The organism is Rhodovulum sp. PH10 (genome assembly GCF_000293785.1).
In the GTDB taxonomy this organism is placed as follows: domain Bacteria; phylum Pseudomonadota; class Alphaproteobacteria; order Rhizobiales; family Xanthobacteraceae; genus Rhodoplanes.
Window position 1 is genome coordinate 1 of the sequence record NZ_AKZI01000035.1, and the last position, 49688, is coordinate 49688.

The 49688-nt window shown below is 70.6% G+C and carries 52 protein-coding genes and 1 tRNA gene; 26 read left to right on the forward strand and 27 right to left on the reverse strand.

Going from position 1 to position 49688, the window contains the following annotated elements:
* Positions 1-62 precede the first annotated feature (62 nt).
* Entirely contained in the window at positions 63-878 is an 816-nt protein-coding gene (locus A33M_RS06730) for a tRNA1(Val) (adenine(37)-N6)-methyltransferase (protein ID WP_008385003.1), read from the reverse strand.
* A complete protein-coding gene (locus tag A33M_RS06735; protein ID WP_008385005.1) occupies positions 868-1098 on the reverse strand; it encodes a putative signal transducing protein in 231 nt (76 codons plus the stop codon). Before A33M_RS06735 ends, A33M_RS06730 begins: the two co-directional genes overlap by 11 nt.
* A 226-nt stretch (positions 1099-1324) precedes the next feature.
* Here A33M_RS06735 and A33M_RS06740 point away from each other — a divergent pair, with 226 nt between their 5' ends.
* Both A33M_RS06740 and A33M_RS06745 read left to right on the forward strand, forming a co-directional pair.
* Positions 1325-2335, forward strand: coding sequence for a polyprenyl synthetase family protein (locus A33M_RS06740; RefSeq protein WP_008385010.1), 1011 nt, complete (start codon positions 1325-1327; stop codon positions 2333-2335).
* Between the two features lie 95 nt (positions 2336-2430).
* Positions 2431-3003 (forward strand): Uma2 family endonuclease, encoded by a 573-nt coding sequence (locus A33M_RS06745; RefSeq protein WP_008385012.1) that lies wholly within the window; start codon positions 2431-2433, stop codon positions 3001-3003.
* A gap of 211 nt (positions 3004-3214) precedes the next feature.
* Here the strand turns inward: A33M_RS06745 and A33M_RS06750 are convergent, their stop codons facing one another.
* Both A33M_RS06750 and A33M_RS06755 read right to left on the reverse strand, forming a co-directional pair.
* Positions 3215-4105 (reverse strand): 4-(cytidine 5'-diphospho)-2-C-methyl-D-erythritol kinase, encoded by an 891-nt coding sequence (locus A33M_RS06750; protein WP_008385014.1) that lies wholly within the window; start codon positions 4103-4105, stop codon positions 3215-3217.
* A 34-nt stretch (positions 4106-4139) separates the two neighbouring features.
* The gene (locus A33M_RS06755; RefSeq protein WP_202801809.1) at positions 4140-5918 is read right to left on the reverse strand and encodes a tetratricopeptide repeat protein; all 1779 of its coding nucleotides are present in this window, start codon (positions 5916-5918) and stop codon (positions 4140-4142) included.
* A gap of 522 nt (positions 5919-6440) precedes the next feature.
* Between A33M_RS06755 and A33M_RS06760 the strand changes: the two genes are divergently transcribed.
* A complete protein-coding gene (locus A33M_RS06760; RefSeq protein WP_008385019.1) occupies positions 6441-7112 on the forward strand; it encodes a GntR family transcriptional regulator in 672 nt (223 codons plus the stop codon).
* Between the two features lie 30 nt (positions 7113-7142).
* Here the strand turns inward: A33M_RS06760 and A33M_RS06765 are convergent, their stop codons facing one another.
* From A33M_RS06765 to A33M_RS06775, 3 genes are all read right to left on the reverse strand, one after another.
* Positions 7143-7355 (reverse strand): hypothetical protein, encoded by a 213-nt coding sequence (locus tag A33M_RS06765; RefSeq protein ID WP_008385021.1) that lies wholly within the window; start codon positions 7353-7355, stop codon positions 7143-7145.
* A 97-nt stretch (positions 7356-7452) separates the two neighbouring features.
* Complete coding sequence (locus tag A33M_RS06770) at positions 7453-8709, reverse strand: Hsp70 family protein (protein WP_237718308.1); 1257 nt, start codon at positions 8707-8709, stop codon at positions 7453-7455.
* A gap of 195 nt (positions 8710-8904) precedes the next feature.
* Complete coding sequence (locus A33M_RS06775; protein ID WP_008385024.1) at positions 8905-9684, reverse strand: SOS response-associated peptidase; 780 nt, start codon at positions 9682-9684, stop codon at positions 8905-8907.
* An 85-nt stretch (positions 9685-9769) separates the two neighbouring features.
* Here A33M_RS06775 and A33M_RS06780 point away from each other — a divergent pair, with 85 nt between their 5' ends.
* From A33M_RS06780 to A33M_RS06800, 5 genes are all read left to right on the forward strand, one after another.
* The gene (locus A33M_RS06780) at positions 9770-10291 is read left to right on the forward strand and encodes a hypothetical protein (protein WP_040619620.1); all 522 of its coding nucleotides are present in this window, start codon (positions 9770-9772) and stop codon (positions 10289-10291) included.
* Positions 10288-10740 carry an NUDIX hydrolase gene (locus tag A33M_RS06785; protein ID WP_052026904.1) on the forward strand — a complete coding sequence of 151 codons (453 nt, stop codon included), beginning with the start codon at positions 10288-10290 and terminating at the stop codon, positions 10738-10740. Before A33M_RS06780 ends, A33M_RS06785 begins: the two co-directional genes overlap by 4 nt.
* An 82-nt stretch (positions 10741-10822) precedes the next feature.
* Positions 10823-11236, forward strand: a complete 414-nt coding sequence (locus A33M_RS06790) for a TIGR02301 family protein (RefSeq protein WP_008385036.1) — start codon at positions 10823-10825, stop codon at positions 11234-11236.
* Positions 11237-11398: 162 nt separating this feature from the next.
* A complete protein-coding gene (locus A33M_RS06795; protein WP_040619629.1) occupies positions 11399-11668 on the forward strand; it encodes a hypothetical protein in 270 nt (89 codons plus the stop codon).
* A gap of 52 nt (positions 11669-11720) precedes the next feature.
* Positions 11721-12188: an acyl-CoA thioesterase gene (locus A33M_RS06800; RefSeq protein WP_157223369.1), complete on the forward strand. Its 468-nt coding sequence runs from the start codon at positions 11721-11723 to the stop codon at positions 12186-12188.
* Positions 12189-12287: 99 nt separating this feature from the next.
* Here A33M_RS06800 and A33M_RS06805 read toward each other — a convergent pair whose 3' ends face one another.
* Positions 12288-12692, reverse strand: coding sequence for a hypothetical protein (locus A33M_RS06805; protein ID WP_202801810.1), 405 nt, complete (start codon positions 12690-12692; stop codon positions 12288-12290).
* Between the two features lie 439 nt (positions 12693-13131).
* Between A33M_RS06805 and A33M_RS06810 the strand changes: the two genes are divergently transcribed.
* The 4 genes from A33M_RS06810 to A33M_RS06825 all read left to right on the forward strand — a co-directional run bounded on the left by A33M_RS06810 (position 13132) and on the right by A33M_RS06825 (position 16853).
* Entirely contained in the window at positions 13132-13788 is a 657-nt protein-coding gene (locus A33M_RS06810; protein ID WP_008385045.1) for a hypothetical protein, read from the forward strand.
* Between the two features lie 217 nt (positions 13789-14005).
* The gene (locus A33M_RS06815; RefSeq protein ID WP_085977059.1) at positions 14006-14497 is read left to right on the forward strand and encodes a YgaP family membrane protein; all 492 of its coding nucleotides are present in this window, start codon (positions 14006-14008) and stop codon (positions 14495-14497) included.
* 87 nt (positions 14498-14584) lie between these two features.
* A complete protein-coding gene (locus A33M_RS06820) occupies positions 14585-15997 on the forward strand; it encodes an NfeD family protein (RefSeq protein ID WP_008385050.1) in 1413 nt (470 codons plus the stop codon).
* A gap of 19 nt (positions 15998-16016) precedes the next feature.
* Complete coding sequence (locus A33M_RS06825) at positions 16017-16853, forward strand: slipin family protein (protein ID WP_040619621.1); 837 nt, start codon at positions 16017-16019, stop codon at positions 16851-16853.
* A 16-nt stretch (positions 16854-16869) separates the two neighbouring features.
* Here the strand turns inward: A33M_RS06825 and A33M_RS06830 are convergent, their stop codons facing one another.
* Positions 16870-17784 (reverse strand): tellurite resistance TerB family protein, encoded by a 915-nt coding sequence (locus tag A33M_RS06830; RefSeq protein ID WP_008385054.1) that lies wholly within the window; start codon positions 17782-17784, stop codon positions 16870-16872.
* Between the two features lie 41 nt (positions 17785-17825).
* The gene (locus tag A33M_RS06835; RefSeq protein WP_008385056.1) at positions 17826-18845 is read right to left on the reverse strand and encodes a TerC family protein; all 1020 of its coding nucleotides are present in this window, start codon (positions 18843-18845) and stop codon (positions 17826-17828) included.
* A 516-nt stretch (positions 18846-19361) separates the two neighbouring features.
* Here A33M_RS06835 and A33M_RS06840 point away from each other — a divergent pair.
* Positions 19362-19733: a hypothetical protein gene (locus A33M_RS06840; protein WP_008385060.1), complete on the forward strand. Its 372-nt coding sequence runs from the start codon at positions 19362-19364 to the stop codon at positions 19731-19733.
* 87 nt (positions 19734-19820) lie between these two features.
* Here the strand turns inward: A33M_RS06840 and A33M_RS06845 are convergent, their stop codons facing one another.
* The 7 genes from A33M_RS06845 to A33M_RS06875 form a co-directional block, all read right to left on the reverse strand.
* Positions 19821-21881 carry a glutamate synthase gene (locus A33M_RS06845; protein ID WP_008385062.1) on the reverse strand — a complete coding sequence of 687 codons (2061 nt, stop codon included), beginning with the start codon at positions 21879-21881 and terminating at the stop codon, positions 19821-19823.
* Positions 21882-22046: 165 nt separating this feature from the next.
* Positions 22047-22364, reverse strand: coding sequence for a DUF6460 domain-containing protein (locus tag A33M_RS06850; protein WP_008385064.1), 318 nt, complete (start codon positions 22362-22364; stop codon positions 22047-22049).
* A gap of 82 nt (positions 22365-22446) precedes the next feature.
* Positions 22447-22779 (reverse strand): HPr family phosphocarrier protein, encoded by a 333-nt coding sequence (locus A33M_RS06855; RefSeq protein ID WP_008385066.1) that lies wholly within the window; start codon positions 22777-22779, stop codon positions 22447-22449.
* A 6-nt stretch (positions 22780-22785) separates the two neighbouring features.
* Positions 22786-23187 (reverse strand): PTS sugar transporter subunit IIA, encoded by a 402-nt coding sequence (locus A33M_RS06860; RefSeq protein WP_008385068.1) that lies wholly within the window; start codon positions 23185-23187, stop codon positions 22786-22788.
* Positions 23188-23495: 308 nt separating this feature from the next.
* Entirely contained in the window at positions 23496-23933 is a 438-nt protein-coding gene (locus A33M_RS06865; protein ID WP_008385071.1) for an HPr kinase/phosphorylase, read from the reverse strand.
* Positions 23934-24621: 688 nt separating this feature from the next.
* Positions 24622-26685, reverse strand: coding sequence for a sensor histidine kinase (locus A33M_RS06870; RefSeq protein ID WP_008385074.1), 2064 nt, complete (start codon positions 26683-26685; stop codon positions 24622-24624).
* Positions 26686-26797: 112 nt separating this feature from the next.
* Positions 26798-27496 carry a response regulator transcription factor gene (locus tag A33M_RS06875; protein ID WP_008385075.1) on the reverse strand — a complete coding sequence of 233 codons (699 nt, stop codon included), beginning with the start codon at positions 27494-27496 and terminating at the stop codon, positions 26798-26800.
* Positions 27497-27715: 219 nt separating this feature from the next.
* Between A33M_RS06875 and A33M_RS06880 the strand changes: the two genes are divergently transcribed.
* Positions 27716-28495 (forward strand): HugZ family pyridoxamine 5'-phosphate oxidase, encoded by a 780-nt coding sequence (locus A33M_RS06880; RefSeq protein WP_202801811.1) that lies wholly within the window; start codon positions 27716-27718, stop codon positions 28493-28495.
* 39 nt (positions 28496-28534) lie between these two features.
* Here A33M_RS06880 and A33M_RS06885 read toward each other — a convergent pair whose 3' ends face one another.
* Together A33M_RS06885 and A33M_RS06890 are read right to left on the reverse strand one after the other, a co-directional pair.
* A complete protein-coding gene (locus A33M_RS06885; protein ID WP_008385079.1) occupies positions 28535-28999 on the reverse strand; it encodes a cupin domain-containing protein in 465 nt (154 codons plus the stop codon).
* A gap of 62 nt (positions 29000-29061) precedes the next feature.
* The gene (locus A33M_RS06890; RefSeq protein ID WP_008385081.1) at positions 29062-29469 is read right to left on the reverse strand and encodes a thioesterase family protein; all 408 of its coding nucleotides are present in this window, start codon (positions 29467-29469) and stop codon (positions 29062-29064) included.
* Positions 29470-29841: 372 nt separating this feature from the next.
* On the opposite strand from A33M_RS06890, the gene A33M_RS06895 reads away from it, so the two are divergent.
* The 4 genes from A33M_RS06895 (at position 29842) to A33M_RS06910 (ending at position 36031) form a co-directional block, all read left to right on the forward strand.
* Positions 29842-33216 (forward strand): SEL1-like repeat protein, encoded by a 3375-nt coding sequence (locus A33M_RS06895; RefSeq protein ID WP_008385083.1) that lies wholly within the window; start codon positions 29842-29844, stop codon positions 33214-33216.
* Positions 33217-33495: 279 nt separating this feature from the next.
* Positions 33496-34428: a sulfite exporter TauE/SafE family protein gene (locus A33M_RS06900; RefSeq protein WP_008385084.1), complete on the forward strand. Its 933-nt coding sequence runs from the start codon at positions 33496-33498 to the stop codon at positions 34426-34428.
* The gene (locus A33M_RS06905; RefSeq protein ID WP_008385087.1) at positions 34425-35231 is read left to right on the forward strand and encodes a TIGR02186 family protein; all 807 of its coding nucleotides are present in this window, start codon (positions 34425-34427) and stop codon (positions 35229-35231) included. Before A33M_RS06900 ends, A33M_RS06905 begins: the two co-directional genes overlap by 4 nt.
* Positions 35232-35404: 173 nt before the next feature.
* Complete coding sequence (locus A33M_RS06910) at positions 35405-36031, forward strand: NYN domain-containing protein (RefSeq protein WP_008385089.1); 627 nt, start codon at positions 35405-35407, stop codon at positions 36029-36031.
* 22 nt (positions 36032-36053) lie between these two features.
* Here A33M_RS06910 and pdeM read toward each other — a convergent pair whose 3' ends face one another.
* Positions 36054-36797 carry a ligase-associated DNA damage response endonuclease PdeM gene (gene pdeM / locus A33M_RS06915; RefSeq protein ID WP_008385091.1) on the reverse strand — a complete coding sequence of 248 codons (744 nt, stop codon included), beginning with the start codon at positions 36795-36797 and terminating at the stop codon, positions 36054-36056.
* A gap of 230 nt (positions 36798-37027) precedes the next feature.
* Between pdeM and lepA the strand changes: the two genes are divergently transcribed.
* The 3 genes from lepA to A33M_RS06930 are packed head-to-tail and all read left to right on the forward strand — an operon-like array spanning position 37028 to position 39314.
* Entirely contained in the window at positions 37028-38839 is a 1812-nt protein-coding gene (gene lepA, locus A33M_RS06920) for a translation elongation factor 4 (RefSeq protein ID WP_008385093.1), read from the forward strand.
* 20 nt (positions 38840-38859) lie between these two features.
* Entirely contained in the window at positions 38860-39123 is a 264-nt protein-coding gene (locus A33M_RS25350; RefSeq protein WP_083850348.1) for a DUF4258 domain-containing protein, read from the forward strand.
* Positions 39120-39314 carry a DUF2283 domain-containing protein gene (locus A33M_RS06930; RefSeq protein WP_008385095.1) on the forward strand — a complete coding sequence of 65 codons (195 nt, stop codon included), beginning with the start codon at positions 39120-39122 and terminating at the stop codon, positions 39312-39314. Before A33M_RS25350 ends, A33M_RS06930 begins: the two co-directional genes overlap by 4 nt.
* Positions 39315-39449: 135 nt before the next feature.
* On the opposite strand, the gene A33M_RS06935 is transcribed toward A33M_RS06930, so the two are convergent.
* From A33M_RS06935 to A33M_RS06945, 3 genes are all read right to left on the reverse strand, one after another.
* Positions 39450-39605, reverse strand: a complete 156-nt coding sequence (locus A33M_RS06935; protein WP_008385097.1) for a hypothetical protein — start codon at positions 39603-39605, stop codon at positions 39450-39452.
* A gap of 265 nt (positions 39606-39870) precedes the next feature.
* Positions 39871-40290 (reverse strand): very short patch repair endonuclease, encoded by a 420-nt coding sequence (locus A33M_RS06940; RefSeq protein WP_008385099.1) that lies wholly within the window; start codon positions 40288-40290, stop codon positions 39871-39873.
* A 5-nt stretch (positions 40291-40295) separates the two neighbouring features.
* Positions 40296-41498 carry a DNA cytosine methyltransferase gene (locus A33M_RS06945; protein ID WP_202801812.1) on the reverse strand — a complete coding sequence of 401 codons (1203 nt, stop codon included), beginning with the start codon at positions 41496-41498 and terminating at the stop codon, positions 40296-40298.
* A 179-nt stretch (positions 41499-41677) separates the two neighbouring features.
* On the opposite strand from A33M_RS06945, the gene A33M_RS06950 reads away from it, so the two are divergent.
* Together A33M_RS06950 and A33M_RS06955 are read left to right on the forward strand one after the other, a co-directional pair.
* Positions 41678-42676: an NADPH:quinone oxidoreductase family protein gene (locus A33M_RS06950; RefSeq protein WP_008385102.1), complete on the forward strand. Its 999-nt coding sequence runs from the start codon at positions 41678-41680 to the stop codon at positions 42674-42676.
* A 102-nt stretch (positions 42677-42778) separates the two neighbouring features.
* On the forward strand, positions 42779-43408 hold the full coding sequence (locus tag A33M_RS06955; protein WP_008385103.1) for a S24 family peptidase: 630 nt from the start codon (positions 42779-42781) through the stop codon (positions 43406-43408).
* A 468-nt stretch (positions 43409-43876) separates the two neighbouring features.
* On the opposite strand, the gene A33M_RS06960 is transcribed toward A33M_RS06955, so the two are convergent.
* The 3 genes from A33M_RS06960 to A33M_RS06970 all read right to left on the reverse strand — a co-directional run bounded on the left by A33M_RS06960 (position 43877) and on the right by A33M_RS06970 (position 46312).
* A tRNA-Cys gene (locus tag A33M_RS06960) sits at positions 43877-43955 on the reverse strand.
* Positions 43956-44290: 335 nt separating this feature from the next.
* Positions 44291-45523, reverse strand: coding sequence for a hypothetical protein (locus A33M_RS06965; RefSeq protein ID WP_008385104.1), 1233 nt, complete (start codon positions 45521-45523; stop codon positions 44291-44293).
* A 207-nt stretch (positions 45524-45730) separates the two neighbouring features.
* Positions 45731-46312 (reverse strand): DUF1134 domain-containing protein, encoded by a 582-nt coding sequence (locus tag A33M_RS06970; RefSeq protein WP_040619624.1) that lies wholly within the window; start codon positions 46310-46312, stop codon positions 45731-45733.
* Between the two features lie 130 nt (positions 46313-46442).
* Here A33M_RS06970 and A33M_RS06975 point away from each other — a divergent pair, with 130 nt between their 5' ends.
* Positions 46443-46949, forward strand: coding sequence for a YHS domain-containing (seleno)protein (locus A33M_RS06975; protein ID WP_083850349.1), 507 nt, complete (start codon positions 46443-46445; stop codon positions 46947-46949).
* A 111-nt stretch (positions 46950-47060) separates the two neighbouring features.
* Here A33M_RS06975 and cysQ read toward each other — a convergent pair whose 3' ends face one another.
* Positions 47061-47864 (reverse strand): 3'(2'),5'-bisphosphate nucleotidase CysQ, encoded by an 804-nt coding sequence (gene cysQ, locus A33M_RS06980; protein WP_008385111.1) that lies wholly within the window; start codon positions 47862-47864, stop codon positions 47061-47063.
* 119 nt (positions 47865-47983) lie between these two features.
* Between cysQ and chpT the strand changes: the two genes are divergently transcribed.
* Together chpT and A33M_RS06990 are read left to right on the forward strand one after the other, a co-directional pair.
* Positions 47984-48667, forward strand: a complete 684-nt coding sequence (gene chpT / locus A33M_RS06985) for a histidine phosphotransferase ChpT (protein WP_008385114.1) — start codon at positions 47984-47986, stop codon at positions 48665-48667.
* A 582-nt stretch (positions 48668-49249) separates the two neighbouring features.
* Positions 49250-49688, forward strand: a 439-nt coding sequence (locus A33M_RS06990) for an Hpt domain-containing protein (RefSeq protein WP_040619625.1), incomplete at its 3' end; no start/stop codon positions are given.

The following is a 49688-nucleotide window of genomic DNA, read 5'->3' on the forward strand; positions in this document are numbered from 1 at the left end:
AAGCGGCTCCGGCGCAGCCCCGTCGGAGTTCCCAAACGGGCTCTGAGCGGGTTCGACCTCCGTCAAAGCCCGGCGAGCGGCAGCGCCGAACCCTCGCGCAAGACCGCGTCGGTCTCGGCGGTCGGGCGCCCGTCGGCGTCGGCCAGCTGCAGGGCGGGCAGGAGGGCGAGCGGTCCGCGCGCACTCCTGGTCGCCCGCACGAGCACCCGCACCGCCGGCGCGTCCGGCTTGCCGTGCACCGGCAAGATCGCGACCGACCCGAATCTTTTCTCCGACAGCACCGCGAGCACCGCGCCGAGCCGGTCGGCCGGGTAGATCAGCGAAAATGTTCCGCCCGGTCGCAGCAGGCGGGCGGCGGTGGCGCACCAGACGGCGAGCAGATCGTCGTCGCCGAGATGGGCGGAGCGGCGTCCGGGATCGGGCGAGTGCGAGTGGCGGCCCGGCGCATGGAACGGCGGATTGGCAAGCACCCGGTCGATCGTGCCCGGCAGGAGGCCGGCGGCGGCGAGCGTTCGGGAATCGCCGACATCGGCCGCGACCGCCCGGACCCGGTCGGACAGGCCGTTCTGGGTGGCGTTCCGTCCGGCCGCCTCGGCGAGCGCCGGGTCGATCTCGACCAGTATCACGAGAAGGCCGGGCACCCGCCGGGCGAGCGCCAGCCCGGCCGCGCCGACGCCGGCGCCGAGCTCCACCGCCCGCTCGCCGTCACTGCCCGGTGTGGAGGCTGCGAGCAAGATCGCGTCGTGGCCGAAGCGGTGGCCGCGGCGCGGCTGGAGCAGCCGCAAGCGGCCGTTCAGCACCGCGTCCTCGGTCCACTCGCCGGTCCGGGCGTCGATCGCGCCGGTCCCGGCGTCCGTGGCCGAGCGTTCAGCGGGCATGCGGCCGCAGCTCGTGGCCGAGGCCGGCGTCGCGCAAGAGTTGCTGCGCCGCCGGGATGCGCTCTTCCGGCACCAGCACCCGGCGCGGCAGGATGCCGAGGGAGCCTTCGAGCACGCTCATGTTCTGGTCGAGCACCCAGTGGGTGATGCCGGCCCCGTCGAGCAGCGCGACGACGGCCGAGACCAGCACCGGGTCGTTGGTCCGCACGATCTCCTTCACAGGCGCTCCCTCACCCCGCGTGTCCATCGGCTCCGGCCGATCGCCCGTGCGCCGCGACGCTTGTTTTCCGGCGGTTTTCGTGGACCATGCGATCCGCTCGCCACGGGTTTCCACCACCTCCGGCCGGTCGTCCGCGAGCGGCTCGCGGACCAGCGGCAAACAGCCCACTTGCCCGAGCAGCGTAGCATTTCTATTGTCGCGGGTCCTTGATTTCGGAGAATCGGCTTTGGCCGTCGTTATTCCTTTCGAATCTCATTCCGGCGCAACCGTCGACACCCTGGTGAACCACGTGTCCGCCGACATGGAGCGGGTCAACGCCGCGATCCTGTCGTGCACCGGGTCCGAGGTCACCATGATCCCGGAGGTCGCCAATCATCTCATCACCTCGGGGGGCAAGCGGCTGCGGCCGATGCTCACCCTCGCGATGGCGCAGCTCTCGCGCTACGCGGGGGACGGGCACGTCAAGCTCGCCGCCTCGGTCGAGTTCATGCACACGGCGACGCTCCTGCACGACGACGTCGTGGACGAGAGCGACATGCGCCGCGGCAAGCTCGCCGCCCGCATGCTGTGGGGCAACGAGGCGAGCGTGCTGGTGGGCGACTTCCTGCTCGGCCAGGCGTTCAAGCTGATGGTCGAGGTCGGCAATCTGCGGGCTTTGGAAATCCTCTCCAATGCCGCGGCGGTGATCGCCGAGGGCGAGGTGCGCCAGCTCGGCACCGCCAAGAACACCGCCACCACCGAGGACGAGTATCTCGCCGTGGTGCGGGCCAAGACCGCCGAGCTGTTCGCCGCCGCCTGCGAGGTCGGGCCGGTGATCGCCGGGTTGCCCAAGGCCGAGCAGGCCGCGTGCCGCTCGTTCGGCATGAATCTCGGCATCGCCTTCCAGCTGGTCGACGACGTGCTCGACTACGGCGGCAAGGTCGCCAAGCTCGGCAAGAACGTCGGCGACGATTTCCGCGAGGGAAAGATCACGCTGCCGGTGGTGCTGGCGTTCCGGCGCGGCTCCGATTCCGAGCGCGAGTTCTGGCGTCGCACCCAGGAGACCGGCGAGGTGACCGACTCCGACCTCGAGCACGCGGTCTCGCTGATGGTCAAGCACCGCGCCCTCGAGGACACCGTGACCCGCGCCCGCCATTACGGCTCGATCGCCCGCGACGCGCTGGCGCTGTTTCCCGATGCGCCGATCAAGCAGGCGCTCGAGGAGGCGGTGGAGTTTTCCGTCAGCCGGACGCACTGACAGAGCGTCGGGATCCGCGATTGCAGGAGCCGCGGCCGTCGAGCGACGGTCGCGGCTTTTTCTGTTATCCTGCCAGGATGTCGGTTCACCCCCCCGTGCCCCGCACCACGACGGCCGCCGAAGGCTTGCCGCGCTGGCGATTCACGGTCGCCGAGATCGACCGGATGACCGAGCTCGGCATCTTTCTCGAGGACGATCGGATCGAGCTGATCGGGGGGGAGATCGTTCCGATGGCGTCGAAGGGCCGGCACCACGAGATTCTCAAGACCGCTCTGACGTTTTTCTGGGTGCCACGAACACCCGGTGATCTGGTGTTCTCGACTGAAACCACCTTCCGTCTGTCGGTCGACACGTTCCTCGAGCCTGATTTCGTCTTCTATCCGAAGGCGGGCGGCTGGGCGGGGCTTTCCGCCGACACCGCGCGGCTGGTGGTCGAGGTGTCGGACTCGAGCCTCGGCTACGATCTCGGCCGCAAGTCGGTGCTCTATGCCGGCTTCGGGATCGGCGAGCTGTGGGTGATCGACGCGGTGCGGATGACCACCCGCATTCACCGCGACCCGACGCCGGAGGGCTATCGCAAAACCTCCGACCACGCGGCCGGCGACCGGCTGGTGCCGGAGAAAATCCCGGAGATCGCGTTCGCGCTGTCGGAGCTGGAGCTGCACTGAAGTGCGTGTGAGTCGGGCATCGACAGAGACCGACCTCGTCCAGAGGAGCACTCCGCAGGAGTGCGTCTCGAAGGACGAGGCCAAGGACGTGAGTCGGACCCGGGCCTCATCCTTCGAGACGTCGCCTTCGGCGACCCTCGGGATGAGGTCATAGCTCGTCGTCATTGGCATGAGCCAGCCGGGAACGCCCGGTGACCAGCCGCGAAAAGAATCAGCAGGCGAGCGCCGAGGCCTGCACCCACCAGTCCGGATGCTTCGGCCCGAGCGCCAGCGCGGCGTCGGCCGCCTCGTGCGGGTCGTCGAACAGCGCGAAGCAGGTCGAGCCCGACCCCGACATCCTGGCGAGCCGGCAGCCGGACAGCCGGCGCAGCGTGTCGAGGAGATCGCCGACCGCAGGCGCGAGCGAGATCGCCGGCGCCTCGAGATCGTTGCCGTTGTCGGCGAGGTATTCGGAGAAGCCGTCCGGGTCGGCCGGCACCGCGTCGTCGCCGGGCCGGCCGCAGCGCTCGCCGGGCGTCAGGCCGAGCGCGCGAAACACGTCCTTGGTGGCGAGCGGAAAGCCGGGATTGACCAGCACCGCGTAGAGCGGCGGCAGCGAGAGCGGCGCCGACAGCTTCTCGCCGACGCCCCGCATCACCCGCGGTTTTCCGTCGAGGCACACCGGCACGTCGGCGCCGGTGGCGAGCGCCGCCGCCGCAAGCCGCGGGTCGTCGAGCGAGAGCCCGTTCTCGCGGGCGAGCAGGCGGAGCGCGGCCGCCGCGTCCGACGAGCCGCCGCCGAGCCCGCCGCCGGCCGGCAAACGCTTGACGAGATCGAAGGCGCCGGCCTTCAGTCCCGGCACCCGCGCGGCGAGGGCGCGGGCGGCCTTCAGCACCAGATTGTCGGCGGTCGGGCCTGCCTGTGGCGCGGTCGGGCCGGACACCGCGAGCCCGTTGGGCGCGTCGGGCGACAGCGTCAGCCGGTCGCCGGCGGTGGTGAAGGTGACCAGGCTTTCCAGCTCGTGATAGCCGTCGGCACGCTTGCCGAGCACCCGCAAGGTGAGGTTCACTTTTGCAGGCGCAGCGTCTTCCAGGAGACGGGGCGTAATCTCGGACACGCTCATCGAAGCCGGCTCCGTGACGGAGATCGGGGCGGCCTCAGCCGCCGCTGTTGGTCGCGGCCGCGTCGGCCGGCTTCGGCTTGTCGGCGTCGGCCGCGGTCGAAGGCTCGCCGGCGAGCCCGTTCTTCAGCTTCTGCTCGATCTTGGCGAGATCGTCCGGCTCGGGCTTGAGGTCGCGGGCGTGGGTCCACTGGAACTTTGCCTCGAGCTGCCGCCCGGCCTTCCAGTAGGCGTCGCCGAGATGGTCGTTGATGGTCGGGTCCATCGGCTTCAGCTCGACCGCCCGCTCGAGATTCTTGATCGCCTCGTCGACATTGCCGATGCGGTAATAGGCCCAGCCGAGCGAGTCGACGATGTAGCCGTCGTCCGGACGCTGCTCGACCGCGCGGCGGATCAGATCCATCGCCTCGTCGAGATTGACGCCCTGGTCGATCCACGAATAGCCGAGATAGTTCAGCACGTGCGGCTGGTCGGGCGACAGCTCGAGCGCCTTCTTCAGGTCGGCTTCCGCCTTCTTCCACTGCTTCGAGCGCTCGTAGCAGATGCCGCGGAAATAAAAGACCGTCCAGTTGGCGCGGGTCGGCTCGTCGATCCGCTCGATCGCCTTCGAGTAGGTGTCGGCGCACTCGGCGTACTTCTTGCGGTCGCGGAGAATGTTGCCGAGCGCGAGGATGGCTTCCACGTCGTCCGGATGCGCCTCGATCAGCTTGGAGAGGGTTTCGCGCGCCTCGTCGGTGCGGTCGAGCTGGTCGAGGTCGAGCGCCATCTGCACCTCGGCGTTCCGGTGCAGGACGGAGTCGGTCGGCACCTTCGCGTAGACGGCGATCGCCTGCTCGGGCTTCTTCATCGCCTCGTAGAGATCGGCGAGCGAGAGCAGCGCGAGCGGATGGTGCGGTTCGAGCCACAGCGCGAGCTGCAGATAGGCGAGGCCGCGGTTGGCGAGGCTCAGCTCCTCCTCGCGACGGGCGAGCGCCGCGCCGAGCCCGTACAGCGCCTCGGCGGCGCCGGCGCTCGGCGTGTCGACCAGCCGCGGCAGCGTCTCGCCCTTGCGCAGCTTGTCCATCGCGTCGCGCACCAGCGGGTGGCGCGGCAGCGACGAATCGAAGGTCTCCAAGACCTTCATCGCCTCGTCGGAGCGGCCGTTGCGCGACAGCCAGCTCGCATAGGCCTCGACCACCCGCAGCGCGGAGGAGTCGAGATTGTAGGCGCGCTCGAAGCGCTTGCCGGCGTCGCGGCTGCGGCCGGCGACATCGAGGATCAGGCCGGCATGGAGGTCCTTGAAGATCTGGTACCAGTCCGGCCCGTTGAGGCGATCGAGCGCCTCGATCGCGCCGCGCCAGTTGCGCGAGCCCTCGTAGGCCCAGCCGGCGAGCAGCGTGGCGATCAGGTCGCTCACCGGGCCGCGGGTCGCGCGGGCGAGCTGGGTGCGGGCCTGGCCGTACTGCTTGCGCTCCAGCGCGCGCACGCCGAGCACCAGGCGGACGTTCGGATTGTGGGCGTTGCGGTCGGCCTTCAGGAGGCGCTCGCCGAGCTTCACCGCCTCCTCGATCTCGCCGTCGGCGAGCACCGCGTAGAAGGCGAGCTCGAGCAGATCAGGATCGTTCGGGTCGGACTCGAGCGCGGCCTTGTAATAGGCGGAGGCGGAGGCCGAGTCGCGGCCGGCATTGGCGTGGCGCGCCGCGAGATAGTCGCCGGCGAAGCTCGATGCGGGCAGCTCGCGCACCGACTCCTTCTGGGAGGCGGGCGGCGCCGGGGACTGGGCGGCGATCGCGCTCGGCAGGCTCGTGACGATGACGGCGGCGGCGGCGAGAGCCACGGCTCGGAACGGCGGCAAGCGTCTCACGAGTGACTCTTCTCCCTGTGGACGAACGGGTCGCCGTGCAGCGGCGTATGCCCCCGACGAGCGGGCTGCCGGCGGATGGGTTCTAGAACGGTCGGCGAACATCGACAATGACCGGTTTGCCCGACGGCTGCAAGCGAGGGAACCGGCCGCTCGAATGAGCGCGCGAAGGCGGCGGTTTGGCGGCGCGCCGATGGCGCCGCGATGTCCTCGCGAAAAAGCGTCGCAGGCCGCTTTTTCCTTTCGTGCGGCACCCGTCACATGCACGCGAGGGTGGTGCCACGCGGCCTCCGGCCGGGTCCCGCAACTGTCCGGAAGCGCACGGAGGGAATTGCCGCGCGCACCCATGCGCGCACCCATGCACGCGCCCGGTGCGAGACCGGCTCCCACCCCGGTACCCGCAGGCGGCAGAACGTGCTTTGGAACGGTCGTCGCGCGGGCCGCGCCTTCGCCGGACGAACGGCGGGGGGCGGTGCCGGGCGACACCGGGAGAGCACCGTGAATCCGACGCCCGTCACCGGCAAGACCGCGACCGTCTATCAGGCGCTGCGGGTGGAGATACTCGACTGCCGGCTGGCGCCCGGCGTGCAGATTTTCGAGCAGGACCTCGCCGAGCGATTCGGCGTGTCGAAGTCGCCGGTGCGCGAGGCGCTGCTGCGGCTGTGCCAGGAGGATCTCGTCGAGGTCAAGGCGCGCAGCGGCTACCGGGTGGCGCCGATCTCGGCGAGCCAGGTCAACGAGATGTACGAGATGCGCATCATGTACGAGACGACCTGCGCGTCGCTCGCGGTGGCGCACGCCTCCGACGACGACCTGCGCCGGCTCGAGGCCTGCCGGGTGCCGGCGGTGGACGCCGACATCGATGCCTGGATCGTCGCCAACCGGCGCTTCCACATGGCGCTCGCCTCGCTCTGCGGCAATGGCCGGCTCGGCAGGACGGCGGCCGAGTTCATCGACCAGTTCACCCGCTTCACCCGGGTGAGCGCGACCCGGCTGCGCCGCACGCTGCCGCTCGAGCCTCTGGTCGACGAGCACGAGCAGGTGCTGGCCGCACTTCTGGCGCGCGACGCGGCGCGCGCCCGCGAGGTCCTCGCCGCCCATATCGACAGCGCCCGCAGCCGCATTCTCGATGCGCTGTCGTGCCAGTCGATCTTTCGCGATTTTCCGTGAGGCCCGGCGGAAGGCGCGGCCGGAAAAAAATCAGTCGTGGTGGTTGTTGGTGCGAGAATTGTCGCGGATCGCCAACAGCCCGTCCTTGATGGCGTTGCGGATGCCTTCCTCGATCAGCGTGCGGGCGACGCCGGGCACGCTGGTGCCGTGCGTGCCCTGCCGCACCAAACGCTCCAGATAGCCGATCGTCGCCAGCGAGAGCGTGATCGGGATTCTGTCGGTCTCGGCTTTCTCGGTGGCCATGCCGGGAACGTTAACGCACCCGGAGAGGCACGGAAAAGACTCGAAAAGGAGTCGCTTTCGGTTTTTGCGGCCGTGCGGGGCGTCGGCGGTGGCCCGGTCAGCCGTAGCGGCGCTGCGCCTCGAGCGCCAGGCCGAGCCCGACCGCGCCGAACCGGTCGCCGTCGACCGGGCGGGCCTGTGGCACCGCCGCGAGCACCGCCCGCCGCACCGCGGGAACCAGGCTGGTGCCGCCGGTGAAGAACACCACGTCGATCGCCTCCGGCGTCAGCCCGGCGCGGGCGACGCAGGCGAGCGCGGCGGCGCGCAGCCGCTCGTTCTGCCGGCCGGTGCTCTCCTCGAACGTTTCGCGCGAGGCGGTGACGGACAGGCCGGGCTCGATCCAGTCGAGCGCGAGCCGGGTCGTCGCCTGCTCGGTGAGGTCGATCTTGGCGGTCTCGACGTCGATCAGGATGCTGTGGCCGCGACGGTGGTCGATCACCCGGATCAGCCGCTCCACCAGCTCCGGCCGGCGGGCGGCGCGGCGCACGTGCCGCAGCTCGGAGAGGATCTTCGGGTCGTACAGCCGGTTGACGCTCGACCAGGTGGACAGGTCGAAATAGGGGCCGGACGGCACGTCGACGTCGCCACGGCTCATCGGCGTGCCGTAGCCGAGCGCCGGCATCACGCTCGCCATGCTGAGCGCCCGATCGTAGTCGGTGCCGCCGATCCGCGCGCCGTCGTTCGCCAGGATGTCGTTGCGGCGGTCGGGGCAGGTACGCCGGGCCGGGTCGAGCCGCACCACCGTGAAGTCGGAGGTGCCGCCGCCGATGTCGGCGATCAGCGCCAGCGTCTCGCCGGCGATCTCGCGCTCGAAGGCGAACGCCGCCGCCACCGGCTCGAACTGGAACGACACCTCCGCGAAGCCGACCGCCTTGGCGATCGCGGCGAGCGTCGTCTCGGCCGCCGCGTCGGCGGCCTGATCGTCGTCGACGAAATGCACCGGCCGGCCGAGCACCACGTGGTCGAGCGGCTCGCCGAGCTGCATCTCGGCGCGCGCCTTCAGCGTCCGGACATAGGTGCCGACGATCTCCTGGAACGAGATTCTTCGCCGCGCGATGCGGGTCGTCTCGTCGACCAGGGCGGTGCCGAGGATCGATTTCAGCGCCCGCATGAAGCGCCCGCCGACGCCGTCGACATAGGCGCCGATCGCGGCGCGGCCGATCAACAGGGCGTCGTGCTTGTCGAGCCCGAAAAAGACCGCGCTCGGCACCGTCGTGTTGGCGCCCTCGAGAAAGAGAAGCTCCGGCCCGTTCGCGCGAAACACGCCGAGGGTCGAGTTGGAGGTGCCGAAGTCGAGCCCGCAGGCGTGGGGCAATCGGCGAGGAACGGCGTGCGGCATGACGCGGCGGCGGGCTCTGCTGTGGGGAAAGCGGGGGCCGGTTCAATAGGCCGGGCGGCCGGCGGTTTCAATGCCGCATTCTGCCGCTTCCGGTGTTTTCACGCATCGGTGTGCACGCAAAGGTACGTCGCGGCGGCCGAGAGCGTCGGCGGTGCCGGCCGGCGCGTCGGCTCAGAACAGCGAGCCCTGTCCGGAGCTCGACGGCTCCTCTCGCTTCGATTCGCGCTTTTGCGCTGGGCGCCGTGCGGTCGCCGCCTTCGCTGCGGGCCTTTCAGTGGCCGGCATCGGCCCGAGCGGGGCCAAGAGGTCGGGCGAATCGTTCGCCGTGCGGTTGACGGCGGCCGACACCTCGTAGGCTTCCAGGAGATCGTCGGAGGCGGGGACGACCAGCTCCAGCGCGTCGCGCGGATCCTCACCGGCGCAGTCCAGCCAGCGCGGAAACGCCGCCTCCGGCACGATCACCGGCATCCTGTCGTGCAGCGCGGCGAGCGTCGCGTTCGCCCGTGTGGTGACGATGCAGGCGGTCTCCAGCTCCTCGCCGTTCGGCCCTGTCCACGCCTCCCAAATCCCGGCGAAGGCGAACGGCGCGCGGTCGCGGCGGCGGATGAAGAAGGGCTGCTTGATCTTCCCCTCCGCCTTCCACTCGAAGAAGCCGTCCGCCGGAACGAGGCAGCGGCGGCGCCTGATCGCATTGCGGAAGGCCGGCTTGTCGAGCAGCGTCTCGCCGCGGGCGTTGATCAGCAGCGAGAACGTCCGCGGGTCCTTCACCCAGGACGGGATCAGCCCCCAGCGCATCAGCACGAATTCACGCGTGCCCCGGTCCTCGCGCACCACCGCGATCGGCTGGGTCGGTGCGATGTTGAATCGTGGCGGGAAATTCGGCCGCTCGGGGTAGCCGAATGCCGCCCGCAAAACCTCCGGCGTGCTGCCGAGGACGAACCGGCCACACATGAATCGCTCTCCTGTCGACGCTTTAATGCAGCCTTAACCGAGCCGGTCGAGTGTTTCCGAAAACCGTCGCACGCCATTCATCCTGATGACCTCATCGCCGCCCACTGCCCCGCCCGATTTGCGCGCCCAGGCGCGCGATCCGGCCGTGCTGGCGCGGGCGAACATCAATCCCGTGACCCGGCTGGCAACCGATTACCTCAACCACTACAACGAGGTGATCATGCTGCTCGAAATGCTGGAGTCGTGCCCGGAGTTCGTCCCGGACATCGTCGGCTGGCAGCCGCTGCGCTACGACGAGTACTTCGTCAAGTCGCGCTTCAAGGATCGCGAGCTGGCGCTGGTCGCCTGGGAGATCGCCGAGCCGAGCGCCCGCCAGGAGCTCGAGGCGCTGTCGGACCACATGAACGCGATTCTCGACGCCACCCTCGATGCGCTGAAGCTCGAGCTGTCGGCGCGTGCGACCGCCCGGCTCGGCACCGAGGCGAGCGGCTGGCTCAAGCCGATCGTCGCGCGGGCGGGCTCGGTGATCAATGGCGAGCACCTCGCCGGCGCCACCGAGGACGAGCACCAGGCGATGGTCGACGTCGTGTTCGGACGCAACGGATGAGCGCCCCCGTGGCCGGTTCCGAGGCCCGTCGCTATCCGGCACGGCCGTGGCTCGCGGTCAGCGCCGCGATTTTTCGCGATGGCCGGGTGTTGCTGGTGCGCCGAGCACGGGAACCGGCGCGCGGCACCTGGACGCTGCCGGGCGGCGGGGTCGAGCTCGGCGAGACGCTGCTGGAGGCGGTGCGGCGCGAGGTGGCCGAGGAGACCGGGCTCGCGATCGACCCGATCGGCATCGCCGGCCATCGCGACGTAATCGTCCACGACGGGAAGGGGCGGGTGGAGCGGCATTTCGTGGTGCTCGCCTTCGCCGCCCGCTCGGCCTCCGGCGAGCCGGTGCTCGACGCCGAGCTCGACGCGTTCGGCTGGCACGACCCGGCGGCGCTCGACGCCCTCTCGACCACCGACGGCCTCGCCGCCATCGTCGTCGCCGCCGAGGGCATGATCGGCTGACGCGGTCCCGGCTGCCGACGGGCGCCTTGCGGTCGACGCGATTGCGTCGCAGACAGGGGCGTCTCGAACCGGTTCTCGCCCGATGCCTCGTCTCGCCCGCCGTCTCGCCCGCCGCTTCACCGGCCCGTTGGCCGTCCTCGCTCTGGTCGCCTGCGTGCTCGCCGCGCCGCTTTCGGCCCGGGCGGAGGAGCACACCGTGCCGTTCGACGACGACCTGCGGCGGCTGTCGGAAATCCTCGGGGCGCTGCATTACCTGCGCGACGTGTGCGGCGCCGACGAGGGCCAGAAATGGCGCACCGAGATGCAGCATCTGGTCGACGCCGAGGCGCCGAGCGGGCTGCGCCGCGCCCAGATGATCGCGAGCTTCAACCGCGGCTACCGCGTCTATCGCCAGAGCTACCGGACCTGCACCCCGTCGGCCGCCACCGCGATCCGCCGCTACCTCGAGGAGGGCTCCAAGATCGCCCGCGAGGTGACGGCCCGCTACGCCAACTGACCGGCCGGCGGCCGCCGAAAGCTCGTCCACCGAAAAATCGACCCGTCGCGTTAACCGTTCTTAAAGGAACGGCTGGCCGCCCCCGACTCGCATGCTAAGACTTTCGACGGACGCTCGATTCGGGGCACGCGAAGCGAACACGTGGTGGGACTGGGAATGTCGATGGAGAATGCCGTACGCGACACGTCCGAGGACGACGAGGTGTATGCGGATCAGGAGCAGAAGCGGGCGGCGCTCGGCCATCTCAAGGAGGCGTGGGCGGATGCCTGGGCCGAGGGGATCGACGGCGACTGCCTCGCGCAGGCGTCGCTGTTCGTCGCGTTGACCGAGCTGGTCTCGACCTATGGCGAGGACGCCACCGCGCGGTTCGCGGAAAGCCTGCCGCGCCGGATCGCCGCCGGCGAGTTCTCCGTGATTCTGTCGCGCCAGTGAGCCGGCGATTCGCGCTCCCCTCCGGCCCACGGGCCGGGCGGACGGCGGCGGCATGAGGGCGGGCGACGAGGGGCGGTCGGTGGCCGCCGGCGAGCCCGCGGGGGCTGCGCCGTTCGTCCACCGCGTCACCGTCGGCTGGGGCGACTGCGATCCCGCCGAGATCGCCTATACGCCGCGCATTCCGGCCTGGGCGCTCGAGGCGCTGGAGGCGTTCTGGACGCAGCGGATCGGGGTATCGTGGTACGCGCTGCACGCCGAGCGCGGGCTGCAGACGCCGTTCGCCCATCTCGCCTTCGACTTCCGCGCACCGGTGACGCCGCGCCTCCCGCTCGACTGCGAGGTGGTGCCGACGCGGCTCGGCGAGCATTCGATCACCTATCGGGTGCGCGGCCGGCAGGACGGCCGGCTGTGCTTCGAGGGCGAGCTGGTCTCGGTGTTCGTCGCCTCCGGCGGCATGGTCCCGCACCGGCCGCCCGACGATCTCGCGCAAAAAATCCGGGACTTCATTCCGTCGGCCTGAGCCGTGGGCCGGCGACGACGAAAGCGCGTGACGAAAAAATCCCCGCCCCGAGGGGGCGAGGATCGGTATTTTCGAATTCAAGATGGGCGCGAGCGTCGCTCAGGCCGACTTCACGCTGTCGACCGTGGTCTTCCACTTCGACATGCTCTCGGCGATGATCCGCGTCGAGGTCATGGCGGCCTGGTTGAGCTGGGTGTAGCCGGCCAGCTCGCGCTGGACCCGCTCGCCCTCGCTGGTGATGTAGTCGCGCAGCGCCGTCAGCTCGCCGATCAGGTTCTCGATCTCGGCGAGCGAGGTGCCGGCCACCCGTTGCACCAGTGTGCCGATGTTGTTGGCGGCGAACTCGCCGCTGTTCGGATCGGTGTTGCGGCGCACCGGCGCAAAATCGCGCCGGACGAACTCGCGGATCTCGCCTTCGAAGTTGGTGGCCGCCGTCTCCACGTCGAGGCGCTCGTCGATGTGGTCCTCCAGGCGAGCCTCGTCGTGGGTCTCGTTCGTCGTCACGGTCAAATCCCCTTTTCCCGTTGCGGGACCGTCCGGCCTCGAAGGCGGATGGTCTGCTTCCCCACTGGCCGGCCGGCGTGCTCGCCGGGACCGGATTGGCGCGTCGACCGCAGTACACCCGAACATTGGGGCCGGGGCACGGCGATCCTGCGGCACTTTCGTCCAAATTGTCTAGGAACCGTAAAGGTTTCGTTGACGCGCCGGGAGGGTGGGGAGGAATCCCGGCCAAAGCTCCCGCACCGCGAGCGGCAATTCGGTGCGGCGGCCGCCTGCGGAACCCGTCCGTCACGCGAGCCTCCGTGACGCGAGCGTCACGCGAGCCTCCGTGACGCGATCCTCCGTGACGCGAGCGTCCGTCACGCGAGCGTGTCGGCGGGTGGCGGAACCGGTCCGGCAGCGGCCGGTTGGCGGCCGGGGAGGGAAAGATCCGGAGGACGTCATGACACGCCTGCTCGCGCTCGGCCTCGCGCTCGTCTCGGGGACCGCCGTCGCCAACGCCCAGACCGTGATCTCGCGCGAGGTCGCCAACGAGCCGGTCGAGACCATCATCGCCCGCGGCCCGGACGGCCTGACGGTGATCCGCCGGCCGCTGCAGACCATGGCGCCGCCGATCGTCTCGACCACCCCGGTCTATCCGACCTGGGGCTTCGGGCAGCCCGGCTGGGGCACCCCGAACTACGCCTCGGGCTGGGTCGCCCTGCCGGCGCCGCCGCCGCCCGCCGGCACGGTGACGGTCGAGCCCTACGCGCCCGCCGACACGGTGACGACCACGGTGGTCGAGCAGGAGCCGGTCGAGGAAATGGCGCCGCCGCCACGCACGCTGCGCGGTGGCCGGCCGCCGATCATGGCGCGCGCCGTCGAGCCCGATCCCGACGCCCGTCCGGCCCGCGCCACCCGGGTGAGCCGCACCGCCACCCGCCGCGCCGCCATGCGCCGTGCGAGCGCCGCGGCGCCGCTGCCGCGCGCCGCCCCGGCCGAGCGCGAGGTGGTCTATCGCACCCTCGTGCAGGAGCAGACCTACGACCCGGCGCTGCTGCCGCGGGTCGCCCCGGCCAGGGGCTACGACTGGAACGGCGACTGGACACGGCGGTGGTGAGCGACCGCCGTATCCGAACGAAGGGCGTGAACTAGATCGCGTCCGCCCGCGTTTTCGGTTCGAGCGACGGCGTCGCGGCGAGGGTTCGTCGCGTCGCCGTTCATCCCGTCGCACGGTCGACCCTCGCACGGAGCCGGATTTCACCATGACCTCGAGCTTCTCGTCCTCGCACTCCTCGTCCCGTTCGCTTCCCGGCACCCCGCAACGTGCGCGGCGGATGACCGACGCCGAGATCAATGCCGCGATCGATCGCAAGATCGAGCGCAACGTTCTGTTCTATGCCGACCATCTCGACGAGATCCCGCAGCGCCTGCGCGAGCTCGACGCCGAATGGGACCTCGAGCGCGCGCTGCAGGCGAACGCCGCCACCATCACTGTGCTCGGCTCGCTGCTCACCCTCACCCGCGGCGCCCGCTACATGCTGCTGCCGGCGGTGGTCGGCGGCTTTCTGCTCCAGCACGCGACCCAGGGCTGGTGCCCGCCGCTGCCGATCATGCGGCGGCTCGGCTTCCGCACGTCGCGCGAGATCGAGGTGGAGCGCAACGCGCTGAAGGCGCTGCGCGGCGACTATGGCGACGTGCCGAAGGACGGTGAGGCGTCCGCCCGTGCCCGCGCGGCGCTGAAGGCGGCGCAGATGGATTCGGTCGGCCATTCGCCGGGCGCGATCCGCTCCACCGTGTCGCCGCCGACCGTTCCGCACCCGGTGTGAACTGACGACTTCGATGCCGCTAAGGAGCGGCCGGTGATCGCGCCGGCCGATACGGGCCGCACGGCGCGTCGCACGGGAAGGACGGCGATGGCACGATCCGTCCTCGTTGTTCTCGCGCTCGCCGTGGCGCTCGTCGCTCTGCTCGGCCCCGCGGCGGCGCAGCCGCGCGCGACGTCCGCCGCGGCGGACGGGCAGGGCACCGCGCTTTTGATCGACGTGGCGGGCCCGATCGGTCCGGCGGCGGCCGCCCACGTTACGCACGGTCTCGCCGAGGCCGAGGCGCGCGGCGCCGCCGTGCTGGTGCTGCGGCTCGACACGCCGGGCGGCCTCGCCTCCTCGATGCGCGAGATCGTCCAGGCGATCCTGCGCGCGCCGCTGCCGGTGATCGCCTTCGTCGGGCCGAGCGGCGTGCGGGCGGCGAGCGCCGGCACCCATATCGTCTATGCCTCGCATCTCGCGGCGATGGCGCCGAGCACGCATCTCGGGGCGGCGACCCCGGTGTCGCTCGGCGGCGGCGGCCTGCTCGGCAGCGGCGACGAAGAGAAGACGAAAGACGAGGCGAAGAACGGCGAGACGCCGAAGGACGCGCACACGGCCAAGGCGGTGAACGATGCGGTGGCGGCGATCCGCGGCCTCGCCGAGCTGCGCGGCCGCAACGCCGACTGGGCCGAGCGCGCGGTGCGGGGCGCAGAAACGCTCACCGCCGCCGCCGCCGCGAAGGAGCGGCAGGTGATCGAGATCGTCGCCCGCGACGTGCCCGACCTGCTGGCGCAGGCCGACGGCCGCACCGTGCGGCTCGGCGATCGCGACGTGACGCTGGCGACCCGTGGGCTCGCGGTGGTGCCGCTGTCGCCCGACTGGCGCACCCGTCTGCTCGGCGTGATCACCGACCCGAACATCGCTTATGTGCTGCTGCTGATCGGCCTGTACGGGCTGCTGTTCGAGGCGCTGTCGCCGGGCGCCGCGTTTCCCGGCGTGATCGGCGGCATCTCGCTGCTGGTCGCGCTCTATGCGCTCGACCTCTTGCCGATCTCCTATGCCGGCGCCGGCCTTCTGCTGCTCGGCGTCGCGCTGATGGTGGCGGAGGCTTTTTTGCCGTCGTTCGGCGCGCTCGGCATCGGCGGCGTCGTCGCCTTCGCGGCCGGCTCGCTCTTTCTGTTCGATCCGGCGCCGGGCGTGGAGGTGGGCCTCTCGTGGCCGGTGGTCGCCGTCGCCACGCTCGCCACCGCCGGCTTCCTGACGATCGCGCTCGCCGCCGCCTGGCGCGCGCACCGCCGCGCGGTGGTGACCGGCGAGCAGGAGCTGATCGGCGCGACCGCCGAAGTTTTGCGCTGGGAGACCGACCACGGCGACGTCCACGTGCACGGCGAGATTTGGCGTGCGCTGTCGGCGACGCCGGCGCCGCTCGCGGCCGGCGCAAAAGTCCGGATCACCGGCCGCACCGGGCTGACGCTGCGGGTCGAGCCCGCTCCGCCGGCCTCCCGCGCCGTACCACCGTGACGCCGTGAAGGAGACGACCATGCAGGGGTTTCTGGGCAGCGTTCCTTATCTCGTCGTTCTCGTCCTGGTGCTGGCGGTCGTTCTCGCCTCGATCCGCATCATGCGCGAGTACGAGCGCGGCGTGGTGTTCACGCTCGGCCGCTTCTCCGGCGTCAAGGGGCCGGGCCTGATCTTTCTGATCCCGATCGTGCAGCAGATGGTGCGGGTCGATCTCCGCACGCTGGTGCTCGACGTGCCGACCCAGGACGTGATCACCCGCGACAACGTCTCGGTGAAGGTGAATGCGGTGCTGTATTTCCGCGTGGTCGATCCGGACAAGGCGGTGATCCAGGTCGAGAACTTCATGGCGGCGACCAGCCAGCTCGCCCAGACCACGCTGCGCTCGGTGCTCGGCAAGCACGAGCTCGACGAGCTGTTGGCCGAGCGCGACAAGCTCAACCGCGACATCCAGGAGATTCTCGACAGCCAGACCGACGCCTGGGGCATCAAGGTGGCGAACGTCGAGATCAAGCACGTCGACATCGACGAGAGCATGGTGCGGGCGATCGCCCGCCAGGCGGAGGCCGAGCGCTACCGGCGGGCCCGCATCATCGGCGCGGAGGCCGAGCACCAAGCGGCCGAGAAACTGGTCGAGGCCGGCGAGATGCTGGCGCGCCGGCCGGAATCGATGCAGCTGCGCTATCTCTCGACGCTGCAGGACATCGCCGGCGAGAAGAACTCGACCATCGTGTTTCCGGTGCCGGTCGATCTGATCCAGTCGCTGCTCGAGCGCGTGACGGCGGGCGGCGCGCCGCCGTCCGCCTCGCCCGGCGGCCCGGCCCGCAGCGGACGCAGCAAGGCGCCGCCGCCGGCGTGAGGCTCGCGCGCCGGCATCACGGATCGGTCCGGCCGTCGCCGAGCGTCTCGAGGTTTCGGCGCAGCGCCGGGTCGAGCCCGAGACGCGCGGCGAGATCGTCGAGCCACGCGCGCTCGATCGCGGTGTCGGCATCGATCGCGAGATAGGCGGCGAGATAAACCTTGGCCGCCTCCTCCGGCGAGCCGGCATCGGCGGCGAGCGAGCCCGGCGTGTCGGGCCGCGCGATCAGCGCCTCGAGCATGGTCCGCTCCTCGGTCGAGAGCGCGCTTCCCTCGACCTTGTCGATCAGCCGGCCGCGCTCGACCTCGTCGATCCGCCCGTCCGCCATCGCTGCGCCGATCATCGCCCGCAGCAACAGGAGCGCCGAGGGATCGGCGACCTCCGCGCCGGTGAGCCCGGCGCCGCCGAAGCCTCCGGCGCCGGCGGTCTCGCGGGGTGCGTCGCGGGCGGGGCCGCCCTCGCTCTGCGGCAGCATCTCGCGGATCGCGTCGGTGACGCCCTGCGGCAGCACCGGACGGCCGGCGCGGTAGTTCTGATACGCCTTGTAGGCGAGGCCGCCGATCACCGCCGCGGCGCCGATCTTCAGCGCCGTGCCGGCATATTTGCGCGCGTGCTTGGAGCCGAGCAGCACACCGGCGAGCCCGCCGGCCAGCGTGCCGCCGAGCACCCCGCCGCCGCTGCCGCCGAGCAGGTCGCCGAGCCCGCCGCCGCCGGCGCCGCCACTCCGTCCGCCGAGAAAGCTCGCCGGCTGGTCGGCGCCGCCGACCCCGGGCGTCTCCAGCCCCGGCGTGACGGAACCCGGCGGGCTGCGGCCCGGCTCGAAGGCGCGCCCGAGCCGGTCGGGCACGCCGGCGGCCTCGCGCGGGTCGCGCCGCGCGCCCGGCTGGTCACCGGCGAGCACGGCAGTGAGAATCTTGTTCACGTCGATCATGATCGCCTCCTCGTGGGCGGGTTTTTCTTTGGTCGGCGCGGTCAGCCCGCGCGGTCCGGCGCGGCCCTGGCCTCGTCCGGCGTCGACGCCTCGTCCCGCCGTGTCTTCCACATCGAGAACAGGATGCCCGCCGCCAGCATCGCTGCCGTCGTGCCGAGCGCGACCAGCGGGTCGACCTTGCCGACGAAGTGGCCCCAGAAGATCTTTGCGCCGATGAAGATCAGCACCGCCGCCAGCGCGTATTTGAGGTAGCGGAACCGCTGAACCGAGGCGGCGAGCGCGAAATAGAGCGCGCGCAGGCCGAGCACCGCGAAGATGTTGGACGTGTAGACGATGTAGGGATCGGTCGTGATGCCGAAGATCGCCGGCACGCTGTCGACCGCGAAGACGATGTCGGCGATCTCGATCAGGATCAGCGCCACCATCAGCGGCGTCGCCAGCAGCACCGGCTTGCCGCCCTCCTCGGTCGGCTCGCGCACGAAGAAGGCGGTGCCGTGCGTCTTCTCGGTCATCGGCAGCCAGCGGCCGAGAATCTGCCGGATCCGCCCGCCGGCGATGCCGGGGCCGTCGTCCATCGAGGTCACCATCCGGATGCCGGTGACGATCAGGAGCGCGCCGAACGCGAGCAGCACCCACTCGAACTGCGACACCAGCGCCGCGCCGAGCCCGATCATGACGCCGCGCAGCAGCACCACGCCGAGAATGCCGTAGAACAGCACACGGTGCTGCAGCTTCGGCGGGATCGCCAGGGTGGTGAAGATCAGCGAGATGACGAAGATGTTGTCGAGCGCCAGCGTCTTCTCGAGCAGATAGCCGGTGTACCAGGTGACGCCGGCTTCCGAGCCGAGCCGGAACCAGACGAAGCCGCCATAGACGAGTGCCACCGCGATGTAGCCGGCCGACAGGAGCAGACTTTCGCGGGCCGATATTTCGTGAGGCTTGCGGTGGAGGACGCCGAGGTCGAAGGCGAGCAGCGCGACGACGATCACGGCGAACAGGAGCCACACCCAGACGGTGTGACCGAGCCAAGAATCAAACAGGAAGCCGGGCAAAAACTCCATCGCATCCTCCAGTGACGGCGCGGCCGCGTCGCAGTGAAAGATCCGACATCACGGCCCGTGCGGGACAACGCACGAAAAGCCGCCAGAGGGGCCCGGATCGAACGAACTCGACCGATATAGGCGGCGCAGCGCGACGATCCAGACGGCACGCGACGCCGGCTTTTGCGCCAAAGTGCCGCACGGGGCGGCCGATCACGACCTCGCGAAGCGGGCTATCCGACCGCCCCGCGCTCGGGCAGACTTTTGCGTCGTGTCGATCGCCGGCCGGCAGCGACCGGGAGGCCGTGTGGGTGCGAGCGATCGTCGCGCCGCGGCGATTTTCGGGCTCGGCGCCGGATCGTTCGGTGGGCCCGCCGCGTTGCGTTGCCGGCGTCGCCGATCGCCGATCGGTCGGAAGCTCGACCGATCACGAGAAGCGTTACCGATCACGAGCGGCAGCGCCGACCTCCGAGCCGTTGCTCTTTCGTCTCGAACCGCGGTTTCGTCTCGAACCCGAGACCCATCAGGAGAACGACCATGAAGACCCTCGGCATCGTCGTCTGCACCGCCGTCTCCCTCGGCCTCGTCGGCACCGCCTCGGCGTGCGGCGCGAGCGCGTCGGCATCCTCGAAGTTCCAGCGTTTCGCCCAATCGTCGTCCGGCGCGGCGGTCGAGCAGTCGCCGGGCGAGGCGCGCGAGCAAACCCTCGACGCGACGCGGCCCGCGGCTCCGGGCGGGGCGGTCGGCCCCGCCACCACCGGCTCCGGCGCGATGCACGACGGCATGCCGGCCGGCGGGACGCGCGGCGACGGGGTGCGGGGTGACGGGATGCGCGGCGATGCCGCAACCCCCGGCCACACCACGATGCCGGGCAGCGGCACCGCTCCCGGCGGCGCGACGGCGCGCTGACCGCGCGTCGCACGTTCTTGCTTTTCCAGGAGGGCGGGCGTCCGGCGCGGACGCCCGTTCGGTCTCGGCCGGCGCGCCGGCCAGACGTCACGCGCCGGGCGCCGACTGCTCCAGCCCCGCGCTGACGAAGTTCACCGTCTGCGGCGCCGTGACGGCGGCGAGGATCTTTTCCATGATGCGCAGATAGCCGAGGTCGACGGTGCCTTCCGCGGTGCCCTCGACGGTGCCGGCCGGATCGCTCGGATCGAGCTCCAGGTCGAAGCCCTCGCCGGCATAGCGCACCCGCGACGCCAGCGTCCGGGTCTCCAGCCGCACCACCCGGCCCTTGAAGCGGCCGTGCATGCGTACGCCCGCGCTGGTCTTCTCCAGCACGAAGCCGTCGCGCTGCGGCGCCGCCTCGAACGCCTCGATGCTGCCGAAGAACATCGGCTTGACGAGATACGGCCCGCCGTCCTCAGGGCACAGCACGTCGCAGGTGCCGCACTCGTTGCAGGCGTCGGCATAGGTGCCGATCTGCCGCGGTTTTTGGATCACCAGCGTGCCGGTCGGCTCGGTGAGCCAAGCGCCGCAGGTCTGCACCAGCCGCTCGATCGGCGTCTCGCCCTTCGGGATCACGAACGAGAAGTTGGCGTCGTTCGGGCAGACCGGAATGCACTTGTCGCAGGCGAGGCAGTCGAACAGCACGAGATTGCTGCCGACCTTTTTCGGCGGCGTCGCGTTCTCGTCGGCGTGATAGCGCGGATTGGTCGCGACCACGGCTGCGTAAGCCGCGGTGTTGGCGAGCTTTGCCGCCGACAGCCAGGCCGGAAACGACTCGGCTGCAGCCGCGCGTAAATCGCCGTCGCCGGCGAGCGCGGCGAGGCAGGCAGCCTCCCTGTCGGGTGCGAGCGCAAGGCTCTTCAGCGTCGTCTCGGCATTGCCGAACGATCTGATCACGAACGTGTCGATATCGGCCGCGCCGACCGCCGCCATCCGGGTCGCGAGCGAGGCGACGTAGCGGGAGCCGCGGCGATAGCCGCCGGGCCTGAGAAAGTTGGTGCACACCGTCACCGGCTGCACGCCGAGCGCCACCGTGTCGGCGAAATTGCCCTCGTCGATGCCGGCCGAGAAGGAGATCGGGAAGCGGTCGCCGAACTCCTTGCGGAACCGGTCCACCAGCGTGATGGCGATCGGGTGCAGCGGCGGGCCGGAGAGGTACATCACCTCCTCGGCGGCCGAGAAGAAGGTCTTGTGGTTTCTCACCACCAGCGTGTTGGAGAACTTCACGCCGAATTTCTTGCCGTGCCGCTCGGCGAGCCGGCCGAGCCGGTCGACGAAGGCGGTCACCTGGTGCCAGCTCGCGTCCTTGTCGAACGCGCTGTCGGGCACCTCGATCTCGGTGTAGCCGAGCTTGCCGTGCAACAGCTCGGTCAGCGCCTCGCGCCCGAGCAGCGTCGGGTTGAGCTTGACGATCACGTCGAGCCCGATCTCCTCGATCAGGAACGCGGCGATCGCCTCGATCTCGTCGGGCGGGCAGCCGTGGAAGGTCGACAGCGTGAGGGTGTCGGAGAGCTTTTTCGGGTAGGGCAGGTCGCGGTACGCCGCCCACGCGTCGGGGATCTCGGCGCGCAAGCGGTCGATGGTCGCCGAGGCGTCCATCATCCCGGCCATGAAGCCGCGCACTCTTGGCGAGCGGATGCCCTCGAGGTCGTAGCCGACGCTCATGTCGAACACGGTCTCGTCGAGGCCGGAGACGACGCCCGCCGCCTTCAGCATCTCGATCAGCATCGCCGCCTTGACATACTCCTCGTGCGACTGCTCGAGCGTCAGCTCCTGCGACCATTCCACGTTGAAGCCGACGGTGGCGACGTCGATGCACGGGCGCGACAGCGCGAGCCGGTCCTTGATCTGCACCGTCTTCAGCTCGATCACCCGGCCGCCCGCGAGCCAGGACGACACGATGTTCTGCGCCATCTGGGTGTGCGGGCCGGCGGCCGGGCCGAACGGGGTGGCGATGCGGCGTCCCTGGAAGGACGTGCCGATGTCGCGGCCGGGTGGCGGCTGCACGAAGAATTTTTCGGGGAGATCGAACGCCGAGTGCTTTTGCGCGAGCTCGCGGAACAGGCGTGTCACGAGCACGCCGAGCGGAATGGGGACCAGATCGACCATGGCCGGCAAGCTCGTCTGCGGGGGCAGCCGGTGCAATTCGGCGTATTACGGAGAAAGTTTGAAAACGAAGGTTTTTGCGACCACGACGCACGCGAACTCCCTCTCCCTCTCGTGGGGCGGGGTGAAGAGCGGCGCCGAAAAAATCCGAAATCCGAAACTTTCGCCTCAGCGGCTGCCGACCTTGGCGAGGCGCAGCACCAGCCAGATCGGGATCACCAGCACCGCGCCGAGCAGGAAGTAGCGCCACAGCCACAGAACCGCGTCGAAGCCCATGTTCCAGACATGGAGAAAGAGCCGCTCGACGCTGCGGAAGATGTCGCGCGGGTCGAGCCCGAGCGCCGACAGCACGACGCCGACCAGCACCGACAGGAGCACCAGCCGCAGCAGCACCGCCCCCGGCGAGCCGCCGAGAAACCGGTGCAGGCCCGACCGCCCCGTGCCGCCCTCGTACCGCACCCGTCGCGCCTCCGGTTCGTTGCTCATCGGATTTTTTCCCTGTCGACGCGCCGCCCGCCGGTCTGCCTGGTCGCGCTCGCCGGTGCCGGTGGGGCGGCGGGCCGCCGGGTCAGTCGTCCTCGCCGAAGCGGTTGCCGATCAGCTCCTGGAGCGCGGCGATCACCGCGTCGGCATCGTCGCCCACCGCCTCGACCATGATCGAGGTGCCGGGCGCGGCGGCCAGCATCATCAGCCCCATGATCGAGTCGCCGCCGACCGTCTGGCCGCAGCGGGTGACGAACACCTCGGCCCGGAACCGCTCGACCGTCTGCACGAATTTCGCCGAGGCGCGCGCATGCAAGCCCTTTTGGTTGACGATCGGGATGTGCCGCACCACCGCGCCCGGCCGGGGGGCGGGTTGGCCCTGGCCGGTGTCGTCGTCGGTGCGGAGGTCGTCGCTCATCGCCGTTCACTTCCCGGCCAGGACCCGGCTGGCGATGGTGATGTATTTGCGGCCGGATTCTTGGGCCGCGGCGACCGATTCGGCGAGCGGGCACTCGCTGCGGATCTTTGCCAGCTTCACCAGCATCGGCAGGTTGATGCCGGCCAGCACCTCGACGTTCGGTAGGCTCATCACCGAGATCGCCAGGTTCGACGGGGTGCCGCCGAACATGTCGGTGAGGATCGCCACGCCGTCGCCGGTGTCGACCCGGCCGACCGCGTCGATGATCTCCTTGCGACGCAGCTCGACATTGTCGCTCGGATCGATCGTCACGGTTTCGATCTGGCTCTGCGGGCCCACCACATGCTCCAGCGCGGCACGGAACTCGACGGCGAGCCGACCGTGGGTGACGAGGACGAGGCCGATCATGGGAACACCTCGCGGCGCGTGTGCGGCGCCGCACGAAAGACGAAATAATCATGACAGTCCGGGACGCGAGCGCAAGACCCTTCGCCCCGATGCCGCGCGGGAGTCATGCCGGCACGGTTCGGCGGCCCGCGCGGCCGCCGCCCTCCGAGGCGCGAGCCCGAACGGGCCCGACCGGCCGTGAGGCTGCGCCATTGCCGCCACGAAACCCGCGCCGACGTCGGATCCTCTCAGAACATGCCACAAAAACAAGTCGTTGATTGTTATTATGCAGCCGTGACCGTTGCGTGAAGGGCATGCGACGCGCCGTCTCAGGGGATGGGAGGCTCCGCGAGCGCCGACAGGACGCCGGGAAGGGGGTCGTGCCCCGGGTGTACTCCGAGCCGGCGGAGTTGGATACCCAGGATCGTCGCCACCCGCCCGGCGGGCTCCGGCAGCCGTTCGGCGTCGGCCGTCGCGAGGTCGACGACGAGGCCGACCACCGCCACCGGCTCGTACGGCAGCGTGCGGATGCCGAGGCCGCGCACCTCGATCAGCCCGGCGAGCGGGTCGGCCGGGGCGGCGAGCAGCCGCCCGCCGGCGACGGCGATCGCGGTGCGGTCGTCGGCCACCAGACGGACGAACGGCAGCCCCGGCGTCGCCTCCAGAAGCCGCAGCGCCAGCGTCGATTTTCCTGCGCCCGCGGCGCCGCGGATCAGCACCGCCCGCCGCCCGACCAGAACCGTGGTCGCGTGGATGGTGGGGGTCATGCCGGGCTCCACCGAACGAGATGGACCGGTGCGCTCGGGGGCGTGTCACACTGCTTTGCTTCACCTCTTCCCGCGAGCGGGCCATGGGATGCACACAAGAGCAAAAAGTGCGGTATTTCGATGAGAAAGGTGGCGCTCGCCGAGAACTCCGCCGTCATCGCCGGGCTTCGACCCGGCGATCCATCGCATTGAATTAAAAAATGTTTTTCGATTCTTGATGGATGCGCGGGTCGAGCCCGCGCATGACGGACGCATGAAGTCGAGGCGATGTGCACACCTCCTGGCGCGAGCGGGAAGAGGTCGGAGTCCGAGCACGAGCGCGGGCTCCGGATGAGGGGGATTCGCCTTCTTGCTCGGAGTTCCCGCCCATCCGCCCGCCCCTCCGCCCGCCCCTCTCCTCGCCAGCGGGGAGAGGGAGCAGAGGCGTCGAGCATGGCGGGGCGCGCTGTTTTTGCCGCTCGTCCCCGCGACAGCGGGGACCCAGGTTTTTGAAAGCAGGAATTCCAGGAAGGCTGCGTTCGAAAGAGCTCGATTCCCGCTTGCGCGGGAATGAGCGGAGATTGGGGTGCTTGCCGGGATCGAGAGGGTGGGCCAGCCGTTCCGGCGGGCTCGGACACCCGCGCTCGGCGACTCGACGGTCGGGCCATGGTCGCGTCGTCGTCCGATGCCGAGATCGTCCGCATCGCCCTCACATCGCCGGCAAGCGGACGACGAAGCGGGCGCCCATCACCGGGGCGGGCTCGCCCTCGCCGGGGTCGGGCCCCATGCGGTTCTCGGCCCAGATGCGACCGCCGTGCGCCTCGACGATCTGCTTGGAGATCGAAAGACCCAGCCCGGAATTCTGCCCGAACCCCTGCTCGGGCCGGTCGGTGTAGAAGCGCTGAAACACCTTTTCGAGCGCGTCCGGGCGGATGCCGGGCCCCTCGTCGTCGACGTTGATCTCCAGCTCCTTGTCGTGCCGCCGGCAGGTCACCTTCACGGTGCCGCCGTCGGGCGAGAAGGACCGCGCATTGTCGACCAGGTTGTGCACCACCTGGCCGAGCCGTGAATCGTGGCCGGCGATCTGAAAGCTGCGCGGCCCGCCGCCCTCGAAGGCGAGCTTGACCGTGACGTTCTTGCCGCGCTTCACCTCGTTGGCGATCGCCACCACGGTGGTGAGCAGGCGGCGCAGGTCGACGGTGCCGGATTCGTTCCGCTGCAGCTCGGCGTCGAGCCGGCTCGCGTCGGAGATGTCGGAGATCAGCCGGTCGAGCCGCTTGACGTCGTGCTCGATCACCGCGAGCAGCCGCGCCTGGCTGTCCGGCGATTTCGCCCGCGGCAACGTCTCCGCCGCCGAGCGCAGCGAGGTCAGCGGGTTCTTCAGCTCGTGGGCGACGTCGGCGGCAAAGCTCTCGATCGCCTCGATGCGGCTGTAGAGCGCGTTGGTCATGTCGCGCAGCGCGCCGGACAAATGGCCGATCTCGTCCTTGCGGCGGGTGAAGTCGGGGATCTCGACCCGGCTCTTGATGCGCCGGCGCACCCGCTCGGCGGCGTCGGCGAGCCGGCGCACCGGCCCGGCGATGGTGCCGGCGAGCAGCAGCGACAGCACGAACATGATGCCGGCGGCGATGAGAAAGACCTTCATGATCGCCAGCCGCTCGGCCTCGACGATCTGGTCGATCTCGCCGCCTTGGGTGGAGAGCAGCAGCGCGCCGCGCACCACCCGCGAGCGCTGGATCGGCACTGCCACCGAGACGATCACGTTGCCGCGGCTGTCGATCCGCACGACGCTCGCCTTCTGCCCGGCGAGCGCCTGGGCGACTTCCGGATAGGCGCGGCCGTTCTCCTCCGGCCCGAGCTCGCGGTAGCGCGGCAGGTCGCCGCGCCCGAGCCAGCGCCGGATCGCGGTGAAGCCGCGCTCGATCAGGCCGGGCTCCTCGGCGGTCGGCGGCGGCAGGTCGTAGCGCAGGACGTCGCCGCGGCCGATGAAGTTGCGGCTGTCCATGAACAGCACGCCCTCGCGGTCGTAGATGCGGGCGCGGATGTTGATCGGCGTCACCAGCCGGCGCAACAGCGGCGCCACCTGCTCGGGATTGAGCGGAAACTCGTAGCCGAACAAAACGTCGTCGGAGGGGCCGTAGCTCTCGCCCGCCTGCAGCTCGAGCAGGCGCTGCGGGTCGATGGTGATGGTGTCCATGTCGACGGTCGCCGAGGAGGCGATCGCGCCGGAGATGATCTCGCCCTGCACCAACAGGCTGTGGACGCGCGCGTCGATCAGGCCGGCGCGGAACTGGGTGAGATAGAGGATGCCCAGCACCAGCGCGAGCAGGCCGGCGACATTGAGGAAGACGATGCGGCGGCTGAGGCTCGAGAAGGTCAGCCCGGTGAACAGCGACCACACCGGCCACAGGAGCCGGCCGAGCCGGTTCAGCCCGAGCACGCGCGAGACCGGCACCGCGACGCGGGCGACGCCGCGGCCGACCGCCCGGCCGGCGTCGGCGATTTTTTGCCGGGTGCGCTGGTTCGCCTGCGTCAGCGGGCTCGTCCACACCCGCAGGCGCAACAGGCCGCGATGCGCGGTGCGGCGGATGCGGGCGATGCGGCGCAGCCCGCCGATGCCGATCCGCGAGCCGGCGAGCCCGGCGCCGGCGGTGCCGCCCGGCCGGCCGGCCGGCTCGGAGGCCGACGCACGGGCGTCGTCGCTCGCCGCGTCGGTGGGCGCGGCGGTGTCGGGAGGGGCTTGGTCGTCGGTCTCGGCGGTTCGATCGAGCACGGCGGTGCGTCTCGTCCGTTCTGGCGTTCGGTCGGGCCGCGCCCGGCGGTTCCCGTCGTTCCCGCTCCTCGGTGGGCGACCGTGCCCGCCGCTCCGGCCGCCGGAAACGGTCCTATTCCTTGAAGCGATAGCCGACGCCGTACAAGGTCTCGATCATGTCGAAGTCGTCGTCGGTCTGCTTGAATTTTTTCCGCAGCCGCTTGATGTGGCTGTCGATGGTGCGGTCGTCGACATACACCTGGTCGTCGTAGGCGGCGTCCATCAGGGCGTTGCGGCTCTTCACCACCCCCGGCCGTTGCGCCAGCGCCTGGAGGATCAAGAACTCGGTGACCGTGAGGGTGACCGGCTCGCCCTTCCACGTGCAGGTGTGGCGCTCCGGGTCCATCCGCAGCATGCCGCGCTCGAGCACCTTTGCCGAGTCGGTCTCCTTGATCGGAGAGCCGTCCTTCGGGCTCGCCCGCCGCAGCACCGCCTTCACCCGCTCGACCAGCAGGCGTTGCGAGAACGGCTTTCGGATGAAGTCGTCGGCGCCCATCTTCAGGCCGAACAGCTCGTCGATCTCCTCGTCCTTGGAGGTGAGGAAGATCACCGGCACGTCGGACTTCTGGCGCAGGCGGCGGAGCGTCTCCATCCCGTCCATCCGCGGCATCTTGATGTCGAGAATGGCGAGGTCGGGCATCGACGTCTTGAAGCCGTCCAGCGCCGAGGCGCCGTCCGTGTAGGTCATGATGCGATAACCTTCGGCTTCGAGCGCGATCGAAATCGAGGTGAGAATGTTCCGGTCGTCGTCGACGAGCGCGATGGTGGGCATGGGGCCTCTTCCCGTGAACGGGCAATCCCTTCGGGCCTTGAAGCCCGCAAAGCTGGGCCGAAATGTGACACCTCCCGGCCGGGCTCCGGCGGCCCGGGAGTGTCCCCCCGGCTGCCGAGTCTATCCATTCCCGGCGGCTTTCGCCATACCGGGAGCCGATTTGCGCGAATGCCGGGAGCCGGACGAAGATGCTCCCGAAATTGGACCAGGAGAGACCGCGTGACGGACATCCAACGCCCTCTGCCCGGCAGCATGCCCGGGCGGCTTCCCGAAGGTGCCGCGCCGCCCGAGGACTTCGATCCCATCACCACCGCCAAGACGCTGCTGCGCGCCACCCGCGCCGGCGCGCTCGCCACCAACGACCGCAACACCGGCCACCCGTTCGCCTCGCTGGTGAACGTCGCCACCGCCGCCGACGGCTCGCCGCTGATCCTGGTGTCCAGGCTTTCGACCCACACCGCCAATCTCGAGCGTGACGGCCGCGCCTCGGTGCTGCTCGCCGCCACCGGCAAGGGCGATCCCTTGGCGCATCCCCGCCTCACCGTGCTCGGCGACTTCGTGCGCACCGACGATCCCGACGTGCGCCGCCGCTTTCTCGCCCGCCACAGGAAGTCCGAGCTCTATGCCGGTTTTCCCGATTTCACCTTCTGGCGGATGATCGTGGTGTCGGCCCATCTCAACGGCGGGTTCGCCCGCGCCGCCGACCTCGAGGCGAAGGACGTGCTGACGAGGCTCGAGGGCGCGGCCGAGCTGGTCGCGGCCGAGGAGGACGCCGTCGCCCACATGAACGAGGATCACGCCGAGGCGGTCGGCCTCTATGCCGAAAAGCTGCTCGGCGAGGCGGAGGGCGACTGGCGGGTGACCGGCGTCGATCCCGAAGGGCTCGACCTCGCCGCCGGCGATCGGGTCGCCCGCCTCGCTTTTCCCCACCGCGTCACCGCGGCGGCGCAGCTGCGCACCGTGCTGAAGGAGTTTGCCGACCAAGCGCGGGCGGGGTGAGGGCGGGGGCCGTCCCTCGCCCGCCCGGCGCGAAGACCCTCACTCGGTGAACGGCTCGCCCGACTTTTTGGTGTTGCGGGCGCCGTCGGCGTCGCGCACCGCGCGCATGTCGATGTCGGGATACTCCACCGTCTCGGTCGGCGCCTTGGTGCCGATCTCGAGCACCAGCGCGTCGCGGTCCGAGCGGTTGACGAGGCAGTGCCCGTTCGGCACGCCCGCCTTCCAGGCCGCCGCGTCGCCGGCGCGCAGAACCGTCTCGCCGCCGTCCTCGCACAGCACCACCTCGCCTTCGAGCACATAGACGAGCTCGTCCTCGTTGGCGTGCCAGTGGCGCTGCGAGGAGGCGACACCGGGCGGCAGCCGGCACAGATTGACGCCGAACTGGGTGAGGCCGGCGGCGGGGCCGAGCCGCTTGCGGGCACGCCCCTCGACGGCGGCCCGATAGGCGGCCGGATAGCGGCTCGCCGTGTCGAGCGGCAGGGCGGCGACGTCGATCTTCGGCATGTCTTTGCGCTCCGGGGTTGGCCGCATGGGGATGCGACGAGGCGAAAAGAGACGGACGGCGGTCAGCGGGCCTGGGTTTTTCGCGCGAGGCGCTGGAGGAAGCGGGCGCCCTCCACCACCACCCGGACATGGGTGCCGGCGCCGATCGTCTCGACCGCGTCGCGCGCCTCGACCCGGAAGGTGAGGGTGCGGCCGTCGATCGCGGTCAGCTCGGCCTCCGCCTCGACCCGCATGCCGACCGGGGTCGCCGCGGTGTGGGCGACGTCGAGCTTGACGCCCAGGCTGTGGTGTCCCTCCGGCAGCGAATCCTCGACGGCGTCGAGGGCTGCGGCCTCCATCAGCCGGATCATCACCGGGGTCGCCAGCACCGCGATGGTGCCGCTGCCGATCCTCGGCGCGCTCTCGGCCTCCGTTACCGTCAGCGCCGCGTGACCCTTGGCCCCGATCACCAGGCGAGCCGTCTCGCTCATCGTCGTTCTCCCGTCGTCGTTTTCCGGCCGGGGCCGGCGCCGCCCGGACGCCGCCCGGCGGTCGCCGCGCACCATGGCGGCGGCGCCGCAGGGCCGAGAAATCGCCCGCCGGCCGGCACGGTTTAACCCCTTCTTTACCCTGCTCCGTGGAAAGTCGGTGCGAGGTCTGCGGGGGAGGTCGGGAGTCCATCGTTCCTTAACGATGGGGGGTCCGGACGCCGCCCGCGGCTTCGGGGGGTCGAGGGTGCAAGCCGGACAATCCACATGACAGGCGCGCCAGGGTACGTCAAAGGGGGTCGACGCGGGTCGCCGGACACGGCGGTCGACGCGCCTCGTCAGGCCGGCGCGTCGTTCCGGAAATGGTTCGGATCGATGGCTCCCGAATCGACGGCGACCGCCGAGGTCGTGCCGGACGGCACCGACGCGGCCGATTCGCCGGCGCCGCCGCCGCGCCGCCAGGCCGGAGCCGGAACCGGAACCGGCAATGGGGCGGGTGCGCTGCGGGCGACCCCCGACCGCGACATCGCCGCCCTGTGCGACCGCTTCGAGACCATCACCCGCCACCTCGAGCGCGTTCTCGAATCGACGCTGGAGGAGCCGGCGGAGACCGCCGCCGTGCGTCCCGCAAAAGCCCGCCGGACCATGCCCGACGCATCCTCGCTCGACCGGGTGATCGCCGAGATCGCCGAGCGTCAGCGCGCGCTCGACGGCGGCGGGCCGCCGGTGCCGAGCATGTTCGCGCCGGTGCTGCCGGCGGAGCAGGCGGACGGCGCCGAGCCGCCGCTCGACCTGTCGCGGCTCGAGGCGCAGCTCAAGGCGATCACGCTGCAGCTGGAGACCCTGCGCTCGCCCTGCCGGGCGGAGGAGCTGGTCTCGGAGTTGCGCGAAGAGCTGCGCGAGATCGGCCGGGCGGTGCACGATCAGGTGCCGCGCAACGCCTTCGAGGCGCTCGAAACCGAGGTCCGGGCGCTCGCCGAGCGGCTCGACGCCACCCGCGGTGCCGGGCCCGACGCCGCCACGCTGGCGCCGATCGAGCAGGGGCTCGCCGAGGTGCGCGAGGCGGTCGCCTCGCTCGCGCCGGTCGAGCTCGCCGGCTCGATCAACACGCTGTTCCACAAGATCGATCAGGTCTCGACCGAGGGCTTCGACCCGACCGTCGTGCAGCAGCTCGAGGAGGCGGTCGGCACGCTGCGCGGCATCGTCGCCCAGGTCGCCTCGGGCGACGTGCTGGCGGCGCTGGTGCAGGAGGTGCGCGGGCTCGCCGAGAAGGTCGAGCGCCACGTCCCGGCCGGCGAGCCGGTCGAGCCGGCGGTTTTGGCCAATCTCGAGCGGCAGATCAGCGGCATCGCGGAAACGCTCGCCCGCGGCGCGCCGGTGGCCGAGGGGCCGCCGATGGCGGTGCCCATGCCGGCGCCGCTTCCGGAGCCGCGCCCGATCGAGCCGCTGATGGCGTCGCTGGTCGAAAAGCTCGAGCGGTTCGACCTGATGGCGCCGCGCGACGACGAGGCGGTCTTCCGCCCGCTCGAGGCGCGCCTGACCGATCTCGGCGACAAGATCGAGAAGATCGTCGGCACCGATCCGGCCGCGATCGCCCAGATCGAGGAGCGGATCATCGCGCTCGCCGACAAGCTCGAGCGCCTCGAAGGTTTTTCGCGCGAGCACCCGGAGGTCGGGCCGATCGAGGGGCGGCTCGCCCAGCTGGTCGAGAAGATCGAGGCTTCCGAGTCCCGGCTCGAGATGCTGCCGGCGCTGGAGCGCGGCATGGCCGAGCTGCTCGCCCATGTCGAGGGCTTGCAGAAGGCGCGGACCGAGACGCCCTCCGTCGAGCCGGTGCTGAAGGCGCTCGCCCGCGACGTCGAGGGCATCCGTCTGACCCAGGAGGACAGCGACCGCCGGACCCGCGAATCGCTCGAGGCCGCGCACGGCACCATCGGCCGGGTGGTCGACCGGCTCGCCGCGATCGAGACCGACCTGCGCTCGGCCCGGACCTCCGAGCCGCGGACCTCCGAGGCGCGAGCGCCCGAGCCGCGGGCGCCCGAGGCGCGAGCGCCCGTTCCGCCGCCGACCGACCGCCGGCCGGCCGGCGAGCTTTTGCGCGCAAACCTCGGCGCGCCGCTGCGCCCCGACGAGGCGCCGGCCACGGCCGGTGTCGCCGGCCCGGCGCTTTCCGCCGAGGCGCGGAGCCCCGACCCGCGCACTGGAGACGCCCGCACTGGAGACGCCCGCGCCGCCGAGGCGCGGCCGGGCGACACCCGGCTGCCGCCCGACGCGCCGATCGAGCCCGGCTCCGGCCCGCCCTGGTTCCGCGGCGGCCGCAGCGCCGCAGACCGGATCGCCGCCTCGCAGGCCGCCCTCGGCTCCGCCGCGGCCGAGCCCGCCGCCGGCGCGCGCCCCAACTTCATCATGGCCGCCCGCCGCGCCGCCCAGGCGGCGAGCGAGCAGCAGGCGCAGGCCCAGGCCGCCGCCGGCATCGCGCCGGACGGCAATGCCCGCTCGCGAAAGCTGTCCGACCGGGTGAAGTCGCTGTTCGTCACCACCAGCGTCATCGTGATCGGCCTCGCGCTGCTGCCGATCGGCGTCGCCACCCTGAGCGGGTCCGGTGGCGGGTCGTCGGTGCAGGTCGCCGGCAATCGCGCGCCGCAGCCGCAGGCTCCGGCCACCGTGCCGGCGGCGACCGCCTCGGCCGACCCGGCCGCCGCGAGCGCGCCGGCGCTGGTGCCGCCGAGCGACCTCGCCGCGATCGAGCGCAAGATCGCCTCCGCCTCGCCGAGCGCCAAGGCGCTGCTCGAGCGCCATTTCGGGCGCGCCGGGCAAGCCGAGCCGACCCAGCAGGCGACCACGGCGCCGCCCGCCCCCTATCTCGACGTCACCGGCTCGCTGCCGGCGCATCCGGGCGTCGCCGCCGCGACCCCGCTCGCCGCGCCGCCCGCCGGCGCCGGCACCGACATGGACGAGGACGACGCGGCCGCCGAGGACGCCCAGGCGAACGGCAGCACGGCCGACGGCAGCGCGGCGCTGGTCACCGCCGAGCCGTGGCCCGACGCGCTGCCGCAGGGGATCTCCAGCCGCGCGCTCGCCGCCGGCGTGGTGGCACGCGATCCGGCCGCCGCCTTCGAGATCGGCATGCGCTACGCCGAGGGGCGCGGCGTGCCGGTCGACCTGCCGGCGGCCGCGAGCTGGTTCGGCCGCGCCGCCGCCCAGGGGCTCGCCCCGGCCGCGTTCCGGCTCGGCAGCCTGTACGAGAAGGGCCGCGGCGTGAAGAAGGACCTGTCCGAGGCGCGCCGGCTCTATCTGGCGGCGGCCGAGAGGGGCAACGCCAACGCCATGCACAACATCGCCGTGCTCTATGCCGAGGGAATCGACGGGCGGCCGGACTTCGCCAAGGCGGCGGAGTGGTTCGTCAAGGCGGCCCGCTACGGCGTCGCCGACAGCCAGTTCAACCTGGCGATCCTCTATGCGCGCGGGATCGGCGTCCAGGCGAACCTCGCCGAGGCCTACAAGTGGTTCGCGATCGCCGCCCAGAACGGCGACCGCGACGCCGGCCGCAAGCGCGACGAGGTGGGCGCGAAGCTCGATCAGCAGTCGCTCACCGCGGCTCGCCTCGCGGCCCAGACTTTCGTCGCGATGTCGCCGCCCGAAGGCGCGATGACGGTGAAGCCGCCGCCCGGCGGCTGGGAGGATGCGACCGCCGGCGAGGGCAAGACGAAGCCGCGCCGGGCGCCGCACGCCCAGTCGGCCCGGCTGTGACGGTTCCTCGCGGACGGCCGCGCACCCGCGCGGCCGCCGCCCGGAGACGATATTTCACTTGAGTTTGCAGGACGAGCCTGTACGCCTGCGGTGATCGCGGCGTCGTCGCCGGCGCGCGCGGGTCCCCCGCGGCCGTCCTTCGAGAACCCGACCCCGATGCCGGGGGCGGGCGGAGCGGCCGTTTCCGCTCGGGCGGTCCGGCGCAGCACGGTGACGGCGCGGCCGCGACTCCTTCGAGGCCCGGCGGCCGGGGGCCGCCTGCAACGGATCCGCCGCGCCGTGGACATCTACCTGCCGATCGCCGACCTGCCGGTCAACGTCTTCCTCGTCTTCGCGATGGGGACGGCGGTGGGCTTCATCTCCGGCATGTTCGGCATCGGCGGCGGGTTTTTGATGACGCCGCTGTTGATCTTCATCGGCGTGTCGCCGGCGGTGTCGGTCGCCACCGTGGCCGCGCACATCACCGCCTCCTCCTTCTCCGGTGCGCTGACCTACTGGCGGCGCCGCGCGATCGACCTGCCGCTCGCCTTCGTGCTGCTGATCGGCGGCCTCACCGGCACCGCGATCGGCGTCTGGCTGTTCGGCGTGCTGCGCGCGCTCGGCCAGCTCGATCTGTTCATCGCGCTCGCTTATGTCGTGCTGCTGTGCTCGGTCGGCGGGCTGATGGTCGCCGAGAGCGTGCGGGCGACGCTGCGCGCCCACCGCGATCGCAACAAGACCGTGCCGGCCCGTCCGCCCGGCGGCCACACCTGGGTGCACGGGCTGCCGCTCAAGGCGCGCTTCAAGCAGTCGCGGCTCTATGTCTCGATCCTGCCGGTGCTGGCGATCGGCGGCACCATGGGCTTTCTCGGCGCGGTGATGGGCATCGGCGGCGGCTTCATCCTGGTGCCGATGCTGATCTACATCCTGCACGTGCCGACCAATGTGGTGATCGGCACCTCGATGGTGCTCACGCTGGTGACGATGGGCGGCGCCACCATCATGCACGCGGCGACCAACCATCTGGTCGACGCGCTCCTGGCGCTGCTGCTGATGGTCGGCGGGGTGATCGGCGCGCAGTTCGGCGCCCAGGCCGGCCAGAAAATGCGGTCGGAGTGGCTGCGGCTGCTGCTCGGCCTTCTCGTGCTCGCGGTCGGGCTGCGGTTCGCCGTCAACCTGTTCGTGACGCCGGGCGAGATCTTCTCCTTCCGGGTGATGGAGGGCGGCCGATGAGCCTCGCCCGCCGTCTCCTCCTCTCGGTGCTCGTGCCGCTCGCCGCCGGGCTGGCTCTCGTGATCGCCGGTGCCGGCGAGGCGGGCGCCGCCGAGCGGCTGGTGACCTCGCTGTCGATGCACCGCGTGCTGATCAACTCGGTGTTCACCGGCACCGAGGTGGTGCTGTTCGGCGCGATCGAGCCGGACGGCACGGCCCCGCTCGAGCGGCGCCGCTACGACATCATCGCCACCGTGATCGGCCCGCGCCAAACGCTCAAGACGCTGCGCAAGGAGCGCGCGCTCGGCATCTGGCTCAACACGGAATCGCGCACCTTCATCGACGTGCCGTCCTATCTCGCCGTGCTCGGCACCCGGCCGTTCGACCAGATTCTCCCGCCCGACCGCCTGCGCCGCCAGAGAATCGGCTTCGATTACATGGTGCTGCCGCAGCAGATCGGGCCCGACATCGCCGACGTGGTGCCGGACGACGCCTTTCGCAGGGCGTTCCTGCGGCTGAAGACCGAGCGCGGCCTCTATATCGAGGACCCGGTGGCGGTGACCATGCTGTCGCCGACGCTGTTCCAGGCGTCGATCACGCTGCCGGCCGAGTCGCCGGTCGGCATCTACGAGGTCGACGTGAAGCTGTTCGCCGACGGCGCGCTGGTGACCGGCTCGCGCTCGGCCTTCGAGATCGTCAAGGTCGGCTTCGAGCGCTTCGTCGCCACCGCCGCGCAGGAGCACGGGCTGCTCTACGGCATCCTCACCGCGATGATGGCGCTCGCCACCGGCTGGCTCGCCTCGATCGTGTTTCGGCGGGATTGATCGATCGGTCCGTTGGTCTTCCGGTGGTCGAGCGATGCCTTGACACGGAGCGGTAGACCTCCAACTATGAGGATATCTATTTCTTCCCCGCCGGACCCGCCAGCAATGGCCTCCGGCGGGGTTATTGTTTGCCGGCCATTTTTCAGCACGAACCACGATTCCGGACGCGGCAGATGCCGACCGAGCCCGATCCGAAGCGAGCGATCGCGTTCTTCGACGGCCAGAACCTGTTTCACTGCGCCAAGGCGGCGTTCGGCTGCCGCTTTCCCGACTACGACCCGAAGGCGCTGGCCGAGGCCCTCTGTGCCCGGCAGGGATGGCTGTGCGCGGGCGTGCGCTTCTATACCGGCGTGCCGACTGTCGAGGACAATCCCTTCTGGAACCATTTCTGGACGGCGAAGGGTGCCAAGATGGGACGCGACGGCGTGACCGTCGTCACCCGGCCGCTGCGTTATCGGAACAAGCAGGTGCGTCTGCCGGACGGCACGGTTCACACGTTTCTCGATGGCGACGAGAAGGGGATCGACGTCCGCATCGCGCTCGACGTGATCGGTCTCGCGCACCGGAGGGAATACGACGTCGCGCTGCTGTTCTGCCGGGACCAGGATTTGTCCGAGGCCGCGGTCGAGCTGCGGGAGATCGCCCGGCAACAGGGACGATGGGTCAAGATTGCGTCGGCCTATCCGTCGAGCCCGGCGGTCAAGGTTCGAGGCATCGATCGGACGGACTGGATCCCGATCGATCGGGCGACTTACGAGGCCTGCATCGACAAGCGTGACTACCGGCCGAAGCCGCGCTGAGCCGGCCGCAACTCTTTCGCCTTCATCCCACGCAGCGTGCCGCCGGAAACGTGTAGAGCCGGCTGTCGCCGATCAGGTGGACCCGGAACGCGAGTCCGGCAAACACCGGGCGGAACGCCGGGTGGCGGACGTTCAGGCCGCCGGTGTAGGCGCCGAAGGCCGGCATCACCAGCCGGGTGCCGTCGGTGGCGAAGCAGCGCCGGGTGACGCCGCGGCCGCGCTGGACCACGCAGGCGGACGGATGCAGGTGACCGGCGATCTCGCCGGTGCCGGGCGGGCAGGCGCCGCCCGGCCGGTGGCGAAACACCAGCGGGCCGAGAAAAATCTCCTCCGCCACCGTGCCGCCGAGCGAAACGTCGGGCTCCGGATCGTGATTGCCGGCGATCCAGAGAAAATCCCGGCCGCGCCGAAGCGACGCCAGCGTCTCGCGGTCGGCCGGGCTCAGGCGGGCGGCGCCGTCGCCGTCGTGAAAGCTGTCGCCGAGCGTCATGATCGTGCGCGGGTTTTCGCGCGCGACCAGCCGCGCGAGGTTTTGCAGCGTTTGCGCGGTGTCGAACGGCGGCACCAGCTGGCCGCGCGCTGCGCAGGCGGACCCCTTTTCCAGATGCAGGTCGGCCACCACCAGCACCCGCTCGTCCGGCCACAAAAGCGCGCCCGAGAGATCGGCGAGGAGCGCCGCGCCGGCGACCTCGATCTCCGCCGCGGACACGGTGGGACGGTGCGGGCGAGGGGCGAAGCGGGTGCAGGCGGGGGTGCGCGCGTCCATCAGGTGTTCCGAATCGACGCCCGAGCCTGCGGCAAATTTTTTCGCGAGTCATGCCCCTCGGCCGAGACCGGCGGGAGGCGACACGCCGACACCCGCTGGAGCGCCCGGTGTGGTAAAAAAGCACCGTATTGCGAGTGGCGGGCGGCGGCGAGGGACCTTTCCGCCGGCGAGCCCGGCCGAACCCTTCGCGGCGCTTTGATTGCGGACCGGCCGATGCTATCTCGCCGGCCATGACCACCGCGCCCATCGACAACATCCGCAACTTCTCGATCGTCGCTCACATCGACCACGGGAAGTCGACCCTCGCCGACCGGCTGATCCAGCTCACCGGGGCGATGACGGCCCGTGAGATGCAGGGGCGCGAGCAGGTGCTCGACTCGATGGACATCGAGCGCGAGCGCGGCATCACCATCAAGGCGCAGACCGTGCGGCTCGCCTACAAGGCGAAGAACGGCGAGACCTACGTCCTCAACCTGATCGACACCCCCGGGCACGTCGACTTCGCCTACGAGGTGAACCGGTCGCTCGCCGCCTGCGAGGGCTCGCTCCTGGTGGTCGACGCCAGCCAGGGGGTGGAGGCGCAGACGCTCGCGAACGTCTACCAGGCGCTCGACAACGATCACGAGGTGGTTCCGGTCCTCAACAAGGTCGACCTGCCGGCCGCCGAGCCCGACAAGGTGAAGCAGCAGATCGAGGACGTGATCGGGCTCGACGCCTCCGACGCGCTGATGATCTCGGCCAAGACCGGGCTCGGCGTCGAGGACGTGCTGGAGGCGATCGTCGCTCGGCTGCCGCCGCCCAAGGGCGACGCCGAGGCGCCGCTCAAGGCGCTTCTGGTCGACTCTTGGTACGACGCCTATCTCGGCGTGATCGTGCTGGTGCGCATCGTCGACGGGTCGATCGAGAAGGGCCAGCGCATCCGCATGCTGGGCACCGGGGCCGACTACGAGGTCGACCGGGTCGGCGTGTTCGCGCCGAAAATGGTGGAGAAGGGCTCGCTCGGGCCCGGCGAGATCGGCTTCATCACCGCCTCGATCAAGGAGGTGGCCGACACCCGCGTCGGCGACACCATCACCGACTACCGTAAGCCGACCGCGACCCCGCTGCCCGGCTTCCGCCCGGCGATCCCGGTGGTGTTCTGCGGCCTCTTTCCGGTCGACGCCGCCCAGTTCGAGGACCTTCGCGCTGCGATGGGCAAGCTGCGGCTCAACGACGCGAGCTTCTCCTTCGAGATGGAGACCTCGGCCGCGCTCGGCTTCGGCTTCCGCTGCGGCTTTCTCGGGCTTTTGCACCTCGAGATCATCCAGGAGCGGCTCGAGCGCGAGTTCAATCTCGACCTGATCGCGACCGCGCCGAGCGTGATCTACAAGATCTTCATGACCGACGGCACCGCGATCGAGATCCACAATCCGGTCGACATGCCCGATGTCGTGAAGATCAAGGAGATCCACGAGCCGTGGATCCAGGCGACCATCATGACGCCGGACGAGTATCTCGGCGCCGTCTTGAAGCTGTGCCAGGACCGCCGCGGCGTGCAGACCGAGCTGACTTATGTCGGCAACCGCGCGATGGCGAAGTACGAGCTGCCGCTCAACGAGGTGGTGTTCGACTTCTACGATCGGCTGAAATCGGTGTCGAAGGGCTATGCCTCGTTCGACTACCACCTCACCGACTACCGCCCCGCCGACCTCGTGAAGATGTCGATCCTGGTCAATGCCGAGCCGGTCGACGCTCTGTCGATGCTGGTCCACCGCACGCGGGCCGAGGGCCGGGGGCGGGCGATGTGCGAGAAGCTGAAGGAGCTGATCCCGCCGCACATGTTCCAGGTGCCGATCCAGGCGGCGATCGGCGCAAAGATCATCGCCCGCGAAACGGTGCGCGCCTTCCGCAAGGACGTGACCGCAAAGTGCTACGGCGGCGACGTCAGCCGCAAGCGCAAGCTGCTCGACAAGCAGAAGGAGGGCAAGAAGCGCATGCGCCAGTTCGGCAAGGTCGACATCCCGCAGGAAGCCTTCATTGCCGCGCTGAAGGTGGATGTGTGAGGTGAGGGCGACGCCGCGCCATGCCCGAGCCGAAACCGCTGCGGTTTTCAAGACACGCCGAGGACGTTATTCTCGAACGTGAATTGGATCGAAGCTGGATCGAAAGAACGGTGAGGGATCCCGAATGGTCTCATCCCGATCCGAAGCGACCCGACCTTGAGCGGCGTTTTCGCCGATTTGTGGAAGCCGGGAATCGCGTTCTTCGCGTCGCTTGCGTCGAGACCGAGCATGAGATTCGGGTCGTGACGGCTTTCTTGGACAGGGACGCACGGAGGCCGTCATGACGCCGACCGTCAAATATCGCTCCGAGGACAACGCGGCCTATATCCGCCTGTCGCAGCAGAAGATCGTCGACAGCGCTGAGGTCGCGCCGGATGTCGTGTTCGACTACGACGCCGAAGGGCGCATCGTCGGGATCGAGCTGCTCGACGCGAGACGCCAGCTGTCGCCGGAGCTTTTGGTGGAGGCGGCCTGACGAAAGTCGCGTAGCAAGCGTAGTCGCGTAGCAAGCGTAGCCCGGATAGAGCGAAGCGAAATCCGGGGCTGCTCGATCCGGGCATCATGCTCGTGGGTCCCGGGTTTCGCTGCGCTCACCCGGGCTACCGAGCGGTCATTCCGCCGCTTCCACCGGCCGCAGCAGGCCGGCGGCATCCATCTCGTCGTGCAGCGCGATCAGGTCCCAATCGAAACCGTTCGGCCCAGTCGGCACGCCGTTCTCGACGAAGACGCGGCGGAAATAGCTCGGGTCCTTCAGCGGCTCCAGCATCGGGCCATTCTCCTCGCGGAGAAACGACAAGTCGCGCTAGCCGACCGTGTCGTCCGAGAACTCGACCGCGAGCCGGAACTCGCCCGTCACTCTGATCCGTCTGACCTCGAGCGGCATCGTCGTCCGGTCCCGGTATCCGTTCGAGCGGCTGATGGTTTTGCGCCCTCTCCCAGTTTGCCAGCAATGGCACCCTGCGCGCCACCATCCAGTGTCGAACGATCTCGTGACGGTCGGCGGCAGCCGGCCCTGGAGCAAGCGCCCATCTTCACTCCTTCAGCTCCTCCGCGAGCCTCCGCCGCAACCCCTCGGCATCCTTGGTCTCGCATTCCCACACCACGATCACCCCGAAACCCGCGGCCTCGAGGGCCGCGGTTTTGGCCGCGTCGCGGGCGACGTTCTGGTCGAACTTCTTCAGCCAAAACTCGCGGTTGCGGGTCGGCGTGGTGGTTTTGGGGCAGCCCGGATGGCGGTGCCAGAAGCAGCCATTGACGAAGATCGCGAAGCGCCTCGCCTTGTTGGCGAAATCGGGCGAGCCCGGCAGCGAGCGCACGTTGCGGCGATAGAAGATGCCGAGGTCGCGCAGCACGACGGCGACGGCGTCCTCGGGTGTCGTGCCGCGCTGGCGCACCCGGCGCATCAGGGCGGAGCGGGCCGGGTCGGTCGGGCAGGCGGGGCGCTGGCCCATCGGGCTCATTCGGCGGCGAGCAGGCGCCGCGCCTCCCGCGATCTTTGCGGAGATTTTTCGCGCATGCGGGCGAGATGGGCGCGCACCCGCTCGTGAAAGCCGGGCACGAAGCGCAGCCGGCTGCGCTCGATCCGCGACAGGAAGCCGGCGGTGGCGCGCTCCGACAGCGGAACGCCGGGGTGGCTCAGAAACGCATGGAGCGAGGGGCGTGAAAGCCATACCGGAAACGCCGAGATCGCCACCGCCCGGCGCGCAAAACCGTCGAAGCGGGCGGCGCGCGGCCAGCGGGTGCCGGCCTCCAGCACCGCCCCGTCGCGGGCGAGATCGTAGCGTCCGGGCGCGGCGAGCCGCGTCCCGATCCAGGCCGCGACCGGCCGCGTGACGGCATTGCCGACCAGCGACCACCGCAGCGAGGCCCGCCCCGCCCGCGTCGCCGGCTCGGTCCAGCCGGCGGCAAAACCCTGCAAGCGCTCGGCGTCGCGGAGATCCGGCGTGACGATCGTGCCGTCCGGCAAGAGGATCGCCGGCGGGGAGGGAATGCCGACGGTCGAGCCGTTCTTCAGCGTCGGCACGCAGTCCGGCCCCCAGCCGAGCCCGCGAATGCCCTCGGTCCAGTAAAAGCCGTGGGCGTGGGTGTCGAGCGCGGTGTCCGGCAGCGTCGGCAGAGCCTCGTCGGCCAGCAAGACGTTTGCCGGGTCGTCGACCCGGCTCGCCAGCAAAAAAACCCGCTCGCGCCGCTGCGGCAGGAAGGCGAGCGAGTTCACCACCCGGTAGGCCCAGCGATAGCCGCGCGCCTCGAACGCCGTCACCAGCCGGTCCATCGCGCTGCCGCGGTCGAGCTGCAGCATGAAGGAGACGTTCTCCAGCAGCACGCGCGGCGGCCGGTCTTTGTCGAGCAGCCGAAACACGTGGTCGACCAGGCCCGATTTCTGCCCGCCGATGCCGGCGGTGCGGCCGGCCTGGCTCAAATCCTGGCAGGGAAAGCCGGCGGTGACCAGATCGATATCCTTCGGCAGCGCGTCCAGCGCGCCGATGTCGGCGACGCAACGGATGTCGGGGAAGCGTGCGGTGAGCACGGCGGCGGCCGGCGGCCAGATCTCGCACAACAACGCGGTCTCGTGACCGGCCTCGTGCAGACCGGCCTCGAACCCCCCGATGCCCGCGAAAAGTCCGGCGATCCTCATCCGCACCCCGAATCGATCCTCCATGGTCCCGACCCGCTCCGGCGACACAAGCGTTTCGGTGGCGTCGGCTCTCGCCATCACCGGAATTTTTCGGCGCGTGCGGCCCGCTTGCCCGCACAAGGCGCCTGGGCCACACTTTCCGCATTGTAGCGGGGGCGGGTGCGCGCGCGCCCCGTGTTCATTCATTGCAGGGGGGACGGATCATGGCGGTGCAGACCTCTCCCGGCGGCATGCGGGCGTGGCGCTCGCTCGCCTTCGGCCGCGACGGGCTCGAGGTCGCGGAGATCCCGCGGCCGGCACCGGGACCCGGCGAGATGCTGGTGCGGGTCGAGGCGGCGGCGCTGAACTTCGCCGATCTCCTGATGCTCGACGACCGCTATCAGGTGCGCCCCGAGCGGCCCTTTACGCCCGGCCAAGAGCTCGCCGGCACGGTGATCGAGGCGGGCGCGGATGCGCCGTTCTCGGCCGGCACGCGGATCGCCGGCAAGGCGGAGACCGGCGGGTTCGCCGACTACGCCCTCGTGCGCGGTGACCATGCGCTCGCGGTGCCGCAGGATTTTGCCGCGGAAACCGCCGCGGCGCTGCCGGTCGCCTACACGACGGCGCTGGTGGCGCTCACCGAGAGCACCGTGGTGAAGCCCGGCGAGCGGGTTCTCGTGCTGGCGGCGGCCGGCGGGGTGGGGCTCGCCTGCGTGGAGGTGGCAAAGCATCTCGGGGCGGAGGTGATCGCCGCTGCCGGCGGCGCCGACAAATGCGCGCTCGCCCGTCGGCACGGCGCGGATGCGACCGTCGATTATCGCCACGGCAGCTTGGTCGAGCAGGTCAAGACGCTGACCAAAGGTCGGGGAGTGGACGTGGTGGTCGATTCGCTCGGCGGCGAGGCGACCCGCGACGCGCTGCGCCTGCTCGCCTGGGGCGGGCGGCTTCTGGTCACCGGCTTCTCCGGCGGGGCGATCCCGCAAATCCCGGCCAACAAGCTTTTGCTGAAACGCTTGTCGGCGATCGGCGTCTATTTCCACCCCGAGCACGACGCGGCGATGCTGGTGCGGATCGGCCAAAAACTGTCGGAGATGGCGGCGGCCGGGGCGATCACCCCGCATGTCGGCGCCGTCTACGCCTTCGACGAGCTGCCACGCGCACTCGCCGCGCTCGCCGAGCGGGCCACCACCGGCAAGGTGATCTTGCGGGTGGCCGAGGAGTGAGGGCGAGGGGAATCGGGCCGCGCGAGGCGCTGGCGTGCCAAGGCTAAAATTCCTATAGTGTGGCCGATGCCTCCCCGGGCCTCGATTCTCACCGGAGGTTTCATGCTGACGCATGCGCAAATCTGGACGGCGCTCGACCGCCTGGCGGCGCGTGCCGGCCTGTCGGCCTCCGGGCTCGCCAAGCGGGCCGGGCTCGACCCGACCACCTTCAACAAGTCGAAGCGCATCACCCCGGACGGGCGGGCGCGCTGGCCCTCGACCGAGTCGGTGGCGAAATCGCTGGCGGCGACCGGCACGCCGATCGAGGACTTCGTCAAGCTGATCACCGACGGCGGCGCGCCGGCCGAGCAGGCGGTGCCGCTGATCGGCCTCGCCGAGGCGGGATCGGGCGGCTATTTCGACGACGGCGGCTTCCCGGTCGGCAAGGGCTGGGACGAGATCGCCTTTCCGGCGGTCGAGGACGAGCACGCCTATGCGCTGGAAATCTCCGGCGATTCCATGCAGCCCGCCTATCGCGACGGCACCGTGATCATCGTCTCGCCCTCGGCGCCGATCCGGCGCGGCGACCGCGTGGTGGTGAAGACCCGCGAGGGCGAGGTGATGGCGAAGGAGCTCAAGCGGAAGACCTCGAAGACGCTCGAGCTGCGCTCGCTCAATCCCGAGCACCAGGACCGCACGCTCGGCACCGAGGAGGTTTTGTGGGTCGCCCGGATCGTGTGGGCGAGCCAGTAGGCGGCGCGCCGCCGTCGCGGGTGCGCTCGAGGCGCATCGACGGCTCTCGGGCGCGGCGTCGTGCTCACCTCACTGGCGGGGCGTCGTCGGCGGGTCGTCGTCGGCAAACCGTCACGAAAGCCGGCTAGTCTCTTCATGTCGGCCCGCGGTGCTCGGTCCGGGCGGGGGGTTGGCAAGAGCGTTTGCGTCCCCATATCCCGTATCGAGCGGCCTGTGCCGCACCCCTCTCACGCGCCGCCTGACCGCGGATGTACCGGCAGGTTCGCGCCGTGAGACGGGGACGCGGCGGGTCGCCGTCTTTCTTTTTCCGCCGAAAACACGCTGTTCCGCTGAAAAGTCGTTCGAGGAGGCGCCGACCGTTCCGGGCGTCGTCCGCGCCGGCTCGGGCATTTTCATGCCGGCTCGCACCACGACCGGCAGAGGAGACCCGCGGGTAAACAGGCCCACGCCCGAGCGGTCGCTTGCCGGTGGAGGCCCAGCCTGGACTCGAACCAGGATTTGAAGGGCTTTGCGGGCACCTTCCGCGTCACCATTCCGCCACCGGGCCACGAGCGCATCCTAGGAGGGGTGCCTGCGTAATGCAACGTTGACACCCCGTTAGGCTTAACGCACCGGTGCGGGCAAGCGGGTGCCCGGTCATCGGGCGTCGACAATGGGTGCCCGCCGATCGGGCGTCCGGCAAGAGCGCCCGGCAAGCGGGCGTCGGGCAAGAGCGCGCGGCAAGCGGGCGTCGGGCTTGCGCTTCGCCCGACCCGCAGGGGCTCCGTGGCGGACTTCGGCGTGACGGCTGTTCGCGACGGACCGCGGCGATATCTCCTCGGACAAATCCTGCCCGAACCGGCGACGGTTCCGGGTCGAAGTGCTCGGAAGAGGCGACTGTCGCTACTGCGCCGCCGCCGGCGTCGGACCCGCCGCCACCCGTGCCTGCAGCGCCCGGATGCGGGCGACCAGGTCGCCCTGCGGCGCGCCGTTCGCGGTATTCGTGCCGGCGGCACCCGTGCCAGCGGCATTCGTGCCCGCGGACCCGGCCGGGGCGGGGGCGTCGCCCGAAAGCATCGCCTCGATCGGCGACTCCGGCCCTTCCAGCGCCCGCGTCAACCGTACCACCTCGGCGGCGATGTCGTTGATCCGCTCGCGCAGCAGCGCGCTCTCCAGCCGCTCGCTCTCCCACGAGCTTTCCGCGCCGACGCGACCGGCGGCGATCTCGGCGCGCAGCCGGGTGTTTTCCTCGCGCAAGGCGTCGATCTCGCGCGTCTCGGCGGCCCGTTCGGCCCGCGCCGCCTGCGCCCGATCGGCCAGCTCGCGGGCCCGCCGGGCCTCGTGCTCGCGTTCGACCAGCAGGCGTCCCTGCTCGGTCAGCCGCTCCTCCAGCTCGCGCACCCGCGCGCCGAGCCCCTCGGCCTCGGCGGCCTGCGCCGCGAGCTGCCGCTCGAGCTCGGCCCGGCGGCCGGCGATCGCCGCGCTGCGGCTCCGCTCGGCGGCCAGCTCCTCGCCGGCGGCGGCCGCCGCCTGCCGCTCCTGCTCCATCCGGGCGGCGACCTCGCGCACGTCCTTCTGGGCCTGGGCGAGCTGCGACTTCAGCGACTCGACCTGGGTGCGCAGCGTCGCGATCTCGATCCGCTGGCTGTCCGACACCGCGGTGCGCTCGTCGAGCGCCGCCACCAGCGTCGCCAGCTCGGTCTCCTTGGCGGCGAGCCGCTGCTCGACCGTCTGCGCCCGGTCGCTCTTGAGCGTGTACTCGTGCTCGGTGGTCTCCAGCTGGTCGCGCAGCGCCGCCTCACGCGCCTCGACCTGGCGGATCGTCGCCGATTTCTCCTCCAGCTCCTGCTGGAGCTTGCCGATCGCCATCGACTTCTTGCCGAGCTCGCCGAGCTGGCTCGCGGTCTTCGCCTTGAGCTGCTCGACGCTCATCTCGAGCCGGCGGGTCGACATCGCGAACTCGGCCCGCAGCTGGTCCTTCTCGGCCTGGATTTCCGCCATCGAGAACGGGGTCGCCGCCTCGAGCCGCTTCATCGTCAGCCGGACCGCGCGGTTGTGCACCAGCGGCACGAACAGCAGGTTGAACAGGCTCGCGACCAGAAAACCGATCCCGAACAGCATGATCTGCTCGACCATGGCGAGCGCCTCCGGCTTCGTGCGGGGCCGGGCCACCTTGCGCGGGTGTTGGCAGGTCTGCCGGCGACGGACGGATATCGTGTCAAATGATCACCGTTCCCGGCCGGGAGCCAGTCGAAAACTCCGCCGATCACGCAACGGTGTGCCGCTCCGGCGTCGCGCCGAAGGGCGTCCGGAGGCGGAACGGGGAGGCGGAGCGCGGCCGGGTCAGAACGGATTCCAGGTCGATTGCGGCGTGAACTTCAGATAGCCGATGCTGGCGCCGAGCCGCAAGCCCACGCCGGAGCGGATCGGCACCACCACGATGTTGTTGGAGGTGAGCGCCGTCATCCCCAGCCCGCCGACCAGATAGGCCGAGCCGTCGACGCCGGCGAAGCGCTGATAGATCGCCTGGGTGGAGGGCAGGTTGTAGACCAGCATCATGGTCCGCGCGCCCTCGCCGCCGATGTCCCAGCCGAACGAGGGGCCCTGCCAGTAGACCTTCAGGTCGCCGGCGTTCTTGGTGTAGAGCATGCCCTCGCCGTAGCGCAGGCCGCCGAAGATCGCGCCGCCGCCTTCCTCGCCGAGGATGTAGCCGTTCGGCAGGCCCCACTGGCTGGCCGCCCGCTCGACCAGCGTCGCGAGGCTGCGCGAGACGCCGCCGAAGAAGCGGTGGCCGGCGGCGACCACCTCCTCGGAGGAGTAGGTCGAGTGCGCCGGCGGCGGGGCGCCCTGGGCGCGTGCGGGCGCGGCGAAGGCGAGCCCCGTCAGCAGCAGCACGGCGGCGATCACACGCGAAGCTCCACCCATCGGCACCACCCCTCGTTCCCGTTCGATCCCCACGATTCTGCGGATCGCGATAACCGGTCCGTTACGAAAACGCGTTATATCCGCGCGCGACGGCGATTCGATCCGAATCGCGATACCATCCGGCAGCACTATGACCCGACCGCGGCAACTCCCGCAAACCACGCTCTTGCGCGTCGTTCTCCTCCTCGTCGGCGCGTTTCTCGCGCTCTCGGTGGGGCAGGCGGCCGATGTCGGCGCGGCGACCACCGAGCGGGTGGTGACCGACCGCTTCACCGGCATCGCGATCGACGGCTACGACCCGGTCGCCTACTTCGTCGACAAGGCGCCGCAGCTCGGCCGGCCCGAGTTCGAGTACAGCTGGGCCGGGGTGGTGTGGCGGTTCGAGAACGAAGGCAACCGGGCGGCGTTCGCGCAGGATCCGCGGGTCTATGCCCCGGTGTTCGGCGGCTACGACCCGGTCGGGGTGGCGCGCGGCATCTCGCGGCCGGGCAATCCGCTGGTGTTCGCCGTCTCCGAGGGCAGGCTGCTGCTGTTCTTCAGCGAGCGGGCCAAGGCGAAGTTCGCCGCCGACCCGGACGCCACCATGCGCGAGGCGCGCAGCCATTGGCCGAGCGTGCAGGCCGGGCTGATTCCCTGACGGCTCGTCCCGACCTCTCGTCCCGACCTCTCGTCCTGACGTATCGTTCTGACGCCTCTCGCCCGCGGTCGCGCGGCGCCGCGCGGCCGCGGCATCGTCCGGCCGTCGCCGTCAGGCCGGCTGGCGCCCGTCCGGCGGCTCGCCCCAGGCGACGAAGGCCGGCACCCGAAATCCCTCCTCGATCCGCCCGTAGGGCAGCGGCGATCCGTCCGGCCGCAGCACCGTGCCGCCGGCCGCCGCCAGCAGCGCGTGGCCGGCCGCGACGTCCCACTCGCAGGTCGGCGCGAGCCGCGGATAGACGTCGGCCGCCCCTTCGGCGATCAGCGCGAACTTGGCCGCCGAGCCGTAGGGGATGCGGGCCGCGACGCCGCGCGCGTCGAGGAAGCTCTTGGTCCGCTCGTCGAGGTGCGACCGGCTCACCGTCGCCACCATGCCGTCGGCCGGGCGGGGACGGGCACGGATCGCCACCGGCTGGCCGGCCGGCTCGCCGACACGCAGCGCCAGCCGCTCGGCGCCGAGGCCGACCCGGCCGCGATAAAGGAGCCCGCGCACCGGCAGGAAGACGAACCCGGCGACCGGCCGGTCGTTCTCCACCACCGCGACGTTGATCGTGTATTCCCCGGTGCCGCCGACGAACTCCTTGGTGCCGTCGAGCGGGTCGACCACCACATAGAGATCGCCGAGGCGGTCGGTCGCCGCGCCGCTCTCCTCCGAGACCACCGGCACGCCCGGCAGCAGCCGCTCGAGCCCCGGCAGCAGCAACGCCTCGGAGGCGAGGTCGGCCTCGGTCACCGGGCTGCCGTCCGCCTTGGTGCGCACCGCGAGCGGCGAGCACGCGACCTCCAGAACCGCACGGCCGGCCTGCGAGACGAGCGCCGTGAGGGCATCGGCGAGGCGGTGGTCGATCGGGTTCATGACGCTGCCTGTTTCTCCTCGGTGGCCGGTTTGCGTTGGTCCGTCGCACCGGTGTATCACACGACACCTCCGTCCGGCGCGGTGCCGATTCGGGGACATCAACCGGAGGCTGCTCGTCGATGTCCGGCGCCCTGACGCTCGATTCTCTCGATCTGTCCGCCCTGCTGTGCTCGAAGGTCTGCCACGACCTGATCAGCCCGTCGGGCGCGATCGTGAACGGGCTCGAGGTGTTCGAGGACGCACGCGACGAGGAGACCAAGACGTTCGCGCTCGACCTCATCAAGAAGAGTGCCACACGGGTCTCGGCGCGTCTCCAGTTCTGCCGCCTCGCCTTCGGCGCCGCTGGCTCGGCCGGCGCGCAGATCGATCTCGGCGACGCCGAGAAGGTGGCGCGCGGCGTGCTCACCGAGGACAAGATCGAGCTCGCCTGGCGGCTGCCGCGGGTGCTGCTGCCGAAGACGCGGGTCAAGCTCCTGCTCAATCTCCTGCTGCTCGCCGGCCAGATCATTCCGCGCGGCGGCACCCTCGACGTCGATCCGATCGGCGAGGGCGAGACCATGGGCTTCCGCATCACCGCGGTCGGCCGCGGGCTCAATGCCCGCATCCCGCAGCCGGTGCCGGCGCTGGTGGCCGGCACGCCGGAGGACGGCGCGCTCGACGGCCATGCGATCCAGCCCTATTTCACCGGCCTGCTCGCCCGCACCTGCGGGCTCGAGGTGAGCTTCGCGCCGGACGGCGAGGCGATCGTCCTGACCGCGAGCCCGCGCGAGGCGCCCGAGACGGCCACCGCCGCCGCCGGCTGATTTTTTCTCTCCCTCCGCCTTTTTCTGCTGGTCTCGGCAGACCGGCCGGTGGCGGTTCGTCCGCCGCCGTCGGCTCCGCCCGATCGTATTCGCCGTCGGCTCGACTGAACGCGGCGAGAGAAACCGCACCCGCCGGCGGGTGTTCGCGCTGCCCGCGGCCGCCGCGGCGAGACGCCGGCTCGTAGCGGACCAATTCAGGCGCGCCCGAAAACCTCGCGACGACTTTCGCCGTGCCGTACCCGGTTGCGGAGCGGCGGGCGCCGCCGTGCGCCTCGCCGGCAGCCGGCCGGGGCGCCGGCCGGATCGCTCGCGACAGGCTTAACGGCGGGTTGACGGCTGCCCGTTCCGCCGGCATTCGCTCGAATTTTCAACAATTCCTCGGTGACGCCACGGTGCGGTCGCCGCCCGGCGGCGGCATGCGGAAACCCGTCGGCGGCGCGCCCGGCGCGGTCCGGCCATGCGGAAAAACCCGGCCTCCGCGTTCGGGAACCATTTCCGCAACGAAACTTAAACGCTTTCCCAACAGACTGCCCGTGCTCCTGAATTACCGGGCTTTCCGTGCCCGTAACGCGAGTTTTTTCGATGGACGACTTGCTGCGGGAATTCTTGACCGAGACGAGCGAGAGTCTCGACGTGGTCGACGTCGAGCTCGTGCGGTTCGAGCAAGATCCGAACAACGCCAAAATCCTCGACAACATCTTCCGCCTCGTCCACACCATCAAGGGTACTTGCGGCTTCCTCGGATTGCCGCGCCTCGAGGCCTTGGCGCACGCCGCCGAGACGCTGATGGGCAAGTTCCGGGACGGCACCGCCGTCACCGGCGAGGCGGTGACGCTGATCCTCTCGACCATCGATCGCATCAAGGCGATCCTGGACGAGCTGGAGCAGAGCCAGGAAGAGCCGGCCGGCGAGGACCGCGACCTGATCGACGAGCTGGAGCGCCTCGCGCTCGGTGCCGAGGCGCCGCCCGCCGCGAGCGCAGCGTCGCCGCCGGCCGCCGCCCCGGTCGCTGCCGCGCCCG

Coding starts and splice junctions, on each gene's coding strand:
- pdeM (WP_008385091.1), bottom strand. CDS start 36,797: ATGGACGCGCGCACCCCCGCCTGCACCCGCTTCGCCCCTCGCCCGCAC.
- A33M_RS06795 (WP_040619629.1), top strand. CDS start 11,399: ATGGAGAATGCCGTACGCGACACGTCCGAGGACGACGAGGTGTATGCG.
- A33M_RS06910 (WP_008385089.1), top strand. CDS start 35,405: ATGCCGACCGAGCCCGATCCGAAGCGAGCGATCGCGTTCTTCGACGGC.
- A33M_RS06840 (WP_008385060.1), top strand. CDS start 19,362: ATGAAGACCCTCGGCATCGTCGTCTGCACCGCCGTCTCCCTCGGCCTC.
- A33M_RS06810 (WP_008385045.1), top strand. CDS start 13,132: ATGACACGCCTGCTCGCGCTCGGCCTCGCGCTCGTCTCGGGGACCGCC.
- A33M_RS06895 (WP_008385083.1), top strand. CDS start 29,842: ATGGCTCCCGAATCGACGGCGACCGCCGAGGTCGTGCCGGACGGCACC.
- A33M_RS06940 (WP_008385099.1), bottom strand. CDS start 40,290: ATGGGCCAGCGCCCCGCCTGCCCGACCGACCCGGCCCGCTCCGCCCTG.
- A33M_RS06750 (WP_008385014.1), bottom strand. CDS start 4,105: ATGAGCGTGTCCGAGATTACGCCCCGTCTCCTGGAAGACGCTGCGCCT.
- A33M_RS06780 (WP_040619620.1), top strand. CDS start 9,770: ATGACCTCATCGCCGCCCACTGCCCCGCCCGATTTGCGCGCCCAGGCG.
- A33M_RS06930 (WP_008385095.1), top strand. CDS start 39,120: ATGACGCCGACCGTCAAATATCGCTCCGAGGACAACGCGGCCTATATC.
- A33M_RS06875 (WP_008385075.1), bottom strand. CDS start 27,496: ATGCCCACCATCGCGCTCGTCGACGACGACCGGAACATTCTCACCTCG.
- A33M_RS06970 (WP_040619624.1), bottom strand. CDS start 46,312: ATGGGTGGAGCTTCGCGTGTGATCGCCGCCGTGCTGCTGCTGACGGGG.
- A33M_RS06830 (WP_008385054.1), bottom strand. CDS start 17,784: ATGATCGACGTGAACAAGATTCTCACTGCCGTGCTCGCCGGTGACCAG.
- A33M_RS06955 (WP_008385103.1), top strand. CDS start 42,779: ATGCTGACGCATGCGCAAATCTGGACGGCGCTCGACCGCCTGGCGGCG.
- A33M_RS06975 (WP_083850349.1), top strand. CDS start 46,443: ATGACCCGACCGCGGCAACTCCCGCAAACCACGCTCTTGCGCGTCGTT.
- A33M_RS06815 (WP_085977059.1), top strand. CDS start 14,006: ATGACCGACGCCGAGATCAATGCCGCGATCGATCGCAAGATCGAGCGC.
- A33M_RS06860 (WP_008385068.1), bottom strand. CDS start 23,187: ATGATCGGCCTCGTCCTCGTCACCCACGGTCGGCTCGCCGTCGAGTTC.
- A33M_RS06775 (WP_008385024.1), bottom strand. CDS start 9,684: ATGTGTGGCCGGTTCGTCCTCGGCAGCACGCCGGAGGTTTTGCGGGCG.
- A33M_RS06820 (WP_008385050.1), top strand. CDS start 14,585: ATGGCACGATCCGTCCTCGTTGTTCTCGCGCTCGCCGTGGCGCTCGTC.
- A33M_RS06935 (WP_008385097.1), bottom strand. CDS start 39,605: ATGCTGGAGCCGCTGAAGGACCCGAGCTATTTCCGCCGCGTCTTCGTC.
- A33M_RS06890 (WP_008385081.1), bottom strand. CDS start 29,469: ATGAGCGAGACGGCTCGCCTGGTGATCGGGGCCAAGGGTCACGCGGCG.
- A33M_RS06950 (WP_008385102.1), top strand. CDS start 41,678: ATGGCGGTGCAGACCTCTCCCGGCGGCATGCGGGCGTGGCGCTCGCTC.
- A33M_RS06800 (WP_157223369.1), top strand. CDS start 11,721: ATGAGGGCGGGCGACGAGGGGCGGTCGGTGGCCGCCGGCGAGCCCGCG.
- A33M_RS06965 (WP_008385104.1), bottom strand. CDS start 45,523: ATGGTCGAGCAGATCATGCTGTTCGGGATCGGTTTTCTGGTCGCGAGC.
- A33M_RS06785 (WP_052026904.1), top strand. CDS start 10,288: ATGAGCGCCCCCGTGGCCGGTTCCGAGGCCCGTCGCTATCCGGCACGG.
- A33M_RS06905 (WP_008385087.1), top strand. CDS start 34,425: ATGAGCCTCGCCCGCCGTCTCCTCCTCTCGGTGCTCGTGCCGCTCGCC.
- A33M_RS06865 (WP_008385071.1), bottom strand. CDS start 23,933: ATGACCCCCACCATCCACGCGACCACGGTTCTGGTCGGGCGGCGGGCG.
- A33M_RS06765 (WP_008385021.1), bottom strand. CDS start 7,355: ATGGCCACCGAGAAAGCCGAGACCGACAGAATCCCGATCACGCTCTCG.
- chpT (WP_008385114.1), top strand. CDS start 47,984: ATGTCCGGCGCCCTGACGCTCGATTCTCTCGATCTGTCCGCCCTGCTG.
- A33M_RS06835 (WP_008385056.1), bottom strand. CDS start 18,845: ATGGAGTTTTTGCCCGGCTTCCTGTTTGATTCTTGGCTCGGTCACACC.
- A33M_RS06730 (WP_008385003.1), bottom strand. CDS start 878: ATGCCCGCTGAACGCTCGGCCACGGACGCCGGGACCGGCGCGATCGAC.
- A33M_RS06945 (WP_202801812.1), bottom strand. CDS start 41,498: ATGGAGGATCGATTCGGGGTGCGGATGAGGATCGCCGGACTTTTCGCG.
- A33M_RS25350 (WP_083850348.1), top strand. CDS start 38,860: ATGCCCGAGCCGAAACCGCTGCGGTTTTCAAGACACGCCGAGGACGTT.
- cysQ (WP_008385111.1), bottom strand. CDS start 47,864: ATGAACCCGATCGACCACCGCCTCGCCGATGCCCTCACGGCGCTCGTC.
- A33M_RS06885 (WP_008385079.1), bottom strand. CDS start 28,999: ATGCCGAAGATCGACGTCGCCGCCCTGCCGCTCGACACGGCGAGCCGC.
- lepA (WP_008385093.1), top strand. CDS start 37,028: ATGACCACCGCGCCCATCGACAACATCCGCAACTTCTCGATCGTCGCT.
- A33M_RS06790 (WP_008385036.1), top strand. CDS start 10,823: ATGCCTCGTCTCGCCCGCCGTCTCGCCCGCCGCTTCACCGGCCCGTTG.
- A33M_RS06845 (WP_008385062.1), bottom strand. CDS start 21,881: ATGGTCGATCTGGTCCCCATTCCGCTCGGCGTGCTCGTGACACGCCTG.
- A33M_RS06825 (WP_040619621.1), top strand. CDS start 16,017: ATGCAGGGGTTTCTGGGCAGCGTTCCTTATCTCGTCGTTCTCGTCCTG.
- A33M_RS06850 (WP_008385064.1), bottom strand. CDS start 22,364: ATGAGCAACGAACCGGAGGCGCGACGGGTGCGGTACGAGGGCGGCACG.
- A33M_RS06855 (WP_008385066.1), bottom strand. CDS start 22,779: ATGAGCGACGACCTCCGCACCGACGACGACACCGGCCAGGGCCAACCC.